A 43,430-nucleotide genomic window follows, 5' to 3' on the forward strand; every position below is an offset into this window, starting at 1 on the left:
CGTACTGCACGAGATCGGCCAGGACAAGCTCGAGATACTCGACGACGTCGAGGCGGTGGGCTTCGGCCCCGGCAAGGTGAGGATCCGCGTCCGGGCCACCGGCCTCTGCCATTCGGACGTCTCGGCGATGAACGGCGTGCTGCCGCAGCCCGCGCCCTTCATCCCCGGCCACGAAGGCGCGGGCGAGGTCGTCGACGTCGGCGACGGCGTGACGAGCGTCCAGCCCGGCGACCGGGTGCTGCTGTGCTGGCTGCCCGCATGCGGCCGGTGTCCCGCCTGCAAGCGCGGCCAGACGCACCTCTGCCTGGCCGGCTTCATGAACGCCGGCACCCCCAACTTCAGGCGCCCCGGAGGGGATGTGTTCGGCTTCGCCGGCACCGGCACCTTCACCGAGGAGGTCGTCGTGGACGCGGGCTGCGCGGTACCGATACCCGACGACGTGCCGTTCGACATCGCGGCACTCATCGGCTGCGGGGTCACGACCGGCCTCGGCGCGGCGGTCAACACCGCCGACGTGTCCACCGGTTCGTCCGTCGCCGTCATCGGCTGCGGTGGTGTCGGGATCTCCGCCATCCAGGGCGCGCGGCTCAAGGGCGCGGCCCAGATCGTCGCCGTCGACCCGGTGGCCTCGCGGCGCGAGGCGGCCCTGAGGTTCGGGGCCACCGAGGCCGTCGCGCCGGACGAACTCCCCGACGCCAAGCAGCGGTTCACCGCCGGCGAGGGCTTCGACTACGTCTTCGAGGTCGTCGGCAAGTCCGCAACCGCGCGGACGGCGTACGAGACGACCCGGCGCGGCGGCACCCTCTGCGTCGTCGGCGCGGGCGCCCTGGACGACTTCCTCCAGCTCAGCATGTTCGAGCTGTTCTTCGACGAGAAGCGGATTCTGCCGTCGATGTACGGGGGCGGCGACGTGCTCACGTCGTACGAGCGGGCCATCGCCCTCTGGCGGGCGGGCCGGATCGACCTGGAGGGGCTGATCACCCACCGGGTGCAGCTCGCCGAGATCAACGACGCCCTCGACCAGATGCGCACGGGCGAGGCGCTCCGCACCTGCATCGAGATCTGAGGGGACTTTGATGTCACTGCCACTTGACGGCCTGTCCGCCGTCGTCACCGGCGCGGGCCGCGGCCTCGGGCGCGCCGAGGCGATCGAACTCGCCCGCCTCGGCGCGAGCGTCGTGGTCAACGACTTCGGCCGGCCGGGGCGGGACGGCTCGGGCGAGCCCTCGGCCGCGCCGGCCGAGGAGGTGGCCGCCGAGATCCGGGCGGCGGGCGGGCAGGCCGTGGCCCACCTCGGGGACGTGGCCGACTTCGGCCAGGCCCGCGAACTCGTCGAAACGGCCGTCTCCCACTTCGGCAAACTGGACATCCTGGTCAACAACGCGGGCATCCTCCGTGACCGCATGATCTTCTCGATGTCCGAGGACGAGTGGGACTCGGTGATCCACGTCCACCTCAAGGGCCACTTCAACACCACCCACTTCGCCTCCGCCCACTGGCGCGAACGCTCCAAGGCGGCCGGCGGTCCGGTCTACGGCCGCATCGTCAACACCTCCTCGGAGGCCTTCCTCGCCGGGTCCGCCGGCCAGCCCAACTACGCGGCGGCCAAGGGCGGCATCGTCGGCCTCACCACGTCGACGGCGCTGGCGCTCGCCAAGTACGGCGTGACGGCCAACGCGATCTGCCCGCGCGCCCGCACCCGGATGACCGAGGACGTCTTCCAGAGCTTCGCCGTCCCGGACGAGGACAAGCTCGACCCACTCGCACCGGAGCACGTCTCGCCCCTGGTCGGCTACCTGGCCTCCCCGGCCGCGTCCCGGGCAACCGGCCAGCTCTTCGTGGTCCACGGCGGGATCGTGGCCGTCATGGAACGCCCCCGCGTGGCCGCGAAGTTCGACACGGCGAAGGAGGCCTTCACGTACGGGGAGCTGGACGAGCTGCTCACCCCGTACTACGAGGCCCGGCCCCCGGCCGAGACCTTCGCGGCACCGGAGGTCCTGACCCTGAAGCACGGCTAGTGCTCGGCGCTCCACGGAAGTCGGAGGACCTGATACGGCACCCACCCCAGAGCAGTGTCGGTCGATATAGCCGCTGATCTGCGTATTCATGCCGCAGATGTGATGTTGATCACTGTTGACTCGCTCATGACCGGGACCCATATTTGGCCCACTTATGTAGGGGCCATGTAAGACCTGGGGCGGGCTTGTGAATGGTGGGGTGTGGCGTCGTGCGCGCCGCAGATTTGGGGTAGCCGCAGTCGCTGCTGCCGTTGTCGCAGCGGTACTTCCGCCGTTCACGGATGGAGCCTCTGCACTGGCGCGGGCCGGTGCAGAGGCGTCTGAACCTGAGCTGTCCGAGGGGCAGGAGGCCCTGCAACGGGCTGAGGCTGCTGGAGAACGCGTCGAAGTTGCCGGTGAACGCACCGAGCGGGAGACGGTTTTCGCCAATCCCGACGGTGAGACGTTCACCATGGAGAAGTCGATCGTTCCGGTGCGGGTGGAAGCGCCAGGTGGTGGCTGGACGGCCCCGGACGCCACACTCGAGCGGCGTGCGGACGGCTCCATCGGGCCGAAGGCCGCCACGGTCGATGTGACGTTCTCAGCCGGTGGTACGGGTTCGGATCTCGTGACGATCGCTGAGGACGGCCGGTCGGTGTCGCTGGGCTGGCCGGGCCGTCTGCCTGCTCCGCGTCTGGACGGGCCGCGGGCTGTGTACGAAGACATCCTGCCCGATGTTGACCTGATCATGACGGCAACGGTGGAGGGCTACCGGCAGGTCCTCGAGGTCCAGACCCCCAAGGCGGCAGCCAATCCTGAGCTCAAGCGCCTTGAGTTCGCGATGGAGGCCGAAGGCCTGACCGTCAAGGAGAGTGTGGCCGGCGGCGTTGAGACGTACGACGCCAATGGCCAGGTCGTCTTCCGCGCGCCCGCTGCGCAGATGTGGAACTCAGCCGGCGATACGACACCGCAGGCGGACAGCTCCTCCGACCGCGGATCCGGCCCGAGCGCGCAGATCGGTGCTCTGTCGCCGGTGGATCCTGCTTCGCCCGCTGAGAACCCTGTTCCGGTAGCGCCGCCTGAAGAGGGCGATCCGCTCGCCGGTCCAGGAGCGGGGGACGAGTCCGCGGTGCTGGATGTTGCCGTTGACGCAGACTCAGTGACAGTTACCCCGGATACTGAGCTGCTGGCCCAGACGGAGCCGGCCGACTACCCCGTCTACATCGATCCGACGTGGGAGTTGAACGAGTCGGAACGTACGGTGCTGTCCTCCGACGGTGACGTCTTCTACAACTTCTCCGGCGGCTCCAACGGAATGAGCGTCGGAAAGTGCGGCTCAGCTGTGATCGGGGGCGTCTCCTACTACTGCGGCAACGGCTATGTGAACCGCATGTACTTCGAGTTCGCGCCGGACCAGCTCAAGGGCAAGCACGTGCTGGACGCGACGTTCCGGGTGACCGAGACATGGTCGTTCTCCTGCGACGCCCGCTGGGTCGACCTGGAACGCACCAACAACATCTCTTCGGCCTCGAAGTGGCCGGGACCGGCCAAGCTCGACCAGATGGGTGATCGGCACGTCTCGGCGGGACGGGGCAGCCACTGCTCCCCCTCTCAGCCACGCGCTCCTATCGAGTTCAACGACAATCCGGACGAGACGGATGAGAATCTGACCGCGACGGTCCGGAGCTTCGCCACCGGCGGCATCGCTCGTCTGACGCTGATGCTGATGGCCAAGGACGAGACGGACACGATCTCGTGGAAGCGGTTCGACGACGACGCCGTACTCAGCGTGACCTATGTCGGAATCCCCGCACTGCCCAGGGACGTCGGCTTCGTCACCAGCACGAAGCCAGTATGTTCAACGAATTCCGCTGCTCCGTCGGTGGTGAGTGACCCGACTCCTCAGGTGACCGGCACACCGCTCACCGTCTCGGGCGGCTCACCCGAAGCGAAACTACGCATCCGCTGGCGCACTGACCGCTGGGACGGCACGGCCTGGGTGACAGCCCACACAGACGTCACAAGCGCCACCGTGGGCAATCTCGTACCGCAGAGCAAGCCCCTTCCCACTCTTCAAGAGGGCGTGAAGTACCGGCTCAAAGCCCTGACGCTGTCGTACTACGACAACGGGATCAACTTCCTGAACACCGGCTACACCGCTCCCTGCTACTTCAGCGTCGACTCGCTCGCGCCGAAGGCTCCCAATATCACCTTCAATGCCTCTGCTCCGTACACACCGTGCACAACAAACGACTGTGTCCCTGGCGGCAAGCCCGGACTGACTGGCTCGTTCACGGTGAGTCCGGCCGCCGGGGATACGAATGTGGCGTACCGGTACCAGCTGTCGACGGGCGGCAGCATCTGGACGGAGAAGTCCGGCGCGACAGTGACGATCAACCCGGTACCTCCCACATCCGGCACCATGCATCTGTCCGTCAAGGCGAAGGATTCCGTGGGCCGGTGGGGCGCCACCAGCATCGTCGAGTTCGTGGTCAAGGAGGGTGACGGGCCCATCGGACGGTGGAGTTTCGATGAGACGTCCGGGGCGGCCGTGGACTCCTCAACCACCGATGCCACGCTGCAGGACAACGCCACTCTGGCTGGCGGTGCCATGCGCACGGATCAGGGACGCCGCGGCGAATTCGTGGCCAAGGCGGCCACGGGGACCACGCCTGAAGAAAGGCGCGTCGACTCGGGGCTCAAACTGGACGGTACGGCTGCGAACGCCGCGACGGCAGGACAGGTCCTCGACACGCGTGCCTCCTACACCGTGACGGCCTGGGTCCGGCTGGAGAAGAAGGGCCGCAATTACACGGTTCTGGGGCAGGACGGTGCTCAGAACAGCCCGTTCTACCTCGGCTACTGCGAAACCGTCGGGACCTGGTGCGTCCGCCTGGCCGATGCCGATTCGGCGTCGACGTCCCTGGACAACCAGCGCGTCAACGCCAAGGCCCCCGCCACGACCGGCGTCTGGACTCACCTCACCGCAGTCGTTGACGCCGAGAAGAACACGATGACGCTCTACGTCAACGGGAACAGCCAGGGCAGTGACACCCTCACCAGCACGTGGTCGGCGACCGGAGCGCTGCAGATCGGGCGGGCGAAGCACAAGGGCCTCTACACCGACTACTTCGCCGGTGTGATCGACGAGGTGGGTGTGTGGCAAGGCGCCTTGAACGACATTCAGGTCGAGCAGGAGATGGCGCTGCTCGACAAGGCTGGGAATGCGTTCGTCGAGCTCGTGGCGGGCTGGAATCCGGCGGGTAAGCAGGGAACCTCACTGACTGACTCCTCCGGCTACAGTCGCACCCTGACGCTGTCTTCGGGAGCCTCACTCAACGGCGAGAATGTCGTACTCGACGGCACCACCGGTGCGGGTACGACGCCGGGCCCTGTGGTGGACGACTCCGGCTCTTTCACGGTGACCACGGAGGCGCTGGTCGACTCCGCAGGGCTTGCGTCCAAGCCGGTCGGCTACAAGGCGCAGATACTCGGGCAGAAGACCGCGACGGATTCGTCCTGGAGCCTGTGGTTCGAGAAGACCGGCACTGCGCAGGAACCGGTGCGGGATGCGAACGGCGATCCGGTCACGGATGACAACGGCGAGTTCGTCACCAAGACGGTCCAGCTGGGCCGCTGGCACTTCGGTCGCCTGACCGCGGACGGCACCGGTGCATCGGTGGTCAGCAACGAGAACGCCCTCATGGACTCCGAGACGCGCCTGACCGGAATCTATGACGCCCAGGCCAGGACGATCAGCCTGCACCTGACCGCAGACCGGCAGGGTGAAGACCTCGCCTATACCGCGGCTGTCGGCAGCGGGGAGTTCGCTGTCGGCAAGGGCTACCTCGCGGGTGCCTGGGGCAATTACCTGCCCGGCAGGATCAGCGACATCCGCCTGTGGGCCGGCGCGCTCAGCAGCGACGCCCAAGTCCAAAGCGTTGTCGGTACCTGAACACCCCTTGAACGCAAGCCCGGCCGGAGCCACGCCTGTGTCTCCGGCCGGGCACTCTCTACCGCCATTCTTCTGCTGCCGACTCTCGGCGGCTGTATCCCCCATGGAGTGACCCCGGGTGTCAAGATCCTTCCGCATTGCCAGAACTCCCGCGCCAGGAGGCGACGGGCCAAGCCGAGCTGGCGCCCGTCGATATCGCGTTCCGCTGATCGGGGCTCTGGTCCTGGCTCTGTCAGTCCCCGGCGCACTCGTGCCCATCGCTGCCGCTGCCGACCCGCCCATCGCTACTGCTGCCGACCCGCTGGGCCGGACAGACGTTCCCAAGCCCCGCGTCAGCAAGGTGAAGGCGATCACGAGCCTGGGCGGCAAGAAAGCCCTGGCCCAGGTCGCGAAGAACAAGAAGACCAATCAGGCCCAAGCCGAGCGCGCTCGCAGCGAGCGCCGTGCCTCCTGGCCCACAGCATCGAAGTCGGCCCGGGACGTGTCAGCCAAGCAGACCGCCGGCTCGGTGGTCAGCGTCACGGTGGCCAAACCGGACAGGAAGTCGCGTGGCGCAGTTGCCGCGGCCGCCGGCAAGGCCAGCGTGAACGTGCTCGACCAGAAGACCGCCCGGAAGGCCGGCATCACCGGCGTGCTGTTCACCGCCGCCACCGACCAGCCCGGCAAGGCCAAGATAGCGGTCGACTACAGCTCGTTCGCCTCGGCTGTGGGCGGTAACTGGTCCACGCGTCTGGGCCTGGTGCGCCTGCCTGCCTGTGTGACGACCACGCCGCAGAAGGCCGCCTGCCGCACCGCGACTCCGGTTCCCTCCACCAACGACCTCGGCAAGCAGACGGTGAGCGCTCCCGTCACCCTCGCCCCCGCGGCCTCGGGCGGCAGCCGCTCCACCAGCAGCGGTGCTCCGATGGTGATGGCGCTGGCAGCCACAACCACCACCTCCGGCAACGGCGCGGGTGACTTCAAGGCCACCCCTCTGTCGTCGTCTTCCACCTGGGAGGCTGGCGCCTCCTCGGGATCGTTCACTTGGTCCTACCCGCTGACCGTGCCACCGGCCGCCGCTGGCCCGGTGCCGTCGCTGGCCCTGTCCTACGACACCGGCAGCATCGACGGACGCACCGCAAACACCAACAACCAGAGCTCCCAGGTTGGCGAAGGCTTCAACCTCACGTCCTCGTACATCGAGCGCAAGTACGGCTCCTGCGACGACGACGGCCAGAGCGACAAGTTCGACCAGTGCTGGAAGTACGAGAACGCCTCCCTCGTCCTGAACGGCAAAGCCAGCGAACTCGTCAAGGACGACACGACCGGTAAGTGGCGTCTAAAGAACGACGACGCCTCCCAGGTCACTCTTGCCACCGGCGCTTCCAACGGCGACGGCAACGGCGAGCACTGGAAGGTCGTCACCGGCGACGGCACCACCTACACCTTCGGCCTCAACCAGCTCCCCGGCGCCGACACCCAGCGCACCAACTCGGTGTGGACGGTGCCCGTCTTCGGTGACGACTCCGGCGAGCCCGGCTACACCAAGGGCAGCACATTCGCCGACCGGTCCGAGACACAAGCCTGGCGCTGGAACCTCGACCTGGTCCAGGACGTCCACGGCAACGCTTCCACCTACTGGTACACCGCCGAGTCGAACCACTACGCCAAGAACGGCGACAAGACCGCACTCGCTCCCTACACCCGCGGCGGCTACCTGAACGAGATCCGCTACGGACAGCGCGCGGACACCCTCTTCACCGGCACCCCCTCGGGCAAGGTGAACTTCAGCTACGTCGAACGGTGCACGGCCGCCGACTGCTCCTCCCTCAACGAGGACACCGCAGACAACTGGCCCGACGTCCCGCTGGACGCCATCTGCACCGCCTCCGAGACCGACTGCCTCGCCAAGGGGCCTACATTCTTCTCCCGCAAGCGCCTGACCGGCATCGACACCTCCGTGTGGTCCACGGCTGCCGAGCCCGACGCCTATGTCGCAGTCGACTCCTACAAGCTCATCCAGGAGTACCTCGACGGTGGCGACATCGGCAACAGCTCCGACCAGACCCTGGTGCTGAAGTCCCTGCAGCGCACCGGTAAGCCCGGCACTCCGATCACGTTGCCGCCGGTCGACTTCACCTACCACATGAAGCCCAACCGGGTCGACGCTCCGGCCGACGACATCCTGCCGCTGCACCGGCCCCGCCTGAACACTGTCACCTCCGAGACCGGCGCGATCACCACCGTGACCCTGTCCGCCCCGCAATGCGTCCGCGGCAGCAAGATGCCCGCCGCCGAGGACAACAACGCCCTGTCCTGCTACCCGCTCTACTGGGCCCCCAACGGCGGCGACACCCCGGAGCTGGACTGGTTCCACAAGTACAACGTCGCCACCGTTACCACCACCGACCCGGCCGGCCAGAACGAACCCGTCGAGAACTCCTACACCTACGAGAGCCCAGGCTGGCACTACAACGACGACCCGTTCACTCCCGACAAGGAACGGACGTGGTCGAACTGGCGCGGGTACGGCAAGGTCACCAGCTACACCGGCGACACCGCCCACACCCAGTCCAAGACGGTCAAGCTGTTCATGCAGGGCATGCACGGCGACAAGCTCAAGGGCACGACCACCACACGCGCCGCCGTCGTCAGGGGCATCGACCTGCCCGGCCTGGATGTCGGTGACGTCAACGACCTCGACCCGTACGCCGGATTCGAGCGCCAGCAGATCACGTACAACGGCTCTACACCGATCTCCACGACGGTCAGCGACAGCTGGAGCAAGGAGACCGCCAGCCAGCAGAAGTCCTACGCCAACACCAAGGCGCACTTCGTGCGCACCGCCCGGACCTCCAACTACACGTATCTGACCGCAACCGCGGCCTGGCGTCGCAGCTACACCGACAACGTCTACGACGACTACGGCATGACCACTCAGGTCAGCGCTGCCGGCGACTCCAACAAGACCGGCGATGAGACCTGCGCCCGCACCTGGTACGCCCGCAACGACGCCAAGGGCCTGACCAATCTGGTCTCCCGCACTCGGATCGTCGCTAGTGCCTGCAAGGACACCGCTGGCAACGTCATCACGGATGACAAGCTGAACCTGCCCGTGTCCTCGGCGACCCGCGGCGACGTCCTGGCTGATACGGCGGTCGTCTACGACAACACCGCCGCCACCGGTTGGAGCATCTCCCAGTCACCTACCCTGGGCCTGCCCACCTGGAGCGGCCGCGCCCAGGCCTACCCGGCCGCCCTCGGCACCGCCGACCGCAACCCGTCCGCCACCACCGGTTGGCAAACTGTCGCCAAGACCACCTACGACACAGCGACCAGCAAACTCGGCCGGCCCCTGACTGTCACCAACGCCGAGGGCAAGGTCACGTCGACCAGTTACACGCCGGCTGACAAGGGGCCACTGACCTCCACCATCGTCAGCAGCCCCCAGCTTGCTGCCAACGGTCAGCAACACAAGGCCTACACCTACCTCGACCCGACCCGCGGGCTCACCAAGCGCACCCTCGATGCCAACCTGAAGAAGACCGAGCACAACTACGACGCACTGGGCCGCATCACCGGCACCTGGCTGCCCAATCGTGTTCCCGGCGTCGACACCCCCAACGCAAAGTACGAGTACTCCGTCACCCGCACCGCACCGCCCTGGACCTCGGTGGCCACCCTCAAAGCAGACGGCACCACCTACCAGACCAGCTTCACCATCCTCGACGCACTGCTGCGCCCCCTCCAAGGGCAGTTCCCGTCACCGCTCGGCGGCCGGATCCTGACCGACACCCGCTACGACTCCCGTGGCCTGGCCTACGAGACGTTCGCCGACATCTTCGACGACACCACGGCCCCGAACGGCATCTACACCCGCGCCGAGTACGGCGAGGCACCCGAGCAGACGCAAACGGCCTTTGACGGCGCTGGCCGAGCCACCACGTCGAAGCTGCTGATCTTCGGCCAGGAGAAGTGGGAGACCACCACTTCCTACACCGGTGACTCCGTCGCCACGTCCGCCCTCCAGGGCGGTACAGCCACCCGCACCATCACCGACGCCCTAGGCCGCACCACGCAGACCCGCACCTACAGCGGCGCCACGCCGAACGACACCGCATACGGCGCCACCCTTGGAACCGCGTACACCAGCGTCAGCCACACCTACACGCGCGACGGGAAGCCGTCCGAGGTGACCGGTCCCGACGGCGCCAAGTGGTCTTACACCTACGACCTCTTCGGCCGTCAGATCACCGCGAGCGACCCTGACAAGGGAACCGCCAGCACCACGTACACGGCGCTCGACCAGATCGCGACCACCAAGAACTCGAACCAGGACTCGAACAACAACACGCTGCTCTACGCATACGACGAGCTGGGCCGAAAGACCGGCCAGTGGAAGTCCTCCAAGACGGATGCGAACAAACTGGCCGTCTGGACCTTCGACAGCATCCTGAAGGGCCTGCCCGACACCTCGACCCGCTTCGAAGGCGGCACTACGGGCAAGGCCTACACCAAGAAGGTCACCGCCTACGACTCCTTGGGCCGAGCCACCAGCACCGACCTGATCCTGCCGAGCGACGACCCGCTCGTCACGGCCGGCGCAGTCACCGCCACCAGCACCTACGGCACGGCCTACCGGCTGGATGGCACGGTCAACAACATCAAGGAACCCGCCGCCGGCGGCCTTCCCTCTGAGATCATCGGAACCGACTACAACGCCTACGGACTGCCCGTCGGGCTGACCGGCATCAGCGGCTACCTCCTGGGTGTCTCTTACTCGGCTCTCGGGGAAGCCCAGCAGATGACGCTGGGCACGTCCACGGCTGCAGGGGTCAAGAAGGCCTACCTCAATAACCGGTACGAGCAGGGAACTGGCCGTCTCACACGGTCCTTCGTCACTGACGAAACCCACCCCTGGATGCCGCAGGACCTCAACTACACCTACGACCAAGCCGGCAATGTCACCTCCATCCAAGACCCGGCCACCCTCGGCGGCACCACTAAGCCCGACTACCAGTGCTTCACCTACGACGGCCAACGCCGCCTGACCGAAGCCTGGACCCCCCGCACGGCCGACTGCACGGTCACCGGCCGCACCACCAGCAACATCGACGGCCCGGCCCCCTACTGGACCAGCTACACCTACAACACCGCCGGCCAGCGCGCGACTGAAACCAAGCACGACACCACTACGACCACCACCACCTACTGCTATAACCAGGCACGCCCCCACGCACTGGCCGCCACCACCAAAACAGCCAGCTGCACCGGCGTTGCCGACCAGTACAAGTACGACAGCACCGGCAACACCATCCAGCGCGTCGAAAATGCTGGCGGCACCACCAGCCAGACACTCAGCTGGAACCCCGAGGGCGCTCTCAGCAAGCTCACCGAAGGCACCGCCAGCACCAACTACATCTACGACGCCGACGGTGAACTGCTCATCCGACGCGACATCGGCGGCGAGACGGTCCTCTACACAGGGACCACGGAAGTCCACCTCAAGGCCGGAAAGAAATGGGCCAACCGCTACTACACGGTCGCTGACTCCGTTCTGGCTATCCGCACAAATGAATCCGGCACCGCCAAGGTTTCCTTCCTCGCGGCAGACCGGCACGGCACCTCCAGCCTCGCTCTCGACAGCAGCACCCAAGCGATCACCAAGCGGCACACCACTCCCTTCGGCAGTCTCCGCGGCACCCCCACCGGCGCCTGGCCCGACGACAAGAGCTTCCTCGGCAAGCCGGCAGACACCACCACCGGCCTCACCCACATCGGCGCCCGCGAATACGACCCCACCACCGGTCAATTCATAAGCGTCGACCCGGTCCTTGCCACGCACAGCGCACAGTCACTCAACGGCTACAGCTACGCCAACAACACTCCGGTAACCACCAGCGACCCCAGCGGAATGTGTGCGGAAGTCGACTGCCCAACCCGCGGAACGAAGCCGGACGGAACACCGGGGAAGAACACCACACCCGGAAGGGCTCCCGTCGCCAGCGACGGTCCGGACGACACGCCTCCCGGCTGCTACGGCGATTGCGACGGCTACACGGAGATCTACCCGGGCGTAATAGTTCCCGACACGTGGGACGGGGCGGAAGTATTTACGGACAAGTTCCTCCGCGGGGTAGAGGAGCACTGCGGACGCTACGGCTTTGACTGCCTTGCCCGCCAGCAGCAAGATCCCGATACATCAATTGTCGCGCAGGCCAAGCTGCGGCTCGCACTCATCATGTTCCATGTCTGCCAAGGACAATGCCCCGAGAACGTTTCCACCCTTCCGGAAGCTCTTTCCGCAGGAGCGCTCGGAGCTGCCGCATTCGGAGTCGGGAAGGGCGGCGGAGGCCTGGGATCGAAGCCGGGACCGCGATCCGGCGGCACAGACCTGACACGAGGCGAAAAGGTTGCTGCTGCTGCCGGGGTCGATGACCTGTCGCCAGCGTTGCGTAAGAACCTCACCCGTTTCATGAAGGGGAGTCCTGGGGATGCCCAGATTCCGCAGATCATTCGCCTCCCTGAAGGCGCTGCGGAGTTCAGCTACAAGGTCCCTGGAAGGGTTCCCGGGTCGTACGCGGTGTATCGGAAGCGGGTGGATGCCGAAGGGGTCACAGAGTTGTCTTACAAGACGACTTTCCTTCCTGGCGGCAGCATCGCGCACATCAAGTTCAAGTGAGGGTGAGGACCGTGGAGTCGGATGCTTGCCAGGCTCTGACCAGTTTGATTCGATGGGAATCTTCGCTGGATCGGCTAATCGACGGCGCCAACCGATGTGATCGACGCGAGGGGCCTTCCGTACGCCTGGATCGTGATGCTGTAAGGGAGGTTCTTCAGCGGTGCATTTCCAGAGAAGTAGACATTCTTGATTTGCCGCGGTGGGCCGGGGCAGTTCACATGCTGGAGCGTGTCGAGATCGATGAAGTGGATGTCGATTTGCTGACTCAATTCCTCTTCGAGGTGTCGAGTCCTGAACTGTTCGAGCCGATCACCGTTGACGTATGTCAGCGATGGCTCAGCCGAATGGAGTAGGCGTAGCACTCTGCTCACGCAAAAGCCTGGAGGTCCGGACGGAGGATTCCGACCGGGCCTCCAGGGCGTTTGACTGCAACGGTGACGGCAACGTCAGCGGACAACTGCCGAGGGGGTGGGTCGTCAGGATCCTCGTTGCCGGGGCTGCCCGGCCGTTGAAGGCGAACATCACGCCCACCTGGTGCAGCTGGGCACCGGGGTCCGGTCAACGTCCCGCCCCATGCCACTTCCAACGCTCACTGCTCTTCCCACGCGGCAGGTGGCGGGCGTGGTGGAGGCTGTGGAGCATACGGTCGCGGTCCGCGGGATGTGTGCCGCGTGTACAGGGATTCGGGGCATCAGGATGAGGCCCGGGGCACGGTGAAGGTGGCGGCTACGTTGTCCGCGCCCTGGCGAGCGCCGCTGGCCGCGCCGGGCCAGGCCAGGTACACGGCGCGGCGTCTCGTCCCCACCTGTGGGAGTGGGGGAGGAGAAGCCGACCGCCACCGCGGCCGGGGCGGACGGCGCCGGAAACACGCTGCCTGGCCCGCGCACCGGGCTCCGTCCGCTGCGCCGGTTCCGATGCGGCCGGGCGGACAGTGGGTGCGGGCCGGCGGACGACCCGCGTGTGCGTAATGAGCTTTGCGCACGCAGCGCACACCCCGGGCGTAATCGTTCCCGACAGTTGGGACCAGGCGGAAGTATTCACGTCCGAGTTTCCTTCGAGGGGTGGAGGAACACTGCGGACGCTACGGGTTTGACTGCCTTGCCCGCCAGCAGCGCGACCCTGATACGGCAATTGCCGCGCAGGCGAAAATGCGGCTAGCGCTGATCAAGTTCCACGTCTGTCAAGGGCTATGCCCCCAAGAACGTCTGACTTACGGGCACTCTGCAGGCGAGAAACAAGGCTCTAGAGCTTCTTGGTCCAATTGACTCGTTAAGTCGAACCCCTTATTTTAGTAAGCTGGCGTCTTCCAAAGTCTACGGCAAGGTCGTCGGGTTCGAGACCAACGTCAACGGCGTGTATAAGCAGCTTGGATTGGATTATGGCGCCAAGAATGGTCCGCACATTAACGTCATGGTTGGAAAGGGGCGACCGGTTGGCGGCATGCCGTTCCGTGGAAGGGGACTGAGGGTGACATGTTGAATCTCTTGAAGGGGAACGCATGGCGATGACAGATTTTTACGGCACTCATCCTGAGCGGCTCTCGCCCCTACTGGGCGACATGACTCAAGAGGAGCGCGGCCAAGTCGTGCTGCTAAACTGGGAGGAGAATGTTCAGGCGGAGCAATCCGCCCTGGGCTGGCTTGCCAGAGATTCTGAAGGACGGGTCAATTGGGAGAGTGCTCCATTTCTGGAGCAAGAGATCTTTGAAGATGAGCAGGATGAAGTGCTCGTCTTTAGGGATCTGCTTCGACGGCACATGTCGCCTGGTTCCCGGCTTGTTGTACTGTGGGATAACGTCGTAATCCCATCACTGGCTGCACCTTTCGACCTGATTCTCGCTAAATCGAAACACCTGCTCGCCAGTGGCCTCGGCGTATGGATCCATTCCGCGTCGGATGGTGTTCTAATCGAATCCGCATCAGGGGGTGTAATGACAGTCGCAAAAACTCCGGGATCCGGCACGGCTAACGGTTGCGACGGCTTCTAGCGGAAGCATTCGTGGCTGAAGTTCGGCAGATGATCTCAGAGGGGTGCAGCCTCATTGGCCTGGTAGAATTCCTTCGATCTGCCGAGTCTTCCAAGTTGACTCCACTAAACTTCATGAGGATGATGGAGTCTCGGGAGTTCGTTTCAAAGTTTGACCCGTAGATGTCGCCCATCGTGTCGATAGCGGATATAGAGCTGCAATGGAGATCATTCATCGACGCTCGTCGCCGAATGATGGCAAGCGATTCCCCGATCGGCGGTCCCGGGTCGGCCAGATGATGCGGCCGTCGGGCTGCTCGACGTGGTGACGCTCTTGAGCGTCTGCCACTTGGGCTCGGCGGCGGTCTGCTCGGTGTCCGCGGCCAGCTCGCGGCACTTTCGGCTCCGTACGCCCCGGTGTGACCCGTCTGGCATGAGACGTCGTCTCTGCTGGGCAGGTCAGCTGGCCAAGGACGGTGGCGCGACCGTCCTTGCTCGGTCGTACAGGTCCCGGGCGGTGGCGTTCTTCAGGTGGGGTCGCAGGAGGCCGAACATGGTTCTGATCCGGTCGTCGGCGCGGCCGGACTGCACCATGGGGTAGTCGTCGAGCGCCTGGTGCCAGGTGGCGCAGGCCGCTTCCAGGTGGCCGATCTCCAGTTGGCGCTCAGCGAGGGTGGCGCGGTGCCGTACGCGGGCGCGGCGGTAGACGCTGTAGCGCACCTTGTCCGACTCCTGCATGGCTTCGATGGCGCCGGAAACGTCACCGAGTTCGTAACGGACCTGACTGATGTGGTAGTTGAGCGCTGCAGGGTCGTACGAGCCGAACGCCTTGCCGCGTGACTCGGCGCGGTCCATGGCTCCCTCAGCCTCGCGGATGTACCGCAGGGCGCCCGTACGGTCGCCTGTCTGCGCGGCGGCGTGTGCTTGCTGACCGGCGAGGAAGGCCAGCATCCGGGGCCCGGCTTTCGGGGAGGCGGCGGCAGCGACGTCGGCCAGTTCCATGGCTCTCGCCCCATGGCGGAGGTCGACTGCCTGGACGCTCATGCCGCGCAGGGTGGTGCAGTAGGTCAGGTGGTCCTCGGCCGCACCCGCCAGTTCGAGTGCCTTGACGTAGTAGCGCTGTGCGAGGCCGTGCAGTCCTTCGTCCACGGCGATGTAGCCGGTCAGGTACAGCAGGTCCGAAGCCGCGGACAGCATCGCTTTCCGCACGTTCTCGGGCGCGTCGGCGCGCAGGTAGGAAGCGACGGTGTTGACCATGAACGAGGCCGCCATGGGCCGTGCGTGGCGACCGCCGAACTGGTCGTCCAGCTCCGAGACGCGCTCGGTCATGGCGATGACCATGTCCACTTCGTTCATGCCGATGCGGGTGGTGCGGCCGGAGTGGACGGCTTCGGCCCGCCCGATCACGTCGGGCCAGCCGGGGATGGTGAGGGCCACGGAGAACAGACTGGCGCCCAGGACGCTACGGCGGGACGGGTCCATGTCGTGTCTCCCCAGGTCGACTAGACCTTCCACGGTATCCGCGGCCGTGGGGGAGTGATCGCGGGGGAAGGGTAGGCCGGCCTCAGCATGGGTGACAGGGCGGTCGAGGCGTCGGGCGAGGGCTTCGAGGATGCACACGCGCACCGCGCTGCGCGGGACCGTGCCGCTGAGCCAGTGGCTCACCGCCGACTCGTCGTAGCGCAGGGGTGTGCCGGTCTCGGTGCCGACGCGGTTCACCGCCCGCGCGAACTGGCGGTGAGTCCAGCGGCTTTCGGCGAGCAGTCGCCCGAGCGCCACGTTCGGTTCACGCTTGGCCATGCCCTCAACTCCCCGTACCCTTACGAACTTTCAAGGCTTTCAAGTCCTGACGCCGCTGCAACGGTACCGCTGTGCGTGCTCACGCGGTTGCGTAGAGGTAGCAAGGAGCGGCGAGACCTCGCCGGAACCGTCGTCCGAGGGGCTGAGGGATGAGAAGCGAAGCGCGGGCCCGACTGGCCCGGATGACCGAGGAGCGAGGCACGGACGGGGTGTTGAGGGTCGACACCTACGAGGGCGCGGATCTGCCGCCGGGTTCGAATCGGTTCTCGCGGTGTTGCTGCCCGCAGCACCGCTGTACCACGCCTGAGGACGGGGCGGCGAGGCTGAGCGCCGCGGTACGCGAGGTCAACGAGCGCAGCCGTGGGGAGCGACTGTGAAGGGGGTAGCCGCAGTCGTCGGCCGCTACGCCGGACCGCTCCTGATCATCACCATCTCGGGATCGGTCGGCTTCGCCCTGGGCGTGGCCGCCGCATCCTGACCCACCTGACTCCTCCCCGTCACGCGTCCAGGCTCCCCGCCTGTGACGAGGGAGGGCCCGCCCACTGTGAGCGGCGGGCATCCCGCCCGGCTGCCTTCTTCGCAAGGGTCCGGCAGCCGGACGGGTTCAACTCCGCAGCACCAGCCGCGGAGTCCACCTAAAACCGTAAGGGAGAAAACGATGAACGTGGACGAGCTGTTCACCGGCGATCTGATCACCGGCGTTCCGGCTGTCGAGGCCATGCTGCTCGACAAGATGCCGGGTGGTGGCGACAACAACGGCGACCACTGCAGCAAGTGATCCAGGGCTGACGCCAGGCGGGGCGGGGTCGTTCGCGGCCCCGCCCCGCCGCACGACATCGGAAAGGGACGACATGCTGTCGATGTGTCTGCGCCTGTCCGATCTCCAGGAGCCGCGGTGGAGATCAGAAGGCGGCCGTTGGATCAGCGGTGAGAGTTGGATCGAGCTCGCGAATGTGTCCACGCTGGTCATGGAGGTCAACGACGAGCCGGCGCCGCACGTACGGGTCCGCGTGAAGGAGTGCAAGCGGGAAGAGGCAGACTTCGTCGAACTCACCATGAAGCCCGGGGAAGCCCGTCTGTCGGCGGGTGTCTTCGGCACAGCCCCGCTCTACCTGGTGGGGAGGGCTGGTGAGCTGCACGCGTCATGGGACCTGACGGCGTTGCGACCGTATCTGCGGGCTGACCGTCTGGTGCCGTGCGTCGTTGCCCGAACGCTGACGAGACAGCATCGCTACACGTCCGAGACGCTGTTCGAAGGCGTCTACCGCCTCACCGAGCGGGCATCGGCCACATTCACCCCCTCGGGACTCAGCATCCACTACCCGGAGCCCGCCGAACACGTACTTGAGCCGCGTGCGCTGCGGGCCGGCGTTGATCCACTCGCGGCTCTGGCCGAGTTGCTGACCGGCGTGATCCGCGAGGCGCCGACGGCAACCGGGTGCGTGGGTGTTGAGCTGTCCGGCGGCGCGGATTCCGGGAACGTCGCCCTTGGCGTGAAGGCGGCCCGCTTCCCGGAGGTGCACAGCTTCGGCTTGCTGGTGGGAGGAAGCACCGGCGGGCAGCAGCGCGAGCGACGCCGGGTCTTCGTGGAGCACTGCGGCTTCCGGGACACGGCCATCCCCGCCATGCAGCACCCACCCTTCTCCCCGGGAGGCGTGCGCGCTCTGTGCAAGCCGCACGATCCGGCGGGAGCCTTCTACCAGGAGGCATTTGATGTCGTACGCGAGCAGGCAGCCGCCCGGCGGTGCGAGGTCATGTTCACGGGCAGCGGCGGGGACGAAATCAACGCCCACCACTCCAGAACACAGGCCGAACTGCCGACGCAGGAACACGTGCCGTGGCTCGGCCACAAAGCGGTCCGAGCACTCGCCGAAGTCAACGAGCACCTGGCCCCCATCCCGGTACTGCCCGTACCGACCCTGATGGCGTTCGGGATGCACAACCCCGCGTACCTCCGGGCCGGAGTCTGGCCGGTGAGCCCGCTCGTGCACCCGCGGATCATGCGGTTCATGGAGCAGTTACCGCACGACCACAAGCGCGGGAAGGCGCTGTTCCGCGAGCGGATCAGACGGGCGGGCCTGCCCGAGTGGGTGGCTGCGCCGGCCGAGCCGGAGAACTTCCTGGCCGTCCTGGAGAAGGGCCTGCGTTTCTACGGCTTGCCCGTACTGGACGACATGCTGAAGGAATCAGTCCTGGTGGACCTCGGATACGTTGACGGCAAGGCTCTCGTGCAGGCGCGCAAGGACGCCGACGCCGCCCCGGTTGTCCCCGATCTGCTGTGCGATGCGCTCGCCCTGGAGGTCGGACTGCGAAGCCTCATGTGACCAGCCCCCACACGGAAGCCGAGCACGTGGAAGCCACAAACCTCCTCTATCGGGACCCGGCGCTTTACGACGTGGTCCAGTCCGACAGCACCAGCGCCGGGATGTGCCAGACCCTGATCGAGTCGCACAGGCCGGACGCCCGGACACTGGTCGACTTCGGATGCGGTACCGGGCGCGACCTGGAGATCCTGGCCAAGCGCTTCAAGTGCATCGGCGTGGACCTCCAGCCCGGCATGGTCGACTACGCCCACCAGGCCCGGCCCGAACTGGACATCCGCACCGGGGACATGCGCACGGTACGACTCCGGAAGCGCGTGGACGTGGTGGCCTGTATGGGCAACAGCCTCGCCTATGTGCACGACAACAAGGAGATCGGCCAGGTCTTCGCCACCTTCGCGGCCCACACCCGGCCGGGCGCACTGCTCGTGCTGTGCTCCCCCGTCGCCCCGATCACCCGGATCGAGCCGAGCGTCGCGACGGTGGACACCCCGAGGGGACCCGCGTCGGTCACCATCCGACATGAGTGGGACCTGCGGACCCAGATCAACACCATGCACCGGCACTGGGTGCTCCCCTCGGGCGACGAGGCCCGAGACGAGATCCGCAGGCGCGTTCTGTTCCCCCGCGAACTGGAGCACTACGCGGAGCATGCCGGCTTCGAGATCCTGGACATGCTCGACGGCACAGGGACAAGGCTCACCGGCCCAACCGCGTACACGGTGGCCCGATTCACGCGGCGGTGACCGGCGGGCCGGGGCCACCCGCCCCCGGGAACGCGCGAGGGGCCGCCGCGGTTTTCCCGTGGCGGCCCCTCCCTGTCCCCCGGCCGTCAGGCCGTGTTGCCGTCCTCCGACGGGCGCCGGTGGCGTCCGTGTCCCGGAGCGGCCGAGTCCTCCGCCGCGGCACCGCCCCGGTGCCGCCCGGCGTGGCCGTCCTCGGACTGGGCGGCTGCCCCCTGCAGGCGCGCCTCGGTCGTGTCGGTCATTGCTTCAGACATGTGGGAAGTCACTCCGTCGATCCGTCAGTTCGCTTCTGTGCCGTCAGCGGGCGGCCCACCCCGGCCGACGATCGCCCGACCGACGAACGCCCCGTCGACAGTCCGCGGTCACCCTCGGCTCTCGGCCGGTACAGCTGCGTAGCCCCCCGAGGAGAGTTTAGGGGGTGCCCCGCGCCCCGTCAGAGGGGCCTGCTGCAGCGGAACGGGCCTGCGTACGGGGGGATGTGCGGCGACCGCGTACGGTTCCCCACCTGCGGCTTCCGCTTGTGCGGGTTCTGTGATCACTTCTGGGGGAGCCGGTTCCGGAACCTCCACCCGAGCCATACCGCAGGGCACCTCCTCCGTCACGTACGGAAGCCGCAGCACCCCGTCCCGGGTCCACAGTCCGGCCCCCGCCACCCACCCGCCGGGCGCGGAGAGTTGGGTCAGCCGCCGGTCCGCCGGCCGCCACAGCCCGAGCCATGTCCCCGCCGGCCCGTCGATCCGCAGCGCCACCGCACAGCTCTCCGGCATCAGTACCTGCCCCGGCTGCACCGCGAACGGCGTCACCGCGCAGTCCGCCAGCCGCAGGCACTCGGGGAACCGCACCGGGAGCAGGCTCCCCAGCACCCCCCACCCCAGGCGGTCGTGGCCCGGCGCGTCCGAACGGATCAGCAGCAGACCGCTGTCCGGGTCCGCCAGCAGCAGCCGGTCGTTGCTGTCGTCGGCGATCTGCAGCAGCGGTGTGACCTCCCCGCCCCGCCCGAGGTCGACCGCCACCGCCCTGGTCTGCCCGTCCAACTCCCGGTCCAGGGCCAGCATCCGCCCCGTACGGTCCAGCCACACACCGCCCGAGCAGCGGCCGGGTACGTCGACGACGTGCTCGGGACCGCGGGCGCCCCCGGCCACCAGCCACACCGCGGTCGACCGCTCGCCCACCGCCAGGGCGTACGCGCAGCTGCCCGCCGGCGAGGGCGGCAGCAGCGAGAGCCGGTCGCACCCGACCGCGCCCAGCGGCAGTTCCCCCGTCCCCGGCCCGGTCGGGTAGAGCAGCGAGAAGCCGTGCCGCTCCGCCACACGCCGGTGGATCAGCACCCGTCCGTCCGTGAACGGCAGCACCTCGGTGTCCGCCTCCTCCGGCTGCCCGAGCGGCAGCGGCACCGCGTACGGCTCGGGTCCGTCCAGCGTCCAGCGCTCCGGGAACCGCCCGTCCCCGGCGCCCGCCAGCCGCGCGGCGTAGGAGCCGTCCGCGGCGATGGTGAACCCCGGCCGCGCGATGGTCTCGATGGCACAGGCTGTCATCGGCACCTCACCTCCAGCCAGGGAAGCTAGTTTTCGCACTTCCTGCCGAACAACACGAGACCACCCCCCTTCACACATAAGGGTGGGTGTTGGGCGATTCGCGTGAGAGTGGGGAGGCGGTTGTGCTGCGCGGTGTGCGGCCGCCGGGGGTAAGGCTCGCCTAAGTGAGCCTGAGTGGGTCGCCTGTTCGACCGCCCCAGGAGTACCCGATATCCCAGGGGCCGCGGCAACACCGCCGACAAGGTCCTCGACGACCTGCGGACGTTTTTGATCAAGTAGGGGCCGCCTTCGGGCAGCAGCGCCGGGCCGGGAAGAAGTAACGGCAGGCCAGGGGCAGGACCAAGGGGCTCGGCGGACAGGTAGCCTTTCCTCCGTGCCCCGTCTGTCTGAAGTCATCGCCGCGCTCGACGCTCTCTGGCCGCCCGAGCGGGCCGAGGAGTGGGACGCGGTCGGTACCGTCTGCGGCGATCCGGACGCCGAGGTCACCCGGGTCCTCTTCGCCGTCGACCCCGTCCAGCAGGTGGCCGACGAGGCCGTGAAGCTCGGCGCCGGCCTGCTGGTGACCCACCACCCGCTCTATCTGCGCGGTACGACGACGGTCGCGGCCTCCACGTTCAAGGGCCGCGTCGTGCACACCCTGATCAAGAACGACGTCGCCCTGCACGTCGCGCACACCAACGCCGACACCGCCGACCCCGGGGTCTCCGACGCCCTCGCCGGCGCGCTCGACCTGCGGGTCGTGCGGCCCCTGGTCCCGGACCCCTCCGATCCGGCGGGCCGCCGCGGCCTCGGCCGTATCTGCGAGCTCGACCACCCGCTGCCGATGCGCGAGTTCGCCGCGTACGCAGCCGCCCGGCTGCCCGGCACGGCGCAGGGTGTCCGCGCGGCCGGCGACCCCGACGCCCTCGTCCGTACCGTCGCCGTCAGCGGCGGTTCGGGCGACAGCCTCTTCGGCGCCGTCCGGGCCGCCGGCGTGGACGCCTTCCTCACCGCCGACCTGCGCCACCACCCCGTCTCCGAGGCGCGCGAACAGAGTCCCCTCGCGCTGATCGACGCCGCGCACTGGGCCACCGAATGGCCCTGGTGCGAGCAGGCCGCCGCCCAGCTCGACGCGCACTCCGAGCGGCACGGCTGGGGCTTGCGCACCCACGTCTCGCGTACGGTCACCGACCCCTGGACCGCCCACGCGGCGTCCTCCCCGAACCCCGACACATCCACAGGAGCCCCCAACTGAACGCCGCGCCCGCCGACCAGATCCGACTTCTCGACGTCCAGGCCCTGGACGTACGTCTGTCGCAGCTCGCGCACAAGCGCAAGTCGCTTCCCGAGCACGCCGAGCTCGACTCCCTGACCAAGGACCTCACCCAGCTGCGCGACCTGCTCGTCGCGGCGCAGACCGAGGAGAGCGACACCGCCCGCGAGCAGACCAAGGCGGAGCAGGACGTCGACCAGGTGCGTCAGCGCGCCGTCCGCGACCAGCAGCGCCTCGACTCGGGCGCGGTCAGCTCCCCGAAGGACCTGGAGAACCTCCAGCGCGAGATCACCTCGCTCGCCAAGCGCCAGGGTGACCTGGAGGACGTCGTCCTCGAGGTCATGGAGCGCCGCGAGTCCGCGCAGGAGCGGGTCGGCGAGCTGACCGAGCGCGTGGCTTCGGTGCAGGCCAAGACCGATGACGCGACCGGGCGCCGGGACGCCGCGCAGCAGGAGATCGACGCGGAGATCGCGACGATCACCAAGGAGCGCGAGGTCGTCGCCGCGTCCGTGCCGGCGGACCTGATGAAGCTGTACGAGAAGCTGCGCGTCCAGCAGGGCGGCATCGGCGCGGCCCGGCTCTACCAGCGCCGCTGCGAGGGCTGCCGCCTGGAGCTCAACATCACCGAGGTGAACGAGGTCAAGGCCGCGGCCCCCGACACGGTGCTGCGCTGCGAGAACTGCCGCCGCATCCTGGTCCGTACGGCCGACTCGGGTATCTAGGGGCCCCCATGCAGCAGCTGGTCGTCGAGGCGGACGGCGGGTCCCGGGGCAACCCGGGGCCCGCGGGCTATGGCGCGGTCGTCCTGGACCCGGAGACGGGTGAGACGCTGGCCGAGGCCGCCGAGTACATCGGCGTCGCCACGAACAACGTGGCCGAGTACAAGGGGCTGGTCGCCGGGCTGAAGGCGGCGCGCGCGCTCGCTCCGGACGCGGAGATCCATGTCCGGATGGACTCCAAGCTCGTCGTCGAGCAGATGTCGGGACGCTGGAAGATCAAGCACCCGGACATGAAGCCGCTGGCGGCGGAGGCGGCGCTGGTGTTCCCGCGCGCGCAGGTCACGTACGAGTGGATCCCGCGCGAGAAGAACAAGCACGCCGACCGGCTGGCCAACGAGGCGATGGACGCGGGCAAGAAGGGCCGGCAGTGGGAGCCGTCGTCGTCCTCCGCCGCGCTCGACGCCCGGGCGGCCCGCGCGGTGGCGGTCCCGCCGCCGTCCGGCCCGCCGGGGGATGCGAAGGCGGGCGCGGCGAAGGCGCGGGCGGCGCTGGCCCGCCCGGCGGAGGCACCGGCGACGGCGCCGACCGTGGGCTGGGGTGCGAGTGCTGATCTCGGCGCTCCGGCCACGCTGGTACTGCTGCGGCACGGTGAGACGGCCCTGACGCCGCAGAAGCGGTTCTCCGGCAGCGGCGGTTCCGACCCCGAGCTGTCGGCGGTCGGCCGCCGGCAGGCGGAGGCGGTCGCCTCGGTCCTCGCCGCGCGCGGCACGGTCCAGGCGGTCGTCACCTCACCGCTCAAGCGGTGCCGCGAGACGGCGGAGGTGGTCGCGACCCGGCTGGGGCTCGACCTGCGGATCGAGGACGGCCTGCGCGAGGCGGACTTCGGCGCGTGGGAGGGCCTGACCTTCGCGGAGGTACGGGAACGCTTCCCGGACGACCTGGACGCCTGGCTCGCCTCCCCGAAGGCAGCTCCCACGGGCAGCGGCGAGAGCTTCGCCGCCGTGGCGCGGCGCGTCGCGGCGACGCGGGACAAGCTGGTCGCGCAGTACGCGGGAAAGACCGTGCTCCTGGTCACGCACGTGACCCCGGTCAAGACCCTGGTACGCCTGGCCCTGGGCGCCCCGCCCGAGTCCCTGTTCCGGATGGAACTCTCGGCGGCGTCGCTGTCGGCGGTGGCGTACTACGCGGACGGCAACGCGTCCCTCCGCCTACTGAACGACACAGCCCACCTCCGCTGACCCCGGGGCGCGGGCGCGCCGCTTGTAGGGCGGGGCGGGCCGTTCGCGGCGGGCGGAGCGGCCGCCCCCGGGCCCCGCGGCGGGGAAGGGCGGTGGGGGGCAGGCCCCGTTCAGGGCCGTAGGGTCGACGCCTCCGCGGCCAGGCGTTTCACCCGCTGCCAGTCCCGCGCAGCGACCGCGTCCGGCGGGAGCATCCACGTACCGCCTACGCATCCCACGTTCGGCAGGGCCAGGTACGACGGGGCAGACGCCAGGGAGATGCCGCCCGTCGGGCAGAAGCGGGCCTGGGGCAGCGGGCCCGCGAGGGACGCGAGGTAGGCCGTGCCGCCCGCCGCCTCCGCCGGGAAGAACTTCATCTCCGTGACGCCGCGCTCCAGCAGCGCGACGACCTCGGACGCGGTGGAGACGCCCGGCAGGAACGGCACGCCCGCCCCCCGCATCGCGTCGAGCAGTCGTTCCGACCAGCCCGGGCTGACCAGGAACCGGGACCCGGCCGCGACCGCGTCGGCCACCCCCTCGGGGGAGATCACCGTGCCCGCGCCGACCACCGCCTCCGGCACCTCGGCCGCGATCGCCCGGATCGCGTCGAGCGCGGCCGGCGTCCGCAGGGTCACCTCGATCGCGGGCAGGCCGCCCGCCACCAGCGCCCGCGCCAGCGGCACGGCATCCGCCGCGCCCTGGAGGACGACGACGGGGACGACGGGGGCAAGGTCCAGCACGGAAGTCATGCCGTCATCCTGCCCCGAGCGTGCAGTTGGCGCAATGAGCGTTGCATATGTTGCAACGCTCAGTGGATCTCGGTCACCACCACGTCCAGCGCCCACGCCTTCGCCGGCCGCCCGGGCGCCTCGCCCTCCACGACGTATCCCAGATCCCGCAGCGCCTCCACCAGTTCCGCCGGCCCGCCCGGCGCCGCACCCGCCGTCAGCAGATCGCGCACCAGACGGCCCTTCGTCGCCTTGTTGAAGTGGCTGACCACCGACCGCTTCTCGACCCCGTCCACCATCTGCGAGTGCAGCACCCGGACTGTCGCCGTCCGCTCGGCGACCTCGCCCTTCGGCTTCCAGGCCGAGGCATACGCGGACGACCGCAGGTCGAGAACCAGCCCGCCGGCCGCCGCCTCGGGCATGACCTCGGCCATCGGCGTACGCCAGTACGCCCCCAGCGCACCGGGCCCCGGCAGCTTCACGCCCATCGAGCAACGGTAGGAGGGGATGCGGTCGGTGATCCGCACCGCGCCCCACAGCCCGGAGAACACCAGCAGCGACTTCGCCGCACGCCTGCGCGCGTCCGGCTCCAGCGTGGCCAAGCCCAGCGCGTCGTACAGCACGCCCGTGTAGATCTCCCCGGCCCGCCGCGCGCCCGCGGTCCGCAGCTCCGTGTTCTTGGCGACCTCGCCGCGCAGCCCCTCGCTCAGCCCGAGCACCTCGCGCGCCTTCTCCTCGTCCGTCGCGCACAGCTCGACCAGCTCGTCGAGCACAGCGGCGCGCGCGTCGGCCAGGCCGGGCAGGGACAGCCCCTCCAGTTTCAGGGGTGCACCGGAACCGCTCGCGGCCTTTCCTTCGGACGGCGGCAGCAGCACGAGCACGGCGGTTCTCCTTCAGTACGTACGGGAGGGGGGTGCGGCCCCCGCGCCAGGGTAGGCGACCGCACCGACCGGAACCGCTCCCGTCCGCCGCGGCCCCGCACCCCACCACGACCGCCGCGGCCCCACTTGCCGCCCGCCCGCCGCCCGCGGCCCGACTCGCCGTGCCGCCCCGCCGTACCGGCCCTACGCTCGACCCATGCCCCGCCGCCACCTGCACATGACCGGCGCAGCCGAGGCCACGCTGCGGGCCGCCCTGCGCGAACTGCGCACGAAGCTCGGCGTGCGCCAGGACTTCCCGCCCGAGGTGCTCGCCGAAGCGGAACAGGCCGTCCGGGCCCCGCGGCTGCCGGAGCTCGACGCGACCGACCTGCCGCTCTTCACCCTCGATCCGCCCGCCTCCGTCGACCTCGACCAGGCGATGCACCTCGCCCGCCGCCCGGGCGGCGGCTACCGCGTCCACTACGCGATCGCCGACGTCGCAGCGTTCGTCGCCCCCGGCGGCGCGCTCGACGCGGAGGCGCACCGCCGCGTCACCACCCTCTACTTCCCGGACGGGAAGGTCCCGCTGCATCCCCCCTTGCTCTCCGAGGGCGCGGCCAGCCTCCTGCCGGACCAGACCTGCCCGGCCCTGCTGTGGCGGATCGACCTCGACGCGGACGGCCGGGCCGTGAACACCGACGTACGCCGGGCCCTGGTGCGCAGCCGGGCCAAGCTCGACTACGCCTCCGCGCAGCGGCAGATCGACGGCGGAACCGCCGAGGAGCCCCTCGCGCTGCTGAAGGACATCGGCCGGCTCCGCGAGGTGCTGGAGCGGGAGCGCGGCGGCATCTCCCTCAACGTTCCCGAGCAGGAGATCGTCGAGCGCGACGGCACGTACTTCCTCGAATACCGCGCGCCGCGCCCCGCGGACGGCTGGAACGCGCAGATCTCACTGCTCACCGGCATGGCGGCGGCGGACCTCATGACGGCCGCGGGCACCGGAATCCTGCGTACGCTGCCCAGCGCCCCCGACGGGGCGGTCGGCCGGCTGCGGCGCTCCGCGAAGGCCCTGCACATCGACTGGCCGCACCATGTCGCCTACGCCGAACTGGTCCGCTCCCTCGATCCCACCCGGCCCGACCACGCCGCGTTCCTCCAGGACTGCACGACACTGCTGCGCGGAGCGGGATACACCGCCTTCCAGGACGGCGAGGTCCCCGAGCCCGCCGTCCACGCGGCCGTGGCCGACGCGTACACGCACTGCACCGCGCCGCTGCGCCGCCTCGTGGACCGGTACGCGGGCGAGCTGTGCGTCGCGGCGGTCGCGGGGGAGCGGCCGCCGGAGTGGGTGACGGCGGCGCTGCCCCGGCTCCCGCAGGAGATGGCGGAGGGCTCCGGGCGGGCCAACGCCGTGGAGCGCGAGTGCGTCGACCTGATCGAGACCGCGCTGCTGAAGGACCGGGTGGGTGAGGTCTTCGACGCGTGGGTGGTGGACGTGAAGGAGCACGAACCGTCCGTCGGGACCGTCCACCTGGAGGACCCGGCGGTCGTCGCCCGTGTCGAGGGCGGCGTGCAGCAGCTGCCACTGGGCGAGCGGCTGCGCGTACGGCTCACGCAGGCGGACCCGGGGACGGCGACGGTGCTGTTCGCGCCCGCGACGTGACCCCGTCCGGCGGTGTGGCCCCGTCCGGCGACGTGATCCCGTCCGGCGACGTGTTCCCGTCGCGCGACGTGGCGCCGTCCCGCGACGTGCCCCCGCCCCGCGACGTGCCCCCGCCCCGCGACCGGACCCCGTCCCGCTTCGCCGCGAGCGCGGCGACGGCGGCGCGCGGGTCGTCCGCGTGGAAGCGGACCGCCCGGGCCAGCCCTCGCCCGCCCAGCGGCCGTACGAACTCGACCGGCTCCACCAGCTCCACCGTCACCGTCGTCTGGCCGCCGACCACCAGGTCCAGCACGCCGTCCTCGGTCAGCTGGACCAGCCGGCCGGTGGGGTAACGGCGTTCGACGCGGGCGGACGCCACCGACCCGGCCGGCAGCCGCAGGTCGAACAGCGCGCCGTACCGGATCCGCAGCGAGCCGTCCGCGCCGACCACATGGGGCCGGGCCACACAGGCCGCGTGCATGGCGAGGACGAACACGACCCCGTACACATCCAGCACCAGCAGGATCCCGTGCACCACCGGCCACGGGATCAGGACCGCCAGCGCGACCGTCTCGACGACGGAGACGAAGACCAGGCCGTACATGATCGCGGTCTGCGGCCCGGTGTACGGAACGGCGAGCGCGCCCTCGCGTACCCCGTGCCGCCGCCGTACCGCCCACAGCCCGAGGCTCGCCGTCGCGCGCAGTTCGTGCGCGAGCAGCCGTCGCACCTTCACCGGTACGACGGTACGGACCGCCTCGCCCAGCGCCTCCCGGCGCCCCGCACCCCGGCGCCGCCCCGCCGCGTACAGCCGCCACACGACGACGGCCTCCAGTACGAACGCCGCCAGCACCAGGATCTCGGCCCCGAGCACCACCGAGGGGGGTGTCCGCACCCCGGCCAACAGGCAGGTGACCAGGACCAGTTCGGCCGGCAGTACCGCCCCGGCCACGAGCCGTGCCATCCGTACACTCATGCCATCCCCCTCGTCATCAGCGCCTCCATCACCCGGCGCACCACCTCCGCCTGGGCGGGTGCGAAGTCCGCGAGCAGTGCCTCGCCGAAGCCCTCCACGACCGGCCCGTCGGCCGGAATCGCCGCGAGCACCTCGTCCGGCACCGCGGCGATCAGGTCCGCGGCCAGCGGTGCGATCCGGGGATCGTCCGCGGACGCCGACTCCAGCGCGTCCAGCCGCGCGTACAGCGCGAGTACGGCCGGGTCGGCGGCCAGCGGCCGAAGCGCGGCGTAGACCTCCTCACCCCCGGCCACGGTGTCCAGCAGCGCCAGGTGCTCGCGGTCCTTGGCGGCGGCCGGGGAGTCTGTGGGGGGAAGAGTGCCCAGCAGCTCGGCGAGCAGGGGCGACACGGGCCCCTCGGCGGTCAGCGGCCCGTCCAGCAGATGCGCGAGCCGGCGCCGCCGGTCCCGGATGTCGGCCTCCTGACGGGCCAGATCGGCGTCGATCTCGGCCAGCACCTCGGCCAGCTCGCGCCCCGCGTCGTCGGCGAGCACGTCACGCACCTCGTCCAGGCTCAGCCCGATCTCGGTCAGCCGCCGGATCCTGGCGAGCAGCACGGCGTCCCGGACGGTGTACGCGCGGTAGCCGTTGGCCCTGCGCCGGGGCTCGGGCAGCAGCCCGACGTGGTGGTAATGCCGAATCGCCCGGGAGGTGACTCCGACGAGCGCGGCGATCTCTCCGATCCGCATGGGCCCAGTACAAACCCTGACGCTGCGGCAAGGTCAAGCCGGTCAAGCCGGTCGAGCCGAGCTCCGCCGACCGACTACGATGTTGCTCACGGCAGACGAGCCGAGCGGACGGCCGCGTCAAGATCTGACGATCTTGCCGAGGAACGTCCGGGCTCCACAGGGCAGGGTGGTGGGTAACGCCCACCCGGGGTGACCCGCGGGACAGTGCCACAGAAAACAGACCGCCGGGGACCTCGGTCCTCGGTAAGGGTGAAACGGTGGTGTAAGAGACCACCAGCGCCTGGGGTGACCCAGGCGGCTAGGTAAACCCCACCTGGAGCAAGGTCAAGAGGGGCCGCCGCAAGACGGCCCTGCGCGGACGACCGAGGGCTGCCCGCCCGAGTCCGCGGGTAGACCGCACGAGGCCGGCGGCAACGCCGGTCCTAGATGGATGGCCGTCTCCCCGGCGACCGCGAGGTCACCGGGCGACAGAACCCGGCGTACAGCTCGACTCGTCTGCCGCCACCTGCGGCTTTGCCTTGGAAAGGGCCTCTGACCTGCGTCGGAGGCCCTTTCAGGGTTGTCGGGCGCTGTCTTCCTTGTGTCGCTCATGAACTGAACCTGTGCCGGGCCTGCTCAGTCCCGTGTTCCTGTCGGCCACGGCCGGGGCGAGCGGCAAGGATGAGTGCGCCGGTCAAGCGTATGAGACGCCAAGGAGAGCTGTGATGAGCGGCCAGGGTGCTGACGCCGGCCGGACCGGGCCGGTGCGGCGGGTGATGCGGGGCCGGGACCCGGGCGAGGAACACCGGGCGTCAACGCCGCTGGAGCTGCTGTTCGACCTGACGTTCGTGGTCGCGGTCACCCAGGCCGCGGCCCAGTTGCATCATGCACTCGCCGAGGGGCATATCGGTGACGGGCTGGCAGCGTATGCCGCCGTGTTCTTCGCGATCTGGTGGGCGTGGATGAACTTCACCTGGTTCGCCTCCGCCTATGACACCGACGACGTGCCCTACCGGCTGCTGACGCTGCTGCAGATGGCCGGGGTGCTGGTGTTGGCCGCCGGCGTGCCGGCCGTGTTCGAGGGCAACGACTTCACCGTGGTGGTGATCGGCTACGTCATCATGCGGGTGGCGCTGCTTTCCCAATGGCTGCGGGCCGCTGCCGAGCACCCCGAGGGCCGCAGCGGCGCACTGCGGTACGCCGCTGGTATCGCCATGGTGCAGGTGGGATGGATTGCCCGGCTGTGGGCGCCGGACGCGTGGGCCTGGATCACCTTCCTGATCCTGGTGGCAGCGGAGTTGGCTGTGCCGGCGTGGGCCGAGTTCCGCGGCAGTCCCGCCGGCTGGCACCCGGGGCACATCGCTGAGCGCTACGGCCTCTTCACGATCATCGTCCTGGGCGAGGTGATCCTTGGCGCGGTCGCAGCAGTCCAGTCCGCCGTAACGGATCGCGGTCTGTCCGCTCCCGTGTTGATGATCGCCATTGGCGGTCTGCTGCTGGTCTTCGCCCTGTGGTGGATCTACTTCACGGGTAGCGACGCCCGACTCACCACTCTGCGCACGGCCCTGGCTTGGGGGTATGGCCACTATGTGGTCTTCGCCGCGCTGGCCGCGATCGGGTCGGGCCTTGAAGTGGCCTTGGACGCGGTCGAGCACCACGGGCACCTTTCAACCCGGGGAGCAGGTCTGGCGGTCGCCGTCCCCGTCGTGATCGCGCTGCCCATTCTGGGCATTCTGCACCGGATGGCTGGAGCCGGGGCCGTGCGCCATGCCCTGCTGATGCCGGTGGGTGCGCTGGTGGTGCTGGCTCTGGGGTTCAGCGCACCGGCTTTGGGAGTCGGGGGCGCGGTGCTGGGAATGGGCCTGGCCGTGAGTGCCACCCTGGCCGCCAACCTCTTCGTCATCCGCCATCGTCATACCAAGGAGTAAGGCGAGTTCCCGAGACCGGTTCCTGCGGGTGGGTCGGCGAATCCCTGGAGCCTTCCGCTGCCTGCTACTGCCGCTTTTGGCCGCGGAGAGTGTTGAGTTGGGGGAAGTACCAGCGAAGGATGGAGCGGTCGCGCCCTCCTGGAATTCTCCGAGCTGAGTCGTGGCGCCGGCCCCTTCGGGCATGCGCCCCTCTTTCCAGTGTCCCCGATGGACGGCCCGCTCGTTCCTGGACGATCCGCTCGGTAACATCAACGGCACACGGACGGTGTCGGGCGGGGCGATGGCGGGGGTGTCGTGCGCTATTACGTGTATGTGTCCGAGGCGAAACTGGACATGCTGTTCGGGCAGATTCCGCCCAAGCTGCTGTCCCGCCTCGGGGCCGAGGTGAAGGTCGACCTGAAGGTCGTCGGCCTGACGGTCCAGAAGGACCGGACCGAGGCGGACACGTACGGCCGCCTGGAGGTCGTCGAGGCGTACCTCGACCGGAACTTCGACATCTCGTGGATGAACGAGCCCTCGACCTGGTTCCGCGGCGAGAGCGATCTGCGGATGTCGGGGTACGGGCGGGCGCCCGACGGGCCGGTGTTCATGATGGGTCAGGAGGGCGGCACCGTCGTCGTCCTCATCGGCTCGGCGCACCACCTGATCGGGCAGCGAGTGTCGCCCGACACCGCGGCCGTGGGTCACTCCATGCTTCCCTCCCTCTTCCGCCTGGTGCAGCAGGCCGTCGACGACCGGCTCCTGACGGCTCCCGGCGGGGTCCCCCGCCGCGAGTCGCCGGCGGAGACGGAGGAGATGCTGCAACAGGTCGTGCAGCTCGGCCGCGGCCTGCGGGGGCCGGGCAGCTCCTGTGAGTTCCTGGCGAGACGGCTGCTGTCCGGCGTGGTCACGGACGGCCAGGGGCGGCAGTTGAACGTCGTGGTCGGCACACCGCTGTACGTGGCCCTCCTGGGCGAGTGACGCGCGGCCGCCGGCGACGACACCACAGGGGGGTGGGGGCAGTGGGCAGGTGGAAGTGGCGCCGCGACAGAGGCGACAGAGGGACCGCCAACGCCGAGGACGCCGGGCACGAGGAGCCGGGGATCACGGTCGCGGCAACGTATCCCGTCCAGGGGGAGGGCGCCGCGCCGGACGGGACCGCCGACGGCACCCCCGCCGCCTGGTCCGCGGGCGACACCATCGCCGGCCTGTACGAGGTGAAGAGCGTCCTCGGGCAGGGGGCGATGGGAGTGGTCCACCGGGTCCGGCACCTGGCCTGGAACACCGACCTCGCCGTCAAGACCCCGCTCGCGGACGTCCTCGTGAGCCAGGCGGACAAGGAGCGTTTCGTCCACGAGGCGGAGACCTGGGTGTCCCTCGGTCTGCACCCGCACGTGTGTAGCTGCTACTACGTACGCACGCTCGGCGGTGTCCCTCGCGTGTTCACCGAGTACCTGGACGGCGGGAGCCTGCGCGACTGGATCGACGACCGCCGGCTGTACCGCGGCACCTCCCGGAAGGTGCTGGCCCGTGTACTCGACATCGCGATCCAGATGGCATGGGGCCTGGAGCACTCGCACAGCCACGGCGTGGTCCACCAGGACGTCAAGCCCGCCAACGTCATCCTCGACCACGCGGGTACCGCAAGGGTCACCGACTTCGGTCTGGCGCGGACGCAGCGCGGTGCGGCAGGACCGCGGCCGGCGCCGGCGCCGACGCAGGACACGCCGCAGGCGGCCGGGCCGGAGACGTCCACCGTGCTGGTCACCATGGGCGGCATGACCCCCGCCTACGCCTCGCCGGAACAGGTGGCGGGTGAGGCGCTGGACCGGCGCAGCGATGTGTGGAGCTTCGCGGTCAGTGTGCTGGAGATGTTCCTCGGCGAGGTCACCTGGTTCGCCGGCCCGGCGGCCGCGACGGCGCTGGCCGACCACCGTGAACGCGGCCGTGCGGGAGGCCGCCTGCCGGCCATGCCGGCCGCGCTGGCCGACCTGCTGGCGCACTGCCTGCGTGACGATCCCGCACAACGGCCGCGGAGCATGGCCGCGGTCGCCGCACGACTCTTCCCCGTCTACGCGGCAGAAGTCGGCCGCCCCTACCCGCGCCCGGCCCCCAAGTTGGTGCAGTTACGGGCGGACGAGCTGAACAACCGCGGTCTGTCCCTGCTCGACCTCGGCCGGTCGCAGGAAGCGGAGGCGGCGTTCGCGGAGGCGCTCGCGACGGATCCGCGGCACCTGGAGGCGACCTACGACTCCGGGTTGTTGCGCTGGCGGGCCGGGAGGCTGACCGACGACGCGCTGGTGCACGACATCGAGGGCGCCTCGGCGAGCACGGGCGTCTCCTCGCGGGCGAAGCAGTTCCTCGCCGAGGTGCATCTGGAACGCGGCTCCCTCGAAGCGGCTCTGCCGCTGCTGGAGGAGGCGGCGCAGGCCGAACCGGAGAACACCGAGATCCGGACAGCGCTGCGGCACGCCCGAGCCGAGGGCCTGGCGGTCGGGCGTCCTCTGCACACCCTCACGCACTCCGGAACGGCCACCGGCGATCTGAGCGCCGACGGCCGGCTGGCCGTGACCGGCGACCCCGAGGGGGTGATCCGGCTGTGGGACGCGGACGCCGGCCGGATCATCACGGCGTTCCGCGGACACGAGACCGATGTGCACTCGATCTGTCTGAGCGACGACGGCGCCCTGGTCCTCTCCGCCGGTATGGACGTCCTGAACCGGGAGTGGCGCTACACCGTGCGCCTGTGGGACTGGCAGACGGGCACCTGCCTGGGAGAGGAGGTGAGCGACAAGAGCGTGCACTCCCCGCGACTGAGCCGCGGAGGCCGCCTGCTGCTGTTCGGCAGCGGTGACGCGACGGTGCGCGTGTGGGACTCCGACGGCCGCTGGGGTGCCCTCGGCCAACGCCTGGGCGGGCTCATCATGGCCGAGCATCCCGTCTGGCCGACCGCCGACGAGCGTGCGGTCCTCTCCGGCGGCATGGGAGGCAGCGTGCTGCGGCTGTGGGACGTGGAGACCGGAGCCTGTCTGCGTACCTTCGAGGGCCACACCAACTCCGTCCACGCGGTCTGTATGAGCGCGGACGACACGATGGCCGTCTCCGGAGGCAGTGACAACACCATTCGGCTGTGGGACGCGGCCACGGGCCGCTGCCTGCGCGTCTTCGAGGGGCACACCAACTCGGTTAAATCGGTCCGGATCAGCGACGACGCTCGTACGGTCCTCTCCGGGGCCCGCGACAACACGGTCCGGCTGTGGGACGTGGCCACGGGCCGCTGCCTGCGCACCTTCGAAGGGCACACCGGCGATGTGAACGCGGTCAGCCTGAGCGCGGACGGGCGCCGGGCGCTGTCAGCGAGTTCGGACGGCACCGTGCGGCTGTGGCAGATGCACGGTGACCACCGCTACGTATGCCCGCTCAGGCCCTGCCGCCCGCAGTCGCACGCCGAGTTGGCGCAGCTCGACACGCAGGTGGAGAGCCTCCTGGACGCGGCGGAGCAGAACCTCTCGGACGGTCGCTACGCCGCTGCCCGCGAGCGGCTGACACAGGCCCGGTCGTTCCCGCGGCACGAGCGGGCACCGCGGGCGCTGGCGGCCTGGCACCGGCTGTCGCTGTCCTCGGTGCGGGTGGGAGCAAGGGCGGTCTGGCAGGCCCGGACCCTGGACGGACACACCGACCGGGTGCACACCGTGTCGATGAGCGCCGACGGTGGCATGGTCCTGTCGGGGAGCTGGGACGACACCGTACGGCTGTGGGAGGCGCAGACCGGCCGCTGCGTCAGGGTGTTCGAGGGCAGGAACGGTCTGGGCACGAGCTGTCTGAGCAGCGACGGCCGACTCGCCCTGGTCAGAACCGCGGACGGTGTCGTGCGGCTGTGGGAGACGGAGAGCGACCGGGTCCGGCACCAGCTGGAGATGCCCCCGGACGTCGTCGGCGCGGTGGGCCTGGGCGCCGGCGACCGTTTGGCGCTCGTGGCCGGGCCGGACGCGACGACGCACGTGTGGGACCTGGAGACCGGCCGCGTCGCCCGGACGCTGGAAGGGCGGATGGGCGGCGGGTCCGGCTGGATGAGTATCGACGGCCGGCTCGCCCTCACCACGGACCGGTCGAGCACCGTGCAGCTGTGGGAGCTGGAGTCCGGCCGCCGGGTACGGACGCTGAAGTGCCCCTCCCTGGCGGGCGCGGTCAGTCTGAGCGCGGACAGCCGGTTCGTCCTCATCGGCAGCGCGGACCACGGGCTACGGCTGTGGGAGTTGGCCTCCGGCCGCTGCGTACGCACCTTCGAAGGGCACACCGGCGAGGTGTACTCGGCAGGCCTGAGCGCCGACGGCCGTTTCGCTCTCTCCGGGAGCTGGGACAGCACCGTGCGGTTGTGGGACGTGGAAACGGCCCGCTGCCTGCACACGTTCAAGGGGCATACGAGTGAGGTGAGTTCGGCGAGTCTGAGCGCCGACGGCCGCTTCGCCGTCTCGGGAGGCGCGGACAGAGCGGTGCGGCTGTGGGAGATCGACTGGGAGCTCGACCTCCGTAAGCCTGCCGACTGGGACGACACGGCGCGCCCGCACCTCGAAGCCTTCCTCACCCTGCGGACGCCCGCACCGACGTGGTCCGAGGAGGAGTTCGACGACCTCTACCGGAGCCTGCAGTACGCCGGCTTCGGATGGCTCCGCCCGGACGGCGTCAGGGCCGAGCTGCGGCGGATGGCGCACGCCTCGTACGACGCCCCGCCCCTGTAAGCCTTCTGAGCCGGCCACGCCACGTCGCGTGGCGCGGCCGGTCAGGGCGGTGATCAGTGGCAGTTCTTGGTGCCCCGGTCCCGCGTGGTCCAGGCGCAGGAGTCGAGCACCGAGCCGTTCGGCTTGAGCAGCCGGGCCTTGTCGCTGGTGTTGTTCCAGACGTACCAGCCGCGGCCCCAGTAGACGTGCGTGGCGCTGTTCGTCGCCTTGCCCGTGTGGACACGCACCGACTTGCCGGCACCGATCTTGAGGCTGCCGAACGTGTAGGTGTAGCCCGTGTTGTCCTTGAGCTTGTAGCCCTTGAGCTGGATCGCCGAGCGGGTGCTGTTGTGAAGGTCGACCCACTCGGCGTTCAGCGAGGTGTTGCTGCCGCGGTCGCTGCCGGGGCTGTCGTACTGGATCACGCCGAGGTGCAGTCCGCCCTGGTGCGGGGCCGCCTGGACGGGGCCGGCGGTCAGCAGGCCACCGGCCAGGGTGGCGGCGGTCAGGGCGGCGGCGGTGGATATGCGCAAGGTGCACTCCATGTGCGGAAGTTGTGAAGGACTTGGGGAGTCTACGTCCTTCCCGTCCCGCTGCACCGGCTGGTCCGGATTTCGGGCGGTCCCGGTGCGCTTAGGGCCTGTCCGGAATACGCGCCCCCGCGCCGCCCACCCGCACCCGGGGTTCGCCCGCCCGGAGTTCCACCGTCAGTTCGCCGGGGCGGCCCATGTCCTCGCCCTGGTGCAGGGTGAGGACCGACTCCTCGGGTACGAGGCCGAGTTCGCGGGCGTACGCACCGAACGCGGCCGCCGCCGCGCCCGTCGCCGGGTCCTCGACCACACCCCCCACCGGGAACGGGTCGCGCACGTGGAAGACGGTCTCCGACGCCCGGTGCACCAGCTGAACCGTCGTCAGGTCCAGGCGGTGCATGAGCGCCTCCAGCCGGGTGAAGTCGTACGCCAGATCGGCCAGCCGCGCACGCGTCGCGGCCCCGAGCACCAGGTGGCGGGCGCCGGCGTAGGCGATCCGCGGCGGCAGTGCCGGGTCGAGATCGGCGGCCGGCCAGTCCAGTGCGGCCAGCGCCTCGGCGAGGTCGTCCGCCGCGACGTCCTCGGTGCGCGGCTCGACGCTGGTCAGCGTGGCGTTCAGCGCTCCGTCCGCCTCCGTCACGGTCACCGGGACCGTACCCGCCGGGGTGGCGAAGACGAACTCGCCCGGGCCGAGCCGCTCGCCCAGCGCGATCGAGGTCGCCACGGTGGCGTGCCCGCAGAACGAGACCTCGGCCTTTGGGCTGAAGAACCGCAGGGTGAAGGCGCGTCCGGGCGCGCCGAGGCCCCCGGGCGGGGCGGTCAGGAAGGCGGACTCGCTGTAGCCGAGCTCGGCGGCGATCGCGAGCATGGCGTGGTCGTCGAGCCCGGTCGCGTCGAGCACGACACCCGCGGGGTTGCCGCCGGCGGGGTCGGCGGAGAAAGCGGTGTAGCGCAGGATCTCGGTGGTCGTCATGTGGCACCCCAACCGCCTGTGGCCCGCGCTCATTCCCCGCCGCCCTGATCCGCCGGACAGGCCCCAGCGGTGCGTCAGCCGCGCCCGATGTACGGCATCGTCGTCGCCATCACGGTCGCGAACTGCACGTTCGCCTCCAGCGGCAGTTCCGCCATGTGCAGCACGGTCCGCGCGACGTCCGCCGCGTCCATCACCGGCTCGACGGCGAGCTGTCCGTTCGCCTGGAGGATGCCGGTCTGCATCCGCTCCGTCATCTCGGTGGCCGCGTTGCCGATGTCGATCTGGCCGCACGCGATGCGGTACGGCCGCCCGTCCAGCGACAGCGACTTGGTCAGGCCCGTCATCGCGTGCTTGGTCGCTGTGTACGCCACCGAGTTCGGCCGCGGCACGTGCGCGGAGATCGAACCGTTGTTGATGATCCGGCCGCCCTGCGGGTCCTGATCCTTCATCAGCCGGTACGCCGCCTGGGCGCACAGGAACGCCCCGGTCAGGTTGACGTCCACCACGTGGCGCCACGCCTCGTAGGACAGGTCCTCCAGCGCCACGCCGCCGGGCCCGAACGTGCCCGCGTTGTTGAACAGCAGGTCGACCCGGCCGTACCGCTCGCGCACCGCGGTGAACAGGGCGGCCACATCATCGGGCGAGGACACGTCCGCCCGTACGCACAGCAGGTCGCCCGAGAGTCCGGCGGCCTCGGCCGTCGACTCCAGGGCCTCCATCCGGCGGCCGGCCAGTGCCACCGACCAGCCGGCGCCGGCCAGGGTCAGCGCCACGGCCCGGCCGATCCCGGAGCCGGCACCCGTCACGACCGCGATCTTCTTCGCAACAGCATCCATGGGGCCGCAGCGTACGTGACACACCCTTGTCATTTTGCTGTTGTGTACGTGACAACCGCGCGCCTCCCCCGCCCCCTCCAATGCTTCTGACAACATCCGTCAGGGGAGGGGCATATGACAATGTATCGGGACAAAATCTCACCGGAACTCCGCGCCGCGGCCCGGCATTTCGGTCGCCGTGGGTTCCTCACCGGCACCGCTGCCGCCGCGGCCCTTGCATTCGCCACCGGTCTGCCGGGCAGCGCGACGGCCGCCGAACTCGACGCCAGGAAGCTCACCGAGGACCCGTTCACCCTGGGCGTCGCCTCGGGCGACCCGATGCCGGCTTCCGTCCTGCTGTGGACCCGGCTCGCGCCCCGCCCGTACGAGCCGGGCAGCGGACTCCCGCCGGCCCGCGTCCAGGTGCACTGGGAGATCGCCCACGACGAGCTGTTCCGGCGGACCGCCAGACGCGGAACCGTCACCGCGCACCCCGAGTTCGACCACAGCGTGCACGTCGACGCGGGCGGGCTGGCGCCGGACCGCGTCTACTACTACCGCTTCCGCGCGGGCAGCTGGACCAGCCCGGCCGGCCGCACCCGCACCGCTCCGGCAGAGAGCGCGGACATCACCGAACTGAGGCTGGGCGCCGTCTCCTGCCAGGCCTACCACGACGGGTACTACACCGCGTACCGGCACCTCGCGGCGGAGGACCTCGACGTGGTCGTCCATCTGGGCGACTACCTCTACGAGTACGCCGTGGGCGCCACCGGCGGCGCCCGCGCCTACACCGACCGTCGCCTCCCCGCCCACTTCAACCGCGAGACGGTCACCCTGGCGGACTACCGGCTGCGCTATGCCCTGTACAAGTCGGACCCGGACCTCAGGGCCGCGCACGCCGCCCACCCCTTCCTCGTCACCTGGGACGACCACGAGACGGAGAACAACTACGCGGGCGAGATCCCCGAGAACGACGTCCCGCCCGAGGAGTTCCTGATCCGCCGCGCCGCCGCCTACCGCGCCTACTGGGAGAACCAGCCGCTGCGCGGGCCCCAGCAGCCGGTGGGCCCCGACATGCGGCTCTACCGCCGGCTGCACTTCGGCCGGCTCGCCCAGTTCGACATCCTCGACACCCGCCAGTACCGCTCCAACCAGGCGTACGGCGACGGCTGGCAGACGCCGGGGCCCGAGTCGGAGGACCCGTCGCGCACCATGACCGGCGAGACGCAGGAGCGCTGGCTGCTCGACGGCTGGCGGCAGTCGGGCGCGCGGTGGAACCTCGTCCCGCAGCAGGTCACCTTCGCGCAGCGGCGCAATGTGCCGACCGCCGACTTCAAACTGTCCATGGACGCGTGGGACGGCTACCCCGCCTCGCGCAAGCGGATCCTCGACGGGGCGGCGGCGGCCGGCATCGAGAACCTGATGGTGCTCACCGGCGATGTGCATGTCGGCTACGGCTTCGACCTGAAGAAGGACTTCGACGACCCCGGGTCGCCGACGGTCGGCACCGAGATCGTCGCGACCTCCGTCTCCAGCGGCAAGGACGGCGCCGAGAGGCCCGCCAACTGGTCCAACCTCACCACCGCCAATCCGCACCTGAAGTTCTACAACGGCCGGCGCGGCTACGCGGTCGTCACCCTCGGCACCGACCGGGCGCGCGCGGACTTCCGTACGGTGTCCGCGGTCACCACGCCCGGCGCGCCCGTCACCACGGCGGCGTCCTTCGTGACCGAGTCGGGCAATCCCGGCCTCACACCGGCATGAGGCCGGACCGTCCACGGCCGCGCCCCCCACTGGTCTCGACCAGCCGGATGTGCTGAGAGCATGGAGGTGCTCGGGGGGTCTGGAGGTGTCCCCAGGCGCACAGCGACGAACGGGAGACATCGATGCCGGAGAGCGGCCGGACGACCAGGAACGAGCCCGACCACATATCCGCCGTCTCGCGGCCGCCCGAGCCCGTCCCCGAGCCCGGGGCCGCTCCCGAGATCGCCGCCGCGGCCCCCGCGCTCACCGCGGGGGCCGCCCCCGGGATGGCCGCGACGCGCCGCGCCGGCTTTCTCGTCACGCTGGTGCTCGGCGGGCTCACCGCACTGCCGCCGCTCTCCATGGACATGTACCTCCCGGCGCTGCCGCAGGTCACCAGCTCGCTGCACAGCCCCGCCGCGACCGTCCAGCTCACCCTGACCGCCTGCCTCGCCGGCATGGCGCTCGGCCAGCTCGTCGTGGGGCCGATGAGCGACCGGTGGGGCCGCCGCCGTCCGCTGCTCATCGGCATGGTCGTGTACGTCGTCGCCACCGCGATCTGCGCCTTCGCGCCCACCGCCGAGATGCTCATCGGCTTCCGGCTGCTCCAGGGGCTGGCCGGCGCGGCCGGGATCGTGATCGCCCGCGCGGTGGTCCGCGACCTCTACGACGGCGTCGAGATGGCCCGGTTCTTCTCCACCCTCATGCTGATCTCCGGTGCCGCCCCGATCATCGCCCCCCTCATCGGCGGCCAGGTCCTGCGCGTCACCGACTGGCGTGGCGTCTTCTACGTCCTGACCGCCGTCGGAGTCGTCCTCACCCTCGTCGTGGCGAGATGGCTGCACGAGACGCTGCCGCCGGACAGGCGGCACAGCGGCGGCGTCGGCGCGGCACTGCGCACCATGCGCGGGCTGCTCGCCGACCGCGTCTTCACCGGTTACATGCTGGCCGGCGGCCTCGCCTTCGCCGCGCTCTTCGCGTACATCAGCGCCTCGCCCTTCGTCGTGCAGGAGATCTACGGCGCCTCCCCGCAGACCTTCAGCCTGCTCTTCGGGATCAACTCGATCGGCCTGATCGGCGTCGGCCAGATCAACGGCAAGCTGCTCGTCGGCCGGGTCAGCCTCGACAAGGTGCTCGCGGTGGGCCTGGGCATCATCACGCTCGCCTCGGTCGCCCTGCTGCTGATGGCCTCCGGCGTCTTCGGCGCGGTCGGGCTGGTGCCGATCGCGGCCGGCCTGTTCGTGCTGATGTCGGCGATGGGCCTGGCGCTGCCCAACACCAACGCGCAGGCCCTGATGCGTACCCCGCACGCGGCCGGCTCCGCCTCCGCGCTCATCGGCACCGCGTCCTTCCTCATCGGCGCCGTCGCCTCCCCGCTCGTCGGCATCGCGGGCGAGGACACGGCCGTCCCGATGGCCGTCGTCCAGCTGGCCTGCGCGGTGGGCTCGCTCGCCTGCTTCCTGGGGCTGTGCCGGCCCTGGCGGCGGACCGGTCCGCAGCGGCCCGCGGACACGTAAACTTCGCAGGTGACCAGCACCATCCCCACCGCGGAAGCCCTGCGCAGCGCCTTGGCCGGGCTGCTCGACGGGCTGCCGCCCAAGCAGGCCGCGCAGGCCGTCGAGCGACTGATCGCCAACTACCGCGGCCGCACCCCGACCGACGCCCCGGTGCTGCGGGACCGCTCCGACGTCGCCGCGTACCGGATGCCGGCCACCTTCGAAGCGGTACGGTCCGCGCTGGCCGGCCTCGCCGCGGCCGCGCCCGGCTGGGCGCCCGGCAGCCACGTCGACGTCGGCGGCGGTACCGGCGCCGCGACCTGGGCGGTGGACGCGACCTGGGCGGGGCCCCGGACCACGACCGTGCTGGACTGGGCCGAGCCGGCCCTCGCGCTGGGGCGGGAACTGGCCGCCGGCGCGCCTTCCGACGCCCTGCGCGCCGCGGACTGGCAGCGCCGCATCATCGGGGCCGGCCTGGAGCTGCCCGCCACCGACCTGGTCACCGTCTCGTACGTCCTCGGCGAGCTGACCCCGGACGCGCGCCGCGCGGTGGTCGACGAGGCGGCGCGGGCCGCGCAGGCCGTCGTACTGATCGAGCCCGGCACCCCCGACGGCTACCTCCGTATCCGCGAGGCGCGCGAGCGGCTGACGGACGCCGGGATGCGCGTCGCCGCGCCCTGTCCGCACAGCGGCACGTGCCCGATCGTGCCGGGCGAGGACTGGTGCCACTTCTCGGCGCGGGTGAGCAGGTCCTCGCTGCACCGGCAGGTGAAGGGCGGCTCGCTCGCGTACGAGGACGAGAAGTTCAGCTACGTGGCGGCGGTCCGCTTCCCGGCGGAGCCGGTGCGGGCCCGGGTCACGCGCAAGCCGCAGATCCGCAAGGGTCTGGTCCTGCTCGACCTGTGCACGGAGCAGGACGGACTGCGGCGCGACACGGTGACCAAGCGTCAGGGCCCGCTCTACCGCGAAGCCCGCGACACGGACTGGGGTGACGCGTGGCCCCCGGAACCGTCTCCCTGACCTGACCTGACCTGAGCTGCCCGCACGTGCGGGGCCGGGCCCGTCGAGACCGGGGCGCGGCCGAGAGGCCGGCCCCGGTCCGGATGTCAGGCGCGCAGCTCCTGTGTGCAGCACTTCACACTGCCGCCGCCCTTGAGCAGTTCGCCCAGGTCCATCCCGATCGGCTCGTAGCCCCTGTCCCGCAGCGGCTGGAACAGCCCGACGGCCGCCTGCGGCAGCAGCACGTGGCGGCCGTCGCTCACCGCGTTGAGGCCGAGCGCCGCGGCGTCCGCCTCCTCCGCGGTGATCGCGTCCGGGAACAGCCGGGCGAGTACGGCCCGGCTGCCGGGGGAGAACGCGCCGGGGTAGTACATGACCTCCCCGTCGGCCCGGTCGTCGAGCACGGCCAGCGCCGTGTCGAGGTGGTAGTAGCGCGGATCGACGAGGTCGAGCCCGATGACCGGGCGGCCGAAGAACTCCTGGGCCTCGTCGTGCGACAGCGGGCTGGAGCGGAACCCGCGCCCGGCGAGGATCCATGACGCGGTGACCGCGAAGTCACCCTCGCCCTCGTTGATGTGCGAGGGCTCGTGCACCTCCGTGAAGCCGTGCGTCCGGAACCAGTCGAGGTGGGCCTCGGCCTCCGCGGTCCGCTCGGGGTAGGCGAAGCGCGCGCCGAGCACGCGGCCGTCCACCACGGTCGCGCCGTTCGCGGCGTAGACCATGTCGGGCAGGTCGGGGCGGGGGTCGAGGAGTTCGACGGTGTGACCGAGCGCGCGGTAGCGGTCGCGCAGGTCCTCCCACTGGGTCAGGGCGAGCGGCAGGTCCACCGGCTTGGCGGGATCCATCCAGGGGTTGATGGAGTACGTGACCCTGAAGTGCGTGGGTGGGCACATCAGGTAGCGGCGGGGTGTGGCGTCTCTGCGCAAAGAAGGCTCCTCACGGGACGACGGGTGCGCCGAGTGGTGTCGAGCGCTACAGAATCGTCTCTCCTCAAGCGCCACCGCGCACTGAACTGTTCGGGTGGTTTACCTGAGATCCGGTGGAACGCGAGGCGGCGGGGGGAAAGGAGGCCCCTCGGCCGGGACCTTGTTCGCTAGGGCGTGTTGCGAAAGTAGCGCCGTCCGCCCGGAGGGCGGGGCCCGCGGCGTCTGGTGCGTGCGATCGCAAG

At 69.9% G+C, this 43,430-nt stretch carries 29 protein-coding genes and 1 other RNA gene (1 of these 30 cut by a window edge); 19 read left to right on the forward strand and 11 right to left on the reverse strand.

Features of this window, described 5'->3' with window-relative positions; all coding sequences use genetic code 11:
* The 5 genes from ACWV17_RS10600 to ACWV17_RS10620 form a co-directional block, all read left to right on the forward strand.
* Positions 1–1,066, forward strand: the 3' portion of a protein-coding gene (locus ACWV17_RS10600) for a Zn-dependent alcohol dehydrogenase (protein ID WP_455359427.1). 11 nt of this gene lie to the left of the window's left edge; the window shows 1,066 of its 1,077 coding nt (coding positions 12–1,077); the start codon falls outside the window, past its left edge; the stop codon is at positions 1,064–1,066.
* A gap of 10 nt (positions 1,067–1,076) precedes the next feature.
* Positions 1,077–2,018, forward strand: a complete 942-nt coding sequence (locus ACWV17_RS10605) for a 3-oxoacyl-ACP reductase (protein WP_455359428.1) — start codon at positions 1,077–1,079, stop codon at positions 2,016–2,018.
* Between the two features lie 451 nt (positions 2,019–2,469).
* Positions 2,470–5,952 carry a LamG-like jellyroll fold domain-containing protein gene (locus tag ACWV17_RS10610; RefSeq protein ID WP_455359429.1) on the forward strand — a complete coding sequence of 1,161 codons (3,483 nt, stop codon included), beginning with the start codon at positions 2,470–2,472 and terminating at the stop codon, positions 5,950–5,952.
* Positions 5,953–6,202: 250 nt separating this feature from the next.
* Entirely contained in the window at positions 6,203–12,613 is a 6,411-nt protein-coding gene (locus ACWV17_RS10615; protein ID WP_455359430.1) for an RHS repeat-associated core domain-containing protein, read from the forward strand.
* A gap of 1,498 nt (positions 12,614–14,111) precedes the next feature.
* On the forward strand, positions 14,112–14,600 hold the full coding sequence (locus ACWV17_RS10620) for a hypothetical protein (RefSeq protein WP_455359431.1): 489 nt from the start codon (positions 14,112–14,114) through the stop codon (positions 14,598–14,600).
* Between the two features lie 437 nt (positions 14,601–15,037).
* Here ACWV17_RS10620 and ACWV17_RS10625 read toward each other — a convergent pair whose 3' ends face one another.
* Positions 15,038–16,378, reverse strand: a complete 1,341-nt coding sequence (locus ACWV17_RS10625) for a tetratricopeptide repeat protein (RefSeq protein ID WP_455359432.1) — start codon at positions 16,376–16,378, stop codon at positions 15,038–15,040.
* Positions 16,379–16,527: 149 nt separating this feature from the next.
* Between ACWV17_RS10625 and ACWV17_RS10630 the strand changes: the two genes are divergently transcribed.
* From ACWV17_RS10630 to ACWV17_RS10640, 3 genes are all read left to right on the forward strand, one after another.
* Positions 16,528–16,755: a hypothetical protein gene (locus ACWV17_RS10630; protein WP_455359433.1), complete on the forward strand. Its 228-nt coding sequence runs from the start codon at positions 16,528–16,530 to the stop codon at positions 16,753–16,755.
* A gap of 474 nt (positions 16,756–17,229) precedes the next feature.
* Complete coding sequence (locus ACWV17_RS10635) at positions 17,230–18,702, forward strand: asparagine synthase-related protein (protein ID WP_455359434.1); 1,473 nt, start codon at positions 17,230–17,232, stop codon at positions 18,700–18,702.
* A gap of 26 nt (positions 18,703–18,728) precedes the next feature.
* Entirely contained in the window at positions 18,729–19,445 is a 717-nt protein-coding gene (locus ACWV17_RS10640; protein WP_455359435.1) for a class I SAM-dependent methyltransferase, read from the forward strand.
* A gap of 86 nt (positions 19,446–19,531) precedes the next feature.
* On the opposite strand, the gene ACWV17_RS10645 is transcribed toward ACWV17_RS10640, so the two are convergent.
* Both ACWV17_RS10645 and ACWV17_RS10650 read right to left on the reverse strand, forming a co-directional pair.
* Positions 19,532–19,699, reverse strand: coding sequence for a hypothetical protein (locus ACWV17_RS10645; protein WP_455356086.1), 168 nt, complete (start codon positions 19,697–19,699; stop codon positions 19,532–19,534).
* Between the two features lie 108 nt (positions 19,700–19,807).
* Positions 19,808–20,980 (reverse strand): hypothetical protein, encoded by a 1,173-nt coding sequence (locus tag ACWV17_RS10650; protein ID WP_455359436.1) that lies wholly within the window; start codon positions 20,978–20,980, stop codon positions 19,808–19,810.
* A 373-nt stretch (positions 20,981–21,353) separates the two neighbouring features.
* Between ACWV17_RS10650 and ACWV17_RS10655 the strand changes: the two genes are divergently transcribed.
* Genes ACWV17_RS10655 through ACWV17_RS10665 form a run of 3 tightly spaced genes read left to right on the forward strand, consistent with a single transcriptional unit; the run spans position 21,354 to position 24,189 of the window.
* On the forward strand, positions 21,354–22,214 hold the full coding sequence (locus tag ACWV17_RS10655; RefSeq protein WP_455356084.1) for a Nif3-like dinuclear metal center hexameric protein: 861 nt from the start codon (positions 21,354–21,356) through the stop codon (positions 22,212–22,214).
* Positions 22,211–22,954, forward strand: a complete 744-nt coding sequence (locus tag ACWV17_RS10660) for a zinc ribbon domain-containing protein (RefSeq protein WP_455356144.1) — start codon at positions 22,211–22,213, stop codon at positions 22,952–22,954. Before ACWV17_RS10655 ends, ACWV17_RS10660 begins: the two co-directional genes overlap by 4 nt.
* An 8-nt stretch (positions 22,955–22,962) precedes the next feature.
* The gene (locus ACWV17_RS10665; protein ID WP_455359437.1) at positions 22,963–24,189 is read left to right on the forward strand and encodes a bifunctional RNase H/acid phosphatase; all 1,227 of its coding nucleotides are present in this window, start codon (positions 22,963–22,965) and stop codon (positions 24,187–24,189) included.
* A gap of 110 nt (positions 24,190–24,299) precedes the next feature.
* On the opposite strand, the gene eda is transcribed toward ACWV17_RS10665, so the two are convergent.
* Complete coding sequence (eda, locus tag ACWV17_RS10670; protein ID WP_455359438.1) at positions 24,300–24,917, reverse strand: bifunctional 4-hydroxy-2-oxoglutarate aldolase/2-dehydro-3-deoxy-phosphogluconate aldolase; 618 nt, start codon at positions 24,915–24,917, stop codon at positions 24,300–24,302.
* 59 nt (positions 24,918–24,976) lie between these two features.
* Positions 24,977–25,777, reverse strand: a complete 801-nt coding sequence (gene yaaA, locus ACWV17_RS10675; protein ID WP_455359439.1) for a peroxide stress protein YaaA — start codon at positions 25,775–25,777, stop codon at positions 24,977–24,979.
* Between the two features lie 196 nt (positions 25,778–25,973).
* On the opposite strand from yaaA, the gene ACWV17_RS10680 reads away from it, so the two are divergent.
* Positions 25,974–27,419: an RNB domain-containing ribonuclease gene (locus ACWV17_RS10680; protein WP_455359440.1), complete on the forward strand. Its 1,446-nt coding sequence runs from the start codon at positions 25,974–25,976 to the stop codon at positions 27,417–27,419.
* Here ACWV17_RS10680 and ACWV17_RS10685 read toward each other — a convergent pair.
* On the reverse strand, positions 27,367–28,374 hold the full coding sequence (locus ACWV17_RS10685) for a hypothetical protein (protein WP_455359441.1): 1,008 nt from the start codon (positions 28,372–28,374) through the stop codon (positions 27,367–27,369). The genes ACWV17_RS10680 and ACWV17_RS10685 overlap by 53 nt on opposite strands.
* Positions 28,371–29,102 (reverse strand): MerR family transcriptional regulator, encoded by a 732-nt coding sequence (locus ACWV17_RS10690; RefSeq protein WP_455359442.1) that lies wholly within the window; start codon positions 29,100–29,102, stop codon positions 28,371–28,373. The genes ACWV17_RS10685 and ACWV17_RS10690 overlap by 4 nt, the downstream gene beginning before the upstream one ends.
* A gap of 96 nt (positions 29,103–29,198) precedes the next feature.
* Between ACWV17_RS10690 and rnpB the strand changes: the two genes are divergently transcribed.
* From rnpB to ACWV17_RS10710, 4 genes are all read left to right on the forward strand, one after another.
* Positions 29,199–29,600, forward strand: an RNA gene (gene rnpB / locus ACWV17_RS10695) — RNase P RNA component class A.
* A 206-nt stretch (positions 29,601–29,806) separates the two neighbouring features.
* Complete coding sequence (locus ACWV17_RS10700) at positions 29,807–31,009, forward strand: low temperature requirement protein A (RefSeq protein WP_455359443.1); 1,203 nt, start codon at positions 29,807–29,809, stop codon at positions 31,007–31,009.
* A gap of 294 nt (positions 31,010–31,303) precedes the next feature.
* Positions 31,304–31,969, forward strand: coding sequence for a DUF7019 family protein (locus ACWV17_RS10705; protein ID WP_455359444.1), 666 nt, complete (start codon positions 31,304–31,306; stop codon positions 31,967–31,969).
* A 41-nt stretch (positions 31,970–32,010) separates the two neighbouring features.
* A complete protein-coding gene (locus ACWV17_RS10710; protein ID WP_455359445.1) occupies positions 32,011–35,727 on the forward strand; it encodes a protein kinase domain-containing protein in 3,717 nt (1,238 codons plus the stop codon).
* 53 nt (positions 35,728–35,780) lie between these two features.
* Here ACWV17_RS10710 and ACWV17_RS10715 read toward each other — a convergent pair whose 3' ends face one another.
* The 3 genes from ACWV17_RS10715 to ACWV17_RS10725 all read right to left on the reverse strand — a co-directional run bounded on the left by ACWV17_RS10715 (position 35,781) and on the right by ACWV17_RS10725 (position 38,045).
* Entirely contained in the window at positions 35,781–36,239 is a 459-nt protein-coding gene (locus tag ACWV17_RS10715; protein ID WP_455359446.1) for a lamin tail domain-containing protein, read from the reverse strand.
* A 100-nt stretch (positions 36,240–36,339) separates the two neighbouring features.
* Positions 36,340–37,209 carry a PhzF family phenazine biosynthesis protein gene (locus tag ACWV17_RS10720; RefSeq protein ID WP_455359447.1) on the reverse strand — a complete coding sequence of 290 codons (870 nt, stop codon included), beginning with the start codon at positions 37,207–37,209 and terminating at the stop codon, positions 36,340–36,342.
* Positions 37,210–37,283: 74 nt separating this feature from the next.
* A complete protein-coding gene (locus ACWV17_RS10725; protein WP_455359448.1) occupies positions 37,284–38,045 on the reverse strand; it encodes an SDR family oxidoreductase in 762 nt (253 codons plus the stop codon).
* 120 nt (positions 38,046–38,165) lie between these two features.
* Here ACWV17_RS10725 and ACWV17_RS10730 point away from each other — a divergent pair, with 120 nt between their 5' ends.
* The 3 genes from ACWV17_RS10730 to ACWV17_RS10740 all read left to right on the forward strand — a co-directional run bounded on the left by ACWV17_RS10730 (position 38,166) and on the right by ACWV17_RS10740 (position 42,283).
* Positions 38,166–39,788 (forward strand): alkaline phosphatase D family protein, encoded by a 1,623-nt coding sequence (locus ACWV17_RS10730; protein ID WP_455359461.1) that lies wholly within the window; start codon positions 38,166–38,168, stop codon positions 39,786–39,788.
* Between the two features lie 122 nt (positions 39,789–39,910).
* Positions 39,911–41,284, forward strand: a complete 1,374-nt coding sequence (locus ACWV17_RS10735; protein ID WP_455359449.1) for a Bcr/CflA family multidrug efflux MFS transporter — start codon at positions 39,911–39,913, stop codon at positions 41,282–41,284.
* 9 nt (positions 41,285–41,293) lie between these two features.
* Positions 41,294–42,283, forward strand: coding sequence for a small ribosomal subunit Rsm22 family protein (locus ACWV17_RS10740; protein ID WP_455359450.1), 990 nt, complete (start codon positions 41,294–41,296; stop codon positions 42,281–42,283).
* A gap of 86 nt (positions 42,284–42,369) precedes the next feature.
* Here ACWV17_RS10740 and ddaH read toward each other — a convergent pair whose 3' ends face one another.
* Entirely contained in the window at positions 42,370–43,263 is an 894-nt protein-coding gene (ddaH, locus tag ACWV17_RS10745; RefSeq protein ID WP_455359451.1) for a dimethylargininase, read from the reverse strand.
* Positions 43,264–43,430: the final 167 nt, after the last annotated feature.

The sequence above is a fragment of the Streptomyces mabaensis genome, assembly GCF_053763515.1.

What these genes read in the sequence shown, in the direction of transcription:
- ACWV17_RS10605 (WP_455359428.1), top strand. Translation starts at nt 1,077, where the DNA reads ATGTCACTGCCACTTGACGGCCTGTCCGCCGTCGTCACCGGCGCGGGC.
- ACWV17_RS10610 (WP_455359429.1), top strand. Translation starts at nt 2,470, where the DNA reads ATGGAGAAGTCGATCGTTCCGGTGCGGGTGGAAGCGCCAGGTGGTGGC.
- ACWV17_RS10620 (WP_455359431.1), top strand. Translation starts at nt 14,112, where the DNA reads ATGGCGATGACAGATTTTTACGGCACTCATCCTGAGCGGCTCTCGCCC.
- ACWV17_RS10625 (WP_455359432.1), bottom strand. Translation starts at nt 16,378, where the DNA reads ATGGCCAAGCGTGAACCGAACGTGGCGCTCGGGCGACTGCTCGCCGAA.
- ACWV17_RS10630 (WP_455359433.1), top strand. Translation starts at nt 16,528, where the DNA reads ATGAGAAGCGAAGCGCGGGCCCGACTGGCCCGGATGACCGAGGAGCGA.
- ACWV17_RS10635 (WP_455359434.1), top strand. Translation starts at nt 17,230, where the DNA reads ATGCTGTCGATGTGTCTGCGCCTGTCCGATCTCCAGGAGCCGCGGTGG.
- ACWV17_RS10645 (WP_455356086.1), bottom strand. Translation starts at nt 19,699, where the DNA reads ATGTCTGAAGCAATGACCGACACGACCGAGGCGCGCCTGCAGGGGGCA.
- ACWV17_RS10650 (WP_455359436.1), bottom strand. Translation starts at nt 20,980, where the DNA reads ATGACAGCCTGTGCCATCGAGACCATCGCGCGGCCGGGGTTCACCATC.
- ACWV17_RS10665 (WP_455359437.1), top strand. Translation starts at nt 22,963, where the DNA reads ATGCAGCAGCTGGTCGTCGAGGCGGACGGCGGGTCCCGGGGCAACCCG.
- eda (WP_455359438.1), bottom strand. Translation starts at nt 24,917, where the DNA reads ATGACTTCCGTGCTGGACCTTGCCCCCGTCGTCCCCGTCGTCGTCCTC.
- ACWV17_RS10680 (WP_455359440.1), top strand. Translation starts at nt 25,974, where the DNA reads ATGCCCCGCCGCCACCTGCACATGACCGGCGCAGCCGAGGCCACGCTG.
- ACWV17_RS10685 (WP_455359441.1), bottom strand. Translation starts at nt 28,374, where the DNA reads ATGAGTGTACGGATGGCACGGCTCGTGGCCGGGGCGGTACTGCCGGCC.
- ACWV17_RS10690 (WP_455359442.1), bottom strand. Translation starts at nt 29,102, where the DNA reads ATGCGGATCGGAGAGATCGCCGCGCTCGTCGGAGTCACCTCCCGGGCG.
- ACWV17_RS10700 (WP_455359443.1), top strand. Translation starts at nt 29,807, where the DNA reads ATGAGCGGCCAGGGTGCTGACGCCGGCCGGACCGGGCCGGTGCGGCGG.
- ACWV17_RS10720 (WP_455359447.1), bottom strand. Translation starts at nt 37,209, where the DNA reads ATGACGACCACCGAGATCCTGCGCTACACCGCTTTCTCCGCCGACCCC.
- ACWV17_RS10725 (WP_455359448.1), bottom strand. Translation starts at nt 38,045, where the DNA reads ATGGATGCTGTTGCGAAGAAGATCGCGGTCGTGACGGGTGCCGGCTCC.
- ACWV17_RS10730 (WP_455359461.1), top strand. Translation starts at nt 38,166, where the DNA reads ATGTATCGGGACAAAATCTCACCGGAACTCCGCGCCGCGGCCCGGCAT.
- ACWV17_RS10735 (WP_455359449.1), top strand. Translation starts at nt 39,911, where the DNA reads ATGCCGGAGAGCGGCCGGACGACCAGGAACGAGCCCGACCACATATCC.